The sequence below is a fragment of the Streptomyces sp. NRRL S-337 genome (assembly GCF_000720175.1).
Lineage (GTDB): Bacteria > Actinomycetota > Actinomycetes > Streptomycetales > Streptomycetaceae > Streptomyces > Streptomyces siderophoricus.
Genome location: NZ_JOIX01000015.1, coordinates 1 through 57448 on the forward strand (window position 1 = coordinate 1; position 57448 = coordinate 57448).

The following is a 57448-nucleotide window of genomic DNA, read 5'->3' on the forward strand; positions in this document are numbered from 1 at the left end:
AGGAGTCCGTCTCGTGGGCTCGGAGATGTGTATAAGAGACAGCCTCCCGGTCGCGGGGCCGGCCCCCAGCCTGCGATCGGTACCTGCAACGCCATTGCACCTGGTCAGGGGGCGTACGACCGTTGTAGCCGCAATGGAATCGGTGTGCCACGGTAGCCCCATGGCAGGCAACCGCACCCCCTCGCAACGACCTGGCCACACCCACCCGCACGGCCATGACCACGCTCACTCCCCGTGCGCCGGTGAAGGCCACGGCGAGAGCCCCGCCCACCCGGCGAACGGCCATGGCGGCGGCCCCCACGGCCACGTTCACGCCCCCGGCCACTCCCACCCCCGGCTGACGTCCTCTCCCGGGCGCTGGGGGCGAGTGCGGCATCAGCTTGGTCATCTGCTCACCCCACACAGCCATGCGGCCGCGGACAAGGTGGATGCCGCGATGGAGACCTCCCGGGAGGGCATGCGCACGCTGTGGCTCTCGCTCGGGATCCTCGGGGTGACCGGACTGGTCCAGGCGGTCGTCGTCGCGCTGTCGGGCTCGGTGGCGCTGCTCGGTGACACCCTCCACAACGCCGCGGACGCCCTGACCGCTGTGCCCCTCGGCATCGCCTTCGTGCTCGGCCGCCGTGCGGCGAACCGCCGCTACACCTACGGCTACGGCCGCGCCGAGGACCTCGCCGGTATCGCCATCGTTCTCACCATCGCCGCCTCCTCCCTCCTGGCCGCTTACGAAGCCGTTGACCGCTTGCTGCACCCCCGTGAGGTGACCCATCTCGGGGCGGTGGCCGTGGCCGCCGTCGTCGGGTTCCTCGGTAACGAATGGGTGGCCCGCTACCGCATCCGCACCGGCCGCAAGATCGGTTCCGCGGCCCTGGTCGCCGACGGGCTGCACGCCCGCACCGACGGTTTCACCTCCCTCGCCGTCCTCCTCGGTGCCGGAGGTGCAGCTCTCGGCTGGCGCCTTGCCGACCCCCTCATCGGTCTGCTGATCACTGCCGCCATCCTCGTCGTCCTGCGGGACGCGGCCCGCGAGGTCTACCGGCGGTTGATGGACTCCGTCGATCCCGAGCTCCTCGACACCGCGGAGACCGCCCTGCGCACGGTGGCCGGGGTCCGTGGCGTGGGCCAGGTCCGCATGCGCTGGATCGGTCACACGCTGCGTGCCGAGGCCGACATCGTCGTCGACTCCCAGCTGACCGTGGTGCAGGCCCACGCCCTCGCCGTCGCCGCCGAGCACGCACTCATCCACGCCGTCCCCCGGCTCACCGCCGCGACCGTCCACACCGATCACACGACCGAGGGCTCCGGGGTCACCGACCCGCATGCCGCCCTCGCCCATCACGCGGTGGCCTGAGCCGTGCTCTTCTGTTCTCCTTTCGGGGAGTTCGGCCCTCTTTCTGGCGTCTTGCCTTCTGCCTTGTTTCTTCCTTCGGCCTTGCCGCCTTCGGCCCTACTGCCTTCGGATGTCTGCTGGTCAGGCGGTCAGGCGGTCAGGCGGTCAGGCGGTCAGGCGGTCAGGCGGTCTGGCGCCGGGCGGTCAAATAGCGCTGGGTGAAGTCGAGTTCCAGGCGGACCTGCTTGATGCGTTCCTCGACGACGAGGGAGCCGTGGCCCGCGTCGTAGCGGTAGACCTCGTGCGGGTGGCTGCGCTGTTCCAGGCGCCGGACGTAGTTCTCCACCTGCCGGATCGGGCAGCGGGGGTCGTTGACGCCGGCGGAGATGTAGACCGGGGCCCGCACCGCGTCCACGTACGTCAGGGGGGACGAGGCCTCGAAGCGCTCCGGGACCTCCTCGGGAGTGCCGCCCAGGAGGGTGCGGTCCATGGCCTTGAGGGCTTCCATCTCGTCGTTGTACGCCGTGACGTAGTCCGCCACCGGTACTGCCGCGAGGCCCAGGGCCCAGGCCTCCGGCTGGGTGCCGAGCCCGAGCAGTGTGAGGTAGCCGCCCCAGGAGCCGCCGGCCAGGACCAGCTGCTCCGGGTCCGCCAGGCCGGAGCTGACCGCCCACTCGCGCACCGCGGCGATGTCCTCGAGCTCGATCAGCCCGACGCGGTGCTTGAGCGCGTCCGTCCAGGCGCGGCCGTAGCCCGTCGAGCCGCGGTAGTTGACGCGGACGACCGCGAAGCCGTGGTCGACCCACGCCGCCGGGGACGAGGCGAAGGCATCGCTGTCGTGCCAGGTCGGGCCGCCGTGGATGTCGAACACCGTCGGGAAGGGGCCGTCGCCCGCAGGCTGCTGCACCAGGGCGTGGATACGGCCGCCGGGGCCTTCCACCCAGACGTCCCGCACCGGCACCGACCCGGGCGCCTTCATGCCTGGCGGGTCCAGCACGACCGCACCGCTCGTCGAGCGCACCTCCGGGGGCTGCGCGGCCGATGACCACAGGAACTCGACCGTTCCGTCCGGCCGTGCCGTCGAGCCCGAGACCGTGCCGGCCGGGGTCTCGACGCGGGCCAGTATCGCGCCCGTCGGCTCCTCTCCGAGGTCGTACCGCCACAGCTCGCTCCGGGCCTGGTACTCGTGCTCCACGAGGAGTGCCGAGCCGTCCGGGTACCAGTCGGCACCGACGTCTCCCGGGAGGTCGATCTCCAGGGCCGTCTCCTTGCCGGTCAGCGGGTCCCAGATCATCGGCTCCCAGCGGCCCCGGCGCTGGTGTCCGACCAGCAGCCGGGAGTCACCGTCCACCGGTGCGAAGCCCAGCACCGCCAGGCCCAGCTCCTCGGTGCCGCCGTTGGTGTCGTCCAGCTCGGCGACCGTGGAGCCGTCGGGCCGGACGACGCGGATCGCGGAGTGCATCGCGTCGCCGTGCTCGGTGTGCTCGATGGCGATCAGTGAGCCGTCGTGCGCGAGATCACCGACGCCCGCCGACTCGCGGTGGCGGTAGATCTCCACCGGGGGTTCTCCCGGGCGTACGACGTGGATCGTCGAGCCGTCGTCGTCCGTGGAGCGGCCGACGATCGCGGTGCCGTCGCGGCCGATGGCCAGCCCGCCCGGGTAGGAGGGGGCGAGCCCAGGGGTGGCCGGCTCGTCCGGGCCGCCGGCGAACGGCTGCCGCATCCAGACGCCGAACTCGTCCCCGTCGGTGTCCGAGAACCACCAGATCCATTCGCCGTCCGGCGAGAGCGTCCCGTCCGTCGTGCCGTTCGGCCGGTCCGTGGCCTGCCGTTGGGCGCCGGTCGCCCGGTCCCAGGCGTACAGCTCGAAGGTGCCGGTGGCGTTCGAGACGAACAGGGAGCGGTCCGGGGCGTCCTCGGCCCAGTCCGGCAGCCCGATCCGCGGGGCGCGGAAGCGCTTCTCCCAGTGGGGCATGTCCGCGGTGTCCGTGGGGGACAGGTCCGCGGTGTCCGTCTTCGGCGAGCCGGCCGGGTCAGGTGCCGACGCTCCCGGGCCCGTTATGGGGTCGGCCGAGTCCGTCAGCGTCCCGGAGGAACGGTGGGAGCGGTCGGGGTCGGCCGAGGAAGGGGTCGGGGCGGGGGAGCGGTCGGGGCCTGCGGTCGTCTCGTCAGTCATGGGCCCATTCTGCGCCCGGCGCTCGAAATGCGTTGGCGAGGGCCACAACCCTGTGGATAACTTCGCGATATGCGAAAACACACCGGCCCCGACGACTGGCGGGAGACCAATCGCGCGAGGTGGGACGAGCGAGTGGCCATCCACACCGCGAGCGATTTTTATGACCAGGAGCGCTTCCGCCGGGTCCGGGACGTGCTCCGCGACTTCGAGACCGCGGAGGTCGGAGACGTCACCGGCCGGACCCTGCTCCACCTCCAGTGCCACTTCGGGCAGGACACGCTTTCCTGGGCGCACCGCGGCGCCGCCCGCGTCGTCGGCCTGGACTTCTCCGAACCGGCCGTGGAAGCCGCCCGCGAGCTCGCCGCCGAACTCGGCTACGGACCGGACCGGGCGGCCTTCGTCGCCGCCGACGTCTACGACGCCGCCGAAGCCGCCCCCGACGCGTCGTACGACATCGTCTACACCGGTATCGGTGCCCTGAACTGGCTCCCGGACCTGGAGCGCTGGGCCGACACCGCCGCCTCGCTCGTCGCGCCCGGAGGCTTTCTCTACCTCGCCGAGTTCCACCCGCTGGCCGACAGTCTCGACGACGAGACCGGCGCCCGGATCGTCCACGACTACTTCAGCCGTGACGCCTGGGTCGACGAAGTGCCCGGTACGTACGCGGACTTCGAGGCGCCGACGGTCAACAACCGCAGTGTCGAATGGCAGCATCCGCTCGGCGACGTCGTCTCCGCGGTGGCCGGCGCCGGTCTGCGCATCGACTTCCTGCACGAGCACGACATGACCATGTTCCAGCGGTTCGCCGCACTCCGGCGGGGCGACGACGGGTACTACCGCTTTCCCGGGGACCGTCCCCGCGTTCCCCTCATGTACTCGCTTCGGGCCAGCCGTCCTCGTTGAGGTGCGTTCCTTCGGACCCGTCGGCCCGGGCCCTGGGGCGGTGCCGTTCCCCCGCCCCGGCTAGTGTGTCGGACCGGTCCCGGCCGGTCAGGCGGCGACGACGGGTACCGGGGCAGAACATCGCAGGACGTCGCAGGACGACGCGGAACATCGCAGAACAACGCAGAACAACGGGGGATTTGCCGTGCGGAAGCCGATACGTATCGCGGGTGCCGCGGGTCTCAGCGCGCTCATGCTGCTGGCCGTGGGATGTGGCGGGCCCGGTAACGGCAAGGCGGCGCCGGGGCCGTCGGAGGCCGTGACGCCCGCCAAGCCGCTGCCCATGAAGGCCACGCCCCGTCAGGCCACCTGGACCGACTCCGACGACAAGGCGCACCCGCTGCGGATCACCCCGACGCGGCTGGCCCGCGGCTCGGACTCCGACCTCTCGCACATCCGGCTGGACGACGACCTGAAGGGGAAGGTGCCGTACTACCTCACCTTCTCCTACACGAACACCGGCAAGAAGACGGTGAAGAACCTGTCACCGGAGCGGAACTTCTCCGTCAACGGGGCCGACGGCCAGCCCGCCCAGCCGGTCTCGCTGTTTCAGTCCAACCCGTTGGCCACAAGCTCCGGACTGCCGCCCGAGTGCCGTGAGGGCGGCACCTCGCAGCTGGCGGCCGGCGCCTCGGCCGCGATCTGCCAGATCTACATGCTCCCCAAGGGACAGCCGCCGACGACCGTCTCCTACAAGGACGACGGGGGTGACACCCTCATCTGGAAGGTGGGTGAGGGCGGCGCCGCGGGCGGTTCGTCCGACGGGATCCTGCCGGCGGGCAAGCCGGCCGACGGTGTCACGGAAGACAGCAGCAAGCGGCCCGTCTCGCTGCGGATCACCCCGAAGAGCGTGCGCGCCGGCTCCCTCGCCGACCTGAGCCGCTTCGACCTGGACGCGGACCAGAAGAAGATGGTCCCGTACTACGTGACCATGCAGTACCGGAACAGCGGCAAGTACGACCTGCTGCCCAGCATGAGCGACGGGGTGACGCTGCAGACCGCGGCCGGCCAGACCGTGCAGAAGCTGACGCTGATCGACATCGGCGGCCCCGGCGTCAGCCAGTGCCCGGAGGCCGTCCCCAACAAGATGGTGAAGCCGAACGGCGTGGTCACCGAGTGCTCCATCCACCTGCTGCCGAAGGGCGACGCGCCGACCGCGGTGATCTTCAACGGTGAGGGAGAGGGCTCGCACCAGGTCACCTGGCGGGCCTCGGTGGCCGGCAAATAGCGCGCTACGAACCGAGGGACGGACCCGAAGAGGTGGCGGGGCGGCCGGCCGCCCCGCCACCTCTGGGGTGTGGTTTCGCCCCCCGCCCCGGCTCGTGCGTGATTCTCAGTTCAACCGCAGCGGCAAGGACACCAGCCGCCAACTTCCCGGGACCTGCGCACGTTCCAGGCGTTCCGGTTCGACGGCCAAGGAGACGTCGGGGAAGCGTGCGAGCAGCTTCCCGAGGGCGACCTCGCCCTCCTGTTTGGCCAGCGTGGCGCCGAGGCAGTAATGCGGTCCGTGGCCGAACCCCACGTGGTTCTCGGCGTGGCCCGCGGGATGGCGGGTCAGATCGAGGCGTTCCGGGTCGGTGTAGTGGCGGGGATCGTGGTTCGCCGACACCAGGATCAGCTGCACGGCGTCGCCCCTGCGGATCCGGGTGCCGGCGAGCTCGACGTCCTCGGTGGCGTACCGCAGCTGCGTCAGGTGCACCGGTCCGCACCACCGCATCAGCTCGTGGACGGCCCGCGGGAGCAGGGCCGGGTCCTCCTTGAGGAGGCGCAGTTGGCCGGGATGGGTGAGCAGCGCCGCCGTGCCGTTGCCTATCAGGTGGGCGGTGGTCTCGTGACCGGCCAGGACGAGGGTGAGGACCATGGTGACCATCTCGACGTCACTCAGCCGGCTGCCGTCGTCGTCATGGGTGCGGATCAGCTCGCTGAGCAGGTCGTCGGTGAGCGCGCCGCGCCGTTCCCGGATCAGCCCGTGGATGTGGTCGATCATCGCGGGGAACGAGACGCTGAGCCGGTCCGGGTGGAGTGAGACGAGGTCGGCTCCCCATTGACGCCATTGCGGGCGGTCGGCTTCCGGTATGCCGACCAGTTCACAGATGACGGTGATGGGCAGCGGGTACGCGAAGTGCTGGATCAGGTCGACGACGCCGTCCTCGGCGTGCTCGGGGAGCCGGTCCAGCAGGGCGTCCGTGATCTCCTCGACGCGCGGCCGCAGGTTGGTGATCTTGCGTGCGGTGAACGCCCGGGAGACGAGACGGCGCAGCCGGGTGTGGTCCGGGGCGTCGTTGTTGAGGATCGATCCGAGCAAGTAGACCCGAAGGTGCTCGGGGAAGCCGAGCATGTCCAACAGCCGCACCGTGGGCGAGTCCTCGGGCCTGGTGCCCAGAGAGGAGGCGACCGGGTTGTTCGCGAACCGCGGGTCGCGCAGGACCTGCCGGACCTCCTCGAAACGGGTCACGAACCATGCGGGCGAGTCGTCCATGAACCGGCCGCGGACCACCGGACCTTGCTCGCGCAGCGCCCCGTACCCGCCGTAGGGGTCGCTGACCAGCGCGGGGTCCATCAGCTGTGGCTCGCCCGGGTGTTTCCCGACGTGCGCGGCGAGCGGGGAGCGGGGTAATGCCGACATCTTTCGTTCTCCTCCGGTCGGGAGTGGGTGAGGCGGCTGAGGTCGGTCACCGGCCGCCGTCTCCGGCCGCCGCCGCGCCCGCCGCGGCGACGTACCTGCCGCTGGGTCTCAGCGGCGTACCTGGCGGTCGATCTCACGGGCAGAGAGGTCCGCCAACCGCTCGTAGAGGGGGATGACTTCGGTTACGGCCGCGGTGGCGGCGTGGTGTGCGTGGTCGGGGGCGGTTTCGAGCGTGCTCCGGACCGTTCGGGCCAGGATCTCCGCACGCGTCTGTGGGGTGTCCGGGGCCCGCTCGTGGAGCAGCGTCTCGGCGGTGAAGAAGCCGGTGGCGATCGCCAGCAGCGCGTACTGCTGGTGGCGTACGTCCGTGTCGGTACGCACCAGACCGTGTGCGCGCAGCACCTCAAGATGGCGCCGCAGGGTCCGGTCGGCCTCGACGATCAGCTCCGCGCACTCCTTCTTGGCGTGGTCGTTGAGCCGGCCGAGGACGTCGCAGTCGTCGGTGTACAGGGCGCGCAGCACGGGCTCGGTGAGGAAGTCCTGGAAGCGCTCCCGCATCATCCTGCTCGGCAGGACCTCCAGCGGATCGGCGCGGAGCCGCGCCACGTGCCGTTGCTGGCTGCGGGCCTGTGCCTTCAGCATGACGGCGAGGAGCAGTGCGTCCTTGGTCTTCCAGTGCAGGTAGACCGTTCCCTTGCCCACCTTGGCGCGCCGGGCGATCTCCTCGATCGTCACCCGCGCGTACCCCCAGGCGAGCAGCAATTCTCCGGCCGCCTCAAGGATCCGCTCACCGCGCTCCGCCCGCTCCACGCCCTCTTCCCCCTCCCCCCGCACCCCGGTCGGCTCTGCGCCTGTCCCCTTGAGCCCGGCTCGTGGCCCTGACCCCGTGACCAGATCTGAAATCTGGTCACGAAGGCCAGGTTAGGTACGGCGGTGCGGAGGCCGTAAGGCACTTTCCGGACAGCGGACAGCGGACAGCGGACGGGAGTTGGGGGGCGGGGGGCTGGAGGACGGGGGTTGGGCGGGTACGAGTGGCCGAGCGCGTCGCCGGGCCGGCACCCCGGCCCCCTGTTCCGGTAGCGGGCCGAGCCGCTACAGGAACAGGCCCAACGCCCCGTCGAGCGACCAGCTCTGCCAGCTCATCGCCGGAAGGCCGGCGACCGAGATCAGCGCCATCATCAGGTTCTGGCCCTGTTCCGCCCAGTCGTGGATCATCAGTGCCAGGTAGATCAGATTGAGCACGGCGCCCGCGACCAGGGCTATCGGCGTGAGGAAGCCCGTGATCAGGCCGAGGCCGAGGGCGAGTTCGGCGTAGGCGACGAGGTACGCCATCAGGCGGGGCCGCGGCTTCACGAAGCGGTCGAAGCTCTTGCGGACGACGGGCCACCGGTGTTCGGCCGCGATGCCGGCCGCCCAGGCGATGCCGCCGCCGGCGAACCAGGTCTTCTTGTCCTTGTGCCGCCAGCTCTCCAGCCACCACAGGCCGAGGCCGATCCGGAGGACCGCGAACCACTCGGCGCCGCTGAGCCAGAACGTGTGCATGGCCATGTCCATGTCGCCTCTCGATTCGTCCGCAACGGGAACGTGAGCTGATGGTGCGTCAGATCAGTCCGGCGTGTGCAAGTTCAGCGGGCGACGGCTCATCCCGCAAGGGGTGCGGCGCGGACCGTAAGGGCGGCCGTTCCGGTGCGGGGAGTCGCCGGACGGGGAGTTGCCGGGCGCGCTTGTCGTCGCGAGGGGGAGGTCATAGCCTCAGAACTGATGGGTCGTCAGATTCGGGCCCGTAGTGACTCACCGGCGGGCAGTTGGGGGTACAGCGTGATCAGCAACGAGAGCGGCACGGCGGAGCTTCCCAAGGTCATCAGCGTGGACGATCACGTGATCGAGCCGGCGCACCTCTTCGAGACCTGGCTTCCGAAGAAGTACCAGGACAGGGGGCCGAAGCCGTTCACCGCGGGCATCGGTGAGCTGGCGTACGAGGGCGGGAAGTACCGGTTCACCACGGACCCGGACGGTCAGATCACGGACTGGTGGGAGTACGACGGGCAGATCTTCCCGTACAAGCGCATCATCGCGGCCGTGGGGTTCTCCCGGGACGAGATGACGCTGGACGGGATCACCCGGGAGCAGATGCGGCGCGGCTGCTGGGACCCCAAGGCGCGGCTCGCGGACATGGACCTCAACCACGTGGAGGCGTCGCTCTGCTTCCCGACGTTCCCGCGCTTCTGCGGCCAGACCTTCGCCGAGGCGCGGGACAAGGAGGTCGGGCTCGCCTGCGTCCGGGCGTACAACGACTGGATGGTGGAGGAGTGGTGCGGGGACAGCGGCGGCCGGCTGATTCCGCTGTGCCTGATCCCGTTGTGGGACATCGACCTGGCGGTCGCGGAGATCCGGCGCAATGCCGCCCGCGGGGTACGGGCGGTGACCTTCAGCGAGATCCCCACCTACCTGGGGCTGCCGTCGATCCACTCCGGGTACTGGGATCCGTTCTTCGCGGCGTGCGAGGAGACCGGGACGGTGGTGAACATGCACATCGGGTCGTCGTCGCAGATGCCGGCGGCCTCACCGGACGCCCCGCCCGCGGTCCAGGCCGCGCTCTCCTTCAACAACGCGATGGCGTCGATGATGGACTTCCTGTTCAGCGGCGTGCTGGTGAAGTTCCCGCGCCTGAAACTCGCATACAGCGAGGGCCAGATGGGCTGGATCCCGTACGCCCTGGAACGCGCCGACGACGTCTGGGAGGAGCACCGGGCCTGGGGCGGGGTGAAGGACCTGATCCCCGAACCGCCCTCGTCGTACTACTACCGGCAGATCTTCTGCTGCTTCTTCCGGGACAAGCACGGGATCGAGGCGATCGAGACCGTGGGGGTCGACAACGCGACGTTCGAGACCGATTACCCCCACGTCGACTCGACCTGGCCGCACACGAAGCAGGTGGCGGCCGAACACATGGCGGGCCTGCCGGACGAGGTGACGTACAAGCTCTTGCGCGGGAATGCGATCCGGATGCTGGAGCTCCCCTTCGACCAGGGATGAGGGCGTTCCAGGATGTTCCGGAGGGGCGCGGTCCGGCACCGCGTCGCGGCCCGGGCCCGGGTCCTCGCGGTGCCGGATTCCTCGCGGTGCCGGACGGCCGGGAAGGGATGAGGGCCTACGTCCAGCCGGCGGCCGTGGCTGCGGCGACGGCGTCGGCCTCGGCCGCTTCCGCTTCGGCGTTCAACGGGTCACTGGCACCCCAGCCGTCCCGTCCGGCGGCCCTTCCCGCTGCCAGGGATGCCTTGAGGGCGGCGTCGTACGCGGCGTCGCAGAGTTGGTTGATGCCGTGGGAGCGGGCTATCTGGGCGGCGAGGACGGCGGCCGCGGCCGCGTTGCGTGCGTGCCGGGCGTCCGCGGCGGGGTCCGGGCTGCCCGCGGTCAGTGCGGCCACGGCGTCGGCGGACAGGCGGAGGGCGTTGGCGGCCTTCGCGGAGGCCGCCGCCGGCACGGCCACTACGGAGCCGGGGTCCGTCGCGAAACCGGCGAAGCGGCAGGCGGCGGCCGTACGGGCGGAAGCGCTTCGGGCGCGGGCGGTGTGCCTCTCCCTGAGGGCGTCCTGCGAGGTGTTGCTCTGGCTTTGCTCGTCTCCACGGAGCTCGGTCATGGCGGTCTCCTTGCCTGCATCGGCTGTCGTTGTCGGCCGCGGATACGACGTCCGCCGGGGCCGACCAACGGGTGCCGCGCAGGGTGGCACGCCGGGCATCAACAGGCCAGAGGCACGACTCCGGAACCGCTCGCTCGCCCCGCGCCCCCTGGCCATCTCCCCGCAGCCGTCAGCCGTCAGCCGTCGCCCCTCAGCCGTCGGCCCTCGGATAGCGCCAGTTGACGTGCGCGAGCGCGCGTGCCCGGGCCTCGGCGATCGCCATCCGCGCATGGCGCTCCGCGGTGTCCGTGTGGGAAGGCTGGCTGGTCGCCTGGCCCGGCCACTTGCGGTAGAGCAGGCCCACCTCCGAGGAGAACCAGCCGCGGCTGGTGGCGTTCAGGGCGAGCAGCAGACCGGTGTCCTCCGAGGCGGGGAGGGCCATCCAGCCGCCGAGGGCGAGGAGCAGGTCGCGGCGCACGAAGAGGGTCGCCGGGTGGACCTGGGCGCGGAAGTCGTTCGCCTTCCAGAAGTCGAGGACGGCGCCGCGCTCGATCGGCCCCGCCTCGGGGTCGCCCGGGAAACCGACGGTCGAGCCGTCGGGCAGCAGGTCGAGGGCGCGGGACGTCGCCCAGCCGAGGCCGCGGTCGCCCTCCAGGGCGGCCAGGTCGCGGGCGAGCGCGCCGGGCGCCAGCTGGTCGTCGGCGTCCAGGACCTTGAGGTACTCCCCCTCGGCGTGGGCCAGGGCGAGGGTGCGGGCGACACCGGGGCCGCCGGCCCGTCCCTGGCGGAAGGTCACCCGCGCGTCGTCGGGGACGTACGGGGCGACCTCGTCGGTGCGGCCGTCCTCCTGGACGACCCAGTGCCACTCCCATCCTTCGGGGAGTTCCTGTTCGCGGAGGGACTTGTACGCCTCCGGGAGGAAAGGGGCCGAGGGGGCGTGGACGGCCGTGACGATGATGATGCGCCGGCGCACGGCACTCACCACCTTTCCAGGGGAGTGGTGAACAGCATTTCCGTGCGGTCGCCGGGCAGGACGACGTGCGAGACGTCGACGATCCGGTCCTGGATGTCGATCGACGTCTTGCGGAGTACGAGTACCGAGGTGCCGGGCGGGAGCTCCAGCTCCGCCGCTTCCTCGGGCGTCGGCGGGCGGGCGGTGACCCGCTCCTCGATGCGGTCGACCTCGATGCCGACGGTCGAGAGCTGGGCCTGTGAGCCGCCCGGCCACGGTTCGTTGGCCGGGTCGAGCAGGTCCGGGTTCGCCGCGATCAGGTCGCGGACGAGATAGGACGTCACCAGGCTGAAGGGGGCGCTCTCGGCCGCGCAACGCGTCCGGTAGGAGCGCGCGAGGAGAGGGGTGCCCTCGGGGAGGCCGAACGCCGCCGCGAGCTCCTGGTCCGCCGTGGTCTCGCGGTACGCGGCATGGAAGATCAGGTCGTCGACCTGCAGGCCGGTCTCGTGCTCGGTCGCGCCGGTGCGGGCCCGCTCCTCCAGGGGCCGGCGGGCGCGGTTCTTCTCCCACTGGTGGCGAAGGTTGGTGCGTACGGTCGTGGTGCGGGGGCGCCGGACGAAATTGCCGCGCCCGTGCTGCTTCTCGATCAGGCCCTCGTCGCGCAGCACCCGGAGCGCGTCCCGGACGGTCGGCACGCTGCGTCTGAACTCCTCGGCGAGCTTCGCCTCGGCGGGCAGTCGGTCTCCGGGCCTCAGCTGACCTGCGCGGATGGACTGCCGAAGCCGGTCGGCGATCTGCTCGTACGCCACTGCCATCGGTCTCACCGTCCCGCTCGTTCGGTGCTCTGTCGCTCAGGACGACACCAGGCTACGACTCATAAAGAGGTGTTGACGAGTTGGAAGGGGTGAGCCGGGAACGGTGGGAAGGGGCCAGGGCGGAACGCGAGCAACCCAGGGTTTACAGCCGCGTACCAGGTTCAACAGGCGTAAATCGGTAACAGCAGGCATGAAAGCGCCCGATCGCTGGCGACGGGGGATGCACCAGCGATCGGGCTGCGGCCAAGAGTAGCAAGGCTGTCAGCACGACGGGAGTCAACTGCTGAACCCGGACCCGGAGTTGTGATCGGAGTCACGTAGACCCCGGTCGTCGTCACGCGCCGCACGGTGGCTCGTACGAGAGGTGGGGCAGGTACTCGCGCCATTTCTCCGGCGTCAGGACGCCCCGCGTGGTGGAGCAGATGCGGCGGATCGCCGGATCGGGGTCCAGGCTCCACAGCCGGAGGGTGCCGGCACCGCTCGACACCCCGAGCAGGTGGCTCTTGGGGCTGAACGCGAGGAAATTCCCGGTCTTGGCGTTGGGGCTGGTCGCCTGGCCGATGGGCGTGGTCCGGGACGGGAACGAGACGTTCCAGAACCGCACCGAGTTGTCGTCGCCGCCGCTCGCCAGGATCCGGCCGTCCGGGTTGAACGTCAGCGACACGACCGCTTCGGTGTGGCCGGTGAGCGGCGGGCCCAGCGGCGCCGCGCTGCGGGGGTCCGTGACGTTCCACAACCGGACGGTGTCGTCGTCGCCGCCGCTGGCCAGCGTGTGGCCGTCCGGGCTGTAGGCGAGCACGTTGACGGGCCCGAGGTGGCCCCGGAGAGGGGGGCCGGAGCGGGCGGGACGACGCGGGTCGGACACGTCCCACAGCCGGATGGTGCCGTCCGCACTGCCGCTGGCGAGCGTACGGCCGTCCGGGCTGAAGGCGAGGGAGTTGATGAAGCCCTTGTGGCCGGTGAGCGGCGGGTCGAGCGGCACCACGTGGGAGGGGTCGCTGACGTTCCACAACTGGACGGTGCGGTCGTCGTAGGCGGTGGCCATGGTGCGGCCGTCGGGGCTGTAGGCCAGTGAGTCGGGGCCCGCGAAGCGGGTGTGCAGGGTGAGGGGCGGCCCGGCCGGGACCGGGCGGGCCGGATCGGTGACGTTCCACAGGTACACCATCCGGTGCCCGGTCCGTACGACGAGGATGCGGCCGTCGGGGGAGAAGGCCATCGAACGGTGGTAGCCGTCCGCCTGCATGAACGGTCTGCTCAGGGGCACGGGCCGGCCGCGGGTGTGCACGTTCCACAGCCGGACCCGGCCGTCCCGCGCGGCCGTGGCGAGCACCCGCCCGTCCCGCCGGAACGTCCCATTCCGGCCGATCATGTCCGAGGCCGGTATCGACCACAGGCGGGCCTTGCTGTCACCGCTGCCGGTGGCGAGGGTCCGGCCGTCGGGGCTGAAGCCGAGGGCGTACATCTCGCCGCTGCTGCCGGCGAGGGGCTCGCCGACCTGCGACGGGTACGCCGGATCACTGACGTTCCACAGGCTCGCCGTGCTGTCCGCGCTGGCCGCGGCGAGCATCCCGCCGCCGGGGCTGAAGGCGACGGACCAGATGGGACCGGTGTGGCCGGTGAGCGGCGAGCCGATCGGCTTGGCGTGCTCCGGGTCGGACACGTCCCACAGCCGGATGGTGTCGTCCGCGCTGCCGCTGGCGAGGGTGCGGCCGTCGGGGCTGAAGGCCACCGAGTGGACCAGGTCCGTGTGGCCGGTGAGCACCCTGTCGATCGGCTTGGGGTGCCGAGGATCGGACACGCCCCACAGCCGGATGGTCTCGTCGTCGCTGCCCGCCGCGAGCGTCCGTCCGTCGGGGCTGAACGCGACGGAGCGCACGGCGGAGGTGTGGCCGGTCAGCGTGGCGAGCGCCTTCGGACGGCGCGGGTCGGCCACGTCCCACAGGCGGACGGTGTGGTCGTCGCCGACGGAGGCCAGGGTGTGGCCGTCCGGGCTGAAGGCGACCAGGTAGATCGTGCCCTGGTGGCCGGCCAGTGGCGGGCCGAGCCGGGACGGGTGACGGGGGTCGGTCACGTCCCACAGCCGGATCGTGCCGTCGTCGCCGGCGCTGGCGAGGGTGTGCCCGTCCGGGCCGAAGACCGCGCTGCTCACCCAACTCGTGTGGCCGGTCAGGGGCTTGCCGAGCGGCTCGGGGCGGCCCCGGTCGCGCACGTCCCACAGCCGGACGGTCCGGTCGTAGCCGGCGGTGGCCAGGGTCCGCCCGTCGGGGCTGAACGAGGTGAGGTAGACGGCACCGGTGTGGCCCCGGAGCGGGGTGGCCAGCGGGGCGTTCACGATGGAGAGCAGCCGGTTGTTCGCACCCTCGTCGTGGGGCCGCAGGTGGTGTGCCACCAGGTCGAGTTGGGCCGAGAGGGACGGGTCCGTGTACTGGGCGCGATCGGCTTCGGTGAGCACCTGCTGGAACACCGAGTCGTCCCGCTGCTGCCACGCCACCACCGCCGAACCGAGCGCCAGCATCGCCATGACGACCACGGCCGCCACCGCACCACGGCTGAGCCACACCGTGCGCCGGCGCAGCCGCACCGCGGCGGCCAGGAACTCCACCGCGCTGCGGGTCAGAAACGTGTCACCGGCGGATTCCGCCCAGCTGCGGGCCTGCTCCAGCCGGGAACCCCGGTAGAGGAGCGAGGTGTCGCGGTTCGAGCCCTCCCAGGCCCTGCCGTCCTCCTCCAGCCGCTGGCGCAGCAGATTGCCGTTCCGGTCCTCGTCGATCCAGTCGCGCAGCCGGGGCCAGGCGTGGAGCAGCGCCTCATGGGTGATCTCCACGGCCTCCGCGTCGAGCGTCACCAACCGGGCGTGCACCAGCGCTTCGAGCGATTCCTCCGTTTTGTGCGGATCGGTCGACTCGTCCGCCAGCTGGCGCCGCGTTCCCCGCCTACGGGTGGCCTGGGTGTCCTCGCCCAGCCGGACCAGCCTGAGGAGGAGCAGCCGTGCGGCCGTGCGTGCCGTCGGGTCGAGACCGGACCAGGCCCGCTCGGCGGTCGCCGCCACCGCCCCCTGGATCCCGCCCGCCGCGCGGTAGCCGGCCAGGGTCAGCCGCCCCGCCTTCCGCCGCTGCCAGGTGGCGAGCAGGGCGTGCGAGAGCAGCGGCAGGACGCCCGCGTCGTGCGCACCGTCGGGCCCGTCGGCGCTCACCTCCCGGACGATCAGTTCCGCCAGCCCCGGTTCGAGTTCCAGCCCCACAGCCTTGGCGGGACCGGTCACCGCCTCTCGCAGCTCCGCGCTGGTCAGCGGACCGAGCACCATGTGCCGGTGCTGCAACGCATCGGCCAGTTCGGGATATCCGAGACATTTCTCGTAGAAGTCGGCGCGTATGCCGACGATGACGAGCGCGGGTGCCGGGTCGCCGGAGGAGGGGGGCCCCTCCTCGTCGACCGAAGTCGAGAACGCGGGGGAGGGCGTGCACGCGGCGTGGAGGACCTGGATGAACGTCCGCCTCGCCGCCTCGTCGGAACAGAGGGTGAACGCCTCCTCGAACTGGTCCACGATCACCACCGGCCGAGCAGCGACCGCCGCCCCCCGCCCCGCCCAGCCCGAGACGGCTTCCCGCACGGCGCGCGCGAAGTGGGGGGTGCCGGGGTTCGGCGGGGGACTGGGGTTCGTTGGGGGGCCGGGGTTGGTTGTGGTGCTGTCGGCCTTGGGTTGGGTGCGGGGACTTGCCGGGGTGTCGGGCTTGGGCGGGGTGGGGGGAATTGTTCGGGTGTTGGGCTCCGTGGCCGCGTGCTCCGTGTCCCCGGGCTCGGTGGCCGCGGGCTCCGGTGCGGTGGGGGCGACGGTGGGGAGGACGGTGGGGACGACGTCGGCGAGCTCGGGAATCCGGCTGATCAGCTCTCCGAGCGGATCAGCCCCCGGCACGAGCTGCAGCACCTCCCGCGCCCCACCGCCCGTGTCCTCGCCCCCCACGCCGCTCCGCAACGCGGGCACCAGCCCGGCGTTGAGCAACGACGACTTCCCGGCCCCCGAGGCGCCCACGAGCATGACCAGACCGCCCGTCCGCTCCGCCGCGCGGAGCTGGGCGATGAGGGCCTCCGTGCTCCGCTCCCGGCCGAAGAACCACCGGGCGTCCTGCGGACGGTACGACGCCAGCCCGCGGTACGGGCACACACCGGGTACGGGCGCGGCCTGGTCCTGGGGGCGTTCCTCCTCCTGCGCGGACGCCACGGCACGGTCGCCGACCGCCCGCTCCCACAGACGCTGCCACTGGGCCAGGTCGTACAGCCCCGTGGACACCGGCACCGGCCGCAAGCGCCGGGCCTGGGGTATCAGGACCTGCAGCACCGCTGCGAGGGCGGCGAACTGCGCGGGCACGTTCTTGGCCCGTCGCCAGTCGCTGATCCGCTGGACGGACACCCGCACCGGCCGCCCTCGCTCGTCGACCCGCTGCAGCCGGACGACCGCCTCGGCCACCTTCTTGAGGGGAGGGTTGCCGGCCTCCTTGTACAGCAGCGCGAGACGCTCGGCGAAGGCTGAGCGTGCCCCTGAGTCGGAACTCAAGGCCTCCACTCCTTACTTCCCCCGCGGCTGGACATCCGGACCGGAAAACTCACCTTAGCGGGCTGACCTGTGGTTAAGCCCCCGGCCCGACTCCGGAATCTCCTCGCGGGCACGCACGACTGGCAGTATCACGTGCCAACGGCGCAGCACCCGGGCCTTGCCCGGCCGGGCGAAACCCGGCCCTCCGGAGCAACGACTCCTGACACCTGTTCCCGGCCACCGTCCGCCGGAACCACCAGCCGGTGGTGACGGCCGGGACGCCTCAGCACGAGGACCCGGCCCGGCCCGGACTGCCGCCGCGTCGACCACGGTCCGGCCAACCCGGATCCGCGCCGGTACGGGGGGCGCGGATCACCGCCGCCCGCGCTGTTCGGCACCGGTCCCCACGAGGGGAGGGACCGGCGCCGAATGGCGCGGCGTTGTTTCCCGGGGGTTCGGGACGAGGGCGCCGGGCCGAAGGTGCCGGACCGTGACCGTGGTGCCGAAGGTGCCGGACCGTGACCGTGGTGCCGCTTCCAGGTCCGGCGTCAGGCCGGCGCTCCGGCGTTGCCTTCCGGATGCGCATCCACCACATCAGCCTGCCACCGGCAGCGACCAGGGCCGCGGCCATACCGGCGTAAGGCCGACGGGGACACCGGAGCCGGTGTGAGCTAGATCACCCCCCGGGTCGTCCCCCGGAGGCCGGCTTGACCCGCCGTCACCAGCGGGCGGGGTGCTCCTGCCCGGGGTCCGTGTGGGATGTATGACGGTTGGGCCGCTTGACCGTGATCTGATCCCGGCCGCAGAGCGGCTCACCGGGCCCTGGGTGACGGGATTCCGCGCGGCGGACTTCAGGCCGAGCGGTGCGTCCAGAACGTAGATGCCGCCGTCCTGCTCGCGGACCTTGGCGGGCCTGACCTCGCCATCAATTCGTCTGCCTCGTAAGGAAACACAGCGCCCCTCGTGAATCCGCCACCCTGGCCCAGGTGTCAGTGGTGGCGCCTACGGTGGCGTGATGAGTGACCCCGATTTCTGGAGCTGCCCGCTCGACTCCAGGGTCTGGGGGGGTCGGGGACTGTGCCCTCACCTTCGTCCTGCCCCCCTTCCCTGACCCCGCAGCGGAATTCGCCGCTCATGGTCCGTCGAGGGTACGGGAGTTCGCGAAAGCTTCCGGAACAGTCGATGAGGTCCTCGATGAGGTGCGGTCGGCATCGGCATCGGCTGCGGAACCGATGGCTCTGGCGACACGGAAGGATCGTCGGGTCGGCACATGTCGACTGCGGGGAGACCCACGCCGAGGACGCTACAGCGACCGGAAGCGCTGGGACGCCTTGCGTTGGGCCCGTACAACCCGTGGGACCGCGCCGACCTTCATACGTCGGTGTTCCGCGTCCGGCACACCGAGTCCGCCACGGCCCTGAGGGAAGAGACCTGGCTCCCTGATACGTAAAAGGGGCCGCAGTCACAGCTGCAGCTCACAAGGGCCCGCCCTACGGGCCCCCATGGCGTCCACTCCACCCACTCCGCCGTTCGTCACCTTCGTGGCAGAGAAGATCCTCGGCAGTCCTCAGAGGTGAATTGGGAGCCGGATGCGCGAACACGCAACCACGGACCGCCGCGTGAGACGCTCGCCACACCTTGCCGGCGACCGCGTGCTGGGCCACCCACACGAAGATCTTCTCCGGCATGTCTCCCGGGCGATCCCAGAAACGGATCAGGGGCCTGATCCGCGATGCGAATCAGGCCCCTGACCTGGTGTTCCTTCAGTCGGGGTGGCGGGATTTGAACCCACGACCTCTTCGTCCCGAACGAAGCGCGCTGCCAAGCTGCGCTACACCCCGAAGCAACGAGCTCTACTTTAGCGGACCGATCCCCGTAGGCGAAATCCGGTTCCGGGAGAGACGTGGGGAGGGCCTGACCTGGTCGATCGCGATGGTGATCACGGGGAGGAGGCAGCTCGCCAGGGCGGTGGTGAAGGTGGTGGTGAGACTGCCGGGGCGGGTGCCTGTGGTGGCGGGGAGGGCGAGGGTGGCGGCGAGGTAGAGGAAGGGGTACACCGGCCACTGCCAGGCGTGGCGGGGGCGGAAGCCGCGGGGTGTGGTGAGCAGAAGCCAGTCGGCGAGGGCGGCGAGCGGGGTGAGCGTGGTGAGGAGGAGGGAGGAGAGGGAGGAGAGGGAATGGACGGGCGTGCCGGGGGTGGGGCTCGGGAGGGCGAAGGCGGTGGTGGAGATGGCGGGGAGGGCGTGGTGGAGGACGGCGGTGAGGGTGAGGAAGGAGAGCGCGGCGCCGGTGAGACCGGGGCTCAGGGGGCGGCGGCCGGTCCAGGCGCGGTGGGCCGAGGCGGCGGAGACCAGGGCGGCGGCGAGGCCGGCCTGCGCGGTGAAGGAGGCGAGCAGGCGGGCGGGGCCGGGGATGGCGACGGCCCCCAGGACCAGGCCGGTCAGGGCGGTCGCGGTGATCAGGAGGCGGTAGACGGCGGCCAGGCGATGGCGGGTCGCGGGGGCGACGGCCGCGGCGGGAGTCCGGGCGGCGGCGCCGGCCGGACCGGTGGCGTGGCGCGTGGACTGCGAGGTCCGGTTGGGGTCGGACATTCCTCCACGTTAGGGGGAGGGGCCGCAGGGAGGGGAGAGGCCCCCTCCGGGCGGTTCGCCCCACCAGGAGGAAGGCTTCCGGGATGGCCCTTCGGGCGGTTCGCCCACCAGGAGGGAAGTCCCTTTGGGCGGTTCGGACGCCCGGAATGGCCGCCCCGGATCAGGCGTGCGTGTCAGTCGCGGGCGGTGAGGGTGAGGAGGGTCGCTTCCGGGGGGCAGGCGAAGCGGACCGGGGTGTAGCGGTTGGTGCCGCAGCCGGCGGAGACGTGGAGGTAGGAGGTGCGGCCGGCGGCGGTGTGGGTGGACAGGCCCTTGACCCGGTCGGTGTCGATGTCACAGTTGGTGACGAGCGCCCCGTAGAAGGGGATGCAGAGCTGGCCGCCGTGGGTGTGGCCGGCCAGGATCAGCGGGTAGCCGTCGGCGGCGAAGGCGTCCAGGGAGCGCAGGTACGGGGCGTGGACGACGGCGAGGGACAGATCGGCGCCGGCTTCGGGGCCGCCGGCCACCTCGGCGTACCGGTCGCGCTTGATGTGCGGGTCGTCCAGTCCGGTGAGGGCGATCTCGACGCCCTCCAGCTTGAGGCGGCCGCGGGTGTTGGACAGGCCCACCCAGCCGGCCGCGTCGAAGGCGTCGCGCAGTTCTTCCCACGGGTTGTGGACGGCGCCCACCACGGGAGCGTTGCCGTTGAGGCCGTGGCGGCCCTGGACCCGCTCGATCAGGTAGCGGGCCGGGTTGCGGAGCTTGGGGCCGTAGTAGTCGTTCGAGCCGAAGACGTAGGCACCGGGGAACTCCATCAGCGGGCCGAGCGCGTCCAGGGTCTCCGGGACGCCCTCGGGGTCGGAGAGGTTGTCACCCGTGTTGATGACGAAGTCGGGGCGCAGCCCGGCCAGCGACTGCAGCCAGCGCTGCTTCTTGCGCTGGCCGCTGACCATGTGGATGTCCGACACCTGCAGGACGCGCAACGGGCGCATACCGCGCGGCAGTACGGGAACCGTGACCCGCCTCAGGCGGAAGGAGCGGACTTCGTAGCCGGCGGCGTAGGCGAGGCCGGCCGCGCCGACTGCGGTCAGGGTCAGGGGTACTCCGTATCGCGCGCGCATGGGTCCCATCGTTGCAGAGTGGCGAGGGGTCGGTACACCGGGAGGGGCGGGCCGGGCGCGTACAGGTGCCGTCGTGGACAGGGCGCCGGCGCGTGCAGGGGGGCCGGTGCGTACGGGTGAGGGCGCGCGTACGCGTACGGGTGGAGGCGTGTACGGGTGGGGGTGGGCCCGGAGGCTTGGTGGGGCCCGGGGGGCCGTGGGCTCGCGGCGGGGGCGGGGAAAAGGCGCGGCGGTTGTCGGTGGGTGGGGGCATACTCGACGGCATGACCACGCTCAAGTCCAAGCTGCAGCACGACCTCACCGAAGCGATCAAGACGCGCGATGAGCTGCGTTCCTCCACCCTCCGTCTCACGCTGACCGCGATCCAGAAGGAGGAGGTCGCGGGCACGGAGGCGCGCGAGCTGTCCGACGGCGAGGTCGAGAAGATCATCGCTCGGGAGGCGAAGAAGCGCCGGGAGGCCGCGGAGGCGTTCGAGCAGGGCGGCCGGAGCGAGTCGGCCGCGCGGGAGCGCGCCGAGGGCGAGCTGCTCGCCGACTACCTCCCCAAGCAGCTGACCGACGAGGAGCTGGAGTCGCTGGTCGCGGCGGCGGTGGCGGAGGCCAAGGGCAGCGGCGCCGAGGGACCGAAGGCGATGGGCGCGGTCATGAAGATCGTCAACCCGAAGGTGGCCGGGCGCGCCGAAGGCGGCCGGGTGGCCGGAATGGTGAAGAAGCTGCTGGCCGGCTGAGCGGTCCGGATGCAGGCCCTCGCCCGCAGGCGTTACGGACGGAGGCGCTCACCCGCGGCGTGCGGACCGAGCCCCTCACCCGAGGGGTACGGACGAAAGTCCTGGCCGCTCGCCGGGTGAAGACGAGGTGACGGACGAGGGGCCGCCCCAGCACCGGCTGGGGCGGCCCCTCGCTTGTCTCTCGGTCCCAGGAGGCGGGCGCCAACCGGGCCGCTACCACCCGCCGTTGCCGCCACCCAGGATGTCGGGCCAGCCGGGGAGGTGCCAGCCGCCGCCGGGCTTGTTGTCGCCGCCGTGGCCGCGGCCGGGCTTGTGCTTGCCGTTGCCCTTGTCGTCGCCCGAGGCCTTGTCCTTGTCGGGGTCGTCGATCGGGACGGTGGGCAGGACGGGCGCGGGCCGGCCGGCCAGGGCGCCGGTCATCGCGTCGCGCCAGATGGGGCCGGGGGTGTCGGCGCCGTAGACCTTGTCGTGGGGTACGCCGCCGATGGTGATGTTGTACATCTTGCGCTGGTGCTGGGGGTCGCCCACCCAGACGGCGCCGGCCGCGTTCGGGGTGTAGCCGACGAACCAGGCGGCGTAGCGGCTGTCCGTGGTGCCGGTCTTGCCCGCGCTGTCGCGGCCCTTGAGGCCGGCCTCCTTGCCGGTGCCGTCCTCGACGACGCCCTTGAGGAGGGTGTTGATCGTGTCCGCGGTCTTCTTCGACATCGCCGTACGGCAACTGGTCCGCGGGACCTTCAGGGCGCGGCCGCGGGCGTCGGTGATCGACTCGATGGCGACCGGCGAGCAGTACTCGCCGCCGTTGGCGAAGGCGGCGTAACCGGCTGCCATGGTCAGCGGAGACATCTCCTGCACCCCGAGCGTCATCGACGGAACTTGCTGCAAGGGCTTGCCGTCGGCCCGCTCGATGCCCATCTTCTGCGCCATCTTGACCGCGGGGCAGATGCCCATGTCGCTGATCAGCTGCACGAAGTAGGTGTTGACCGACTTCGCGGTCGCCTCCTTCATGGCGTACGGGCCGACCTCTTTACGGTTCTCGTTCTGCGTCACGTCGGCGGAGGAGCCGTGCCACTCGCCGTCACAGGTCTGCACCGGGCTCGGGTACGGCATCCGGTACGGCGAGGGGTACTCCTGCTCGGGGCTGGTGCCCTGCTCCAGGGCGGCCGCCGCGATCACCGGCTTGAAGGTCGATCCGGGCTGGTAGCCGGCGCCGCCGCCCATGTCGTGGTCGACCGAGAGGTTGAGCATGGTCTGGTTCCCGCGGAAGCCGTACGGCCGCGACTGGCCCATGCCGAGGATCTTGCCGGTGCCGGGCTCCACGATGGTCGCGGCGGTGGCGACCGGGTCGTCCTCGTAGACGTGCTTGCCGATGGAGGCCTGGATCGACTTCTGGGTCTGCCGGTCGAGGGTGGTGCGGATGGTCAGGCCGCCCTGGTCCCAGCGCTTCAGGCGGGACTTGCGGCTCTTGCCGAAAGTCCTGTCGCTGAGAAAGACCTTGCGAATGTAGTCGCAAAAGAAGCCGGCGCCGTCGGTGGCGGTGATGCAGCCGTTCTTGGGCCGGCTGATCGCCAGCTTGATCGGCTTCTTGGCGGCCGCGTCGGCCTGCTCCTGGGTGATGTTCTTCAGGTCGGCCATCCGCTGCAGCACGGTGTTGCGCCGCCGGGTGGCCTCCTGCAGGTCGTTGACCGGGTCGTAGCGGCTCGGCGACTGGACGATGCCGGCCAGCAGCGCCGACTCCTCCAGGTTCAGGTCCTTCGCGTGCTTGCTGAAGTACCGCTGGGCGGCCGCCTCGACGCCGTACGCCTGCTCGCCGAAGAAGGTGATGTTGAGGTAGTTCTGCAGGATCTTGCGCTTGCCGAGCTCCTTCTCGATCTGGATCGCGTACTTGAGCTCCTTGACCTTGCGGCCGATCGTCTGCTGGGTGGCCTGCGCGACCTTGTCCGGGTCGTCGCCGGCCTCCTCGACGAAGACGTTCTTCACGTACTGCTGGGTCAGCGTCGACGCGCCCTGGGAGACGCCGCCGGACTGGGCGTTCTTGTTGAGCGCCCGCAGGATGCCCTTCACGTCGATGGCACCGTGCTGGTAGAACCGCGCGTCCTCGATGGCGACGATCGCCTGCTGGATGTACGGCGACATGTTCTTGAGGCTCACGACCGTGCGGTCACGGGAGTAGACCTTGGCGATCTCGTTGCCGTCCGCGTCCTGGATGGTGGTCCGCTGGCTGAGCGGTGGCGTCTTGAGGTTCGCCGGGATCTCGTCGAAGCCTTCGACCGAACCCTTGGCGGCGAGGCCCAGCGCCCCGGCCGCCGGCAGCGCGATACCGGCGAGCACCGCTCCGGCCAGGACGCTGACACCGAGGAACCTGGCGGTCCGCTGCGTCGTGGACAGACCCCCGCCATCGCGCTTCTTAGCCATGGGGGCAGCCTAATCCGTTGCCACATACGTGCGGACGGAGCGGGGGGTGCGGGGCCGCTCGCGCACCGGATGGTGACTTCGCAGCGGTGCGGTCGTGACCTCGGCGGCGAGCCGCACGTGTTCTCCGTCCCCGGCCGGGCCGACCTCCGGGCCAGTCGCGAGGCGATCTTCGTATCCGGCCGGAACTGATCTCCGTGCTCGGCCGGATGTGATCCGTCGAGAGCCGTACGGGCCGGTCGCGGCGCACGTGAGGGGCCGAGGTTCCCATTCGCCGGACAGGGGTGCACCTGTTCGCTTAGCCTGTACTCAGTTGCCACAGCCGAATGGTTACGCCTCAGTTCGTCAACCCCCACCTCTCGCGGACCGAGCCCCCACGTGTCCGCGTGTGCCGAAAGAAACCCCGTGTCAGGGCGGCGAACTGCCCCGCCTTGTACGCAATGTGACGTATGCCGCACGGTCACTCCGTTGGGTGATCTGCCGCGTACGCATAGTCCGTTCGGGCCATTCAAGATTGGGCCCGAAGGGGGTGTTGCGCCCTGTCCGCCTTCCGTAACGTCCTCAACTGGCAACGGTGAATATGCCGTTTGCCGCCGTGGGGGAGCCTCGATTCGGGAGAGGACGGCGCCAGCATGAGCTGGGTAACCGACTGGAATGCACAGGCAGCCTGCCGCACTACCGATCCGGACGAACTGTTCGTTCAGGGTGCGGCGCAGAATCGCGCCAAGGCGGTGTGCACCGGATGTCCGGTGCGTACGGAATGCCTGGCCGACGCCCTGGACAATCGGGTGGAATTCGGCGTGTGGGGCGGAATGACCGAGCGGGAGCGGAGGGCGCTGCTGCGTCGCCGCCCGACCGTGACGTCATGGCGTCGCCTCTTGGAGACGGCGCGCACGGAATACGAGCGCAGCACCGGCATTCTGCCGATGGACTGTGAGGACGAGACCTTCGACGAGTACGCCGCGGTCGGATAGCCGGACGGCCGGGACGCACCGGCCGGCGGAACAGGACCGGCGGGCGGAACAGGACCGGCGGAGTGCGGTGCCGGGTGTGCCCGGTGTGCCTGTCGACGGTGGTGCAGGCGACAGTTCGGGCGGTGGTTCGGCGTCCGGTTCGGTCGGTGGTTCAGCGTCCGGTTCGGGTGGCGGTGTGAGTCGTCGGTTCAGTCGTCGGTGTCGCGGTCCGTCGTGGCGCCGTTCAGCGCCAGGCGGTCGCCGATGGCGCGCAGGCCCGCGAGGTCGTGGACGTCGCCGGGCAGCGCGGCGACCTCCGTCACCGGGACCTCGGGATGGAGTGCGGTGAAGCGGTCCCGGGTGCGCCGTTCGCGCGCGAGGACCTGCATGCGTTCCGCGTGCAGGCGGAGGAGCCCGGCGGCCAGTTGAGCCGCCGAGGCCGAGGTGGGTGCTGCCGGGTCCGCCGCGGCAGCGGGGGAGAGGCCGCCAGCGGTACCGGAGGCATCCTTCCCGCCGTCGAGATCCACAATGCCGGTTGGTTCAAGATTATTTTCGGTGTGGACGCCCTCGGCGCCGTCGTCCTCCGCGAGGCCCTCGCCCAGGGTCTCCGCGGCGGCCAGCGCACGCTCGGCGCTGAGTTGGGCGGCGCCACTGCCGTGCACGCGGTTGAGGACCAGGCCGGCCAGCGGCATCTGCTCGGCGGCCAGCCGCTCGACGAAGTACGCCGCCTCGCGCAGCGCGTCCCGTTCCGGCGCGGCGACCACGAGGAACGCCGTGCCGGGGGCCTGCAGCAGGCGGTACGTGGCGTCGGCGCGGGTGCGGAAACCGCCGAACATGGTGTCCATGGCCGCCACGAACGTCTGGACGTCGCGCAGGAGTTGACCGCCCATGAGCTTGCTGAGCGTGCCGGTCATCATCGACATGCCGACATTCAGGAACTTCATGCCGGCCCGGCCGCCTACCTTCGCGGGCGCCATCAGGACCCGGATGAACTTGCCGTCCAGGAAGGAGCCGAGGCGTTTGGGCGCGTCCAGGAAGTCCAGCGCGGAGCGGCTCGGGGGCGTGTCGACGACGATCAGGTCCCACTCGTTGCTCGCGCGGAGCTGGCCCAGCTTCTCCATGGCCATGTACTCCTGCGTGCCCGCGAAGCCGGCCGACAGGGACTGGTAGAAGGGGTTCTCCAGGATCGCGCGGGCCCGGTCGGCGTCCGCATGGCCCTCGACGATCTCGTCGAAGGTGCGCTTCATGTCCAGCATCATCGCGTGCAGTTCGCCGCCGGCGGCCTCGTCCACGCCCTTGACCCGGCGCGGGACGTTGTCGAGCTCGGAGATGCCCATCGACTGCGCCAGCCGCCGGGCCGGGTCGATGGTCAGCACCACGACCTTGCGGCCGCGCTCGGCGGCGCGCACGCCCAGTGCGGCGGCGGTGGTGGTCTTGCCGACGCCGCCGGAACCGCAGCACACGACGATGCGGGTGCGCGGGTCGTCGAGCAGGGCGTCGACCTCCAGCCGCGGGGCCGAGTCGTCCAGCGTCGTGTCGTCCGAGGTCATATGGGCCCCTGTTTCCGCAGGTCTCTGGCCAGTTGGTACAGCCCGGCGAGGTCCACTCCCTCGGGGAGCAGCTCCAACTCGTAGGTGGGCAGGCCGATCGCGGTCAGCTCGCCGTGCTCGGCGCGCTCCAGCTCGACCCGCTCGGCGTGCTCGCGGGCCTGCTCCAGCAGGGGGTCGATGAGCCGGTCGGCCAGCCCGCCGCGGCGGGCCCCGCCCAGCCCGGCCTGCGAGAGCGCCTTGGCGACGCCGGCCCGCGCCCCGCGGGCCGCGAGGAGGTCGAGATCGCCGTTGTCCAGCAGCGCGGGACGGGTCATGTTGATGACGATGCCGCCTACCGGGAGGCCGGCGGCGCGCAGCTCGGCGACGCCGTCCGCGGTCTCCTGGACGGGCATCTCCTCCAGGAGCGTCACCAGATGGACCGCGGTCTCCGGTGACTTCAGGACCCGCATCACGGCCTGCGCCTGATTGTGGATCGGGCCGATCTTCGCGAGGCCGGCCACCTCGTCGTTGACGTTCAGGAAGCGGGTGATGCGGCCGGTCGGCGGGGCGTCCATCACCACCGCGTCGTAGACGAACCTGCCCTGCTTGTCCTTGCGGCGGACCGCCTCGCACGCCTTGCCGGTCAGCAGGACGTCCCGCAGGCCGGGGGCGATGGTCGTGGCGAAGTCGATCGCGCCGAGCTTCTTCAGGGCCCGGCCGGCGCTGCCGAGCTTGTAGAACATCTGGAGGTAGTCCAGAAGGGCGCGTTCGGCATCGATGGCCAGGGCGTGGACCTCGCCCGCCCGTCTCCCGCCACCACCCCGAACGGAATCGCTGCGCGATGCACCCTCTGATGCGGGGCCCACCGCGATCTTCCGCTCCTCGTAGGGAAGCGCTTCGGTCTCGAACAGCTGGGCAATGCCCTGCCGGCCCTCGACCTCGACCAGGAGGGTACGGCGCCCCTCGGTGGCCAGGGCGAGGGCGAGGGCAGCGGCGACCGTGGTCTTGCCGGTGCCGCCCTTGCCGCTGACGACATGGAGCCTGCTCACGCAAAGGAGCCTAACCAGTCCGCGTCGCGGCTACGCACGGGATACGCCTGGGAAGACCCGGAGATCCGCCCGTGCCGGACCCGTAGACGGGTCAGGGTTGTCCCTTAGGGGACCGGCCGGCGCGGGTCGGGCGGCCCGCGCCGGCCGGCGTCCGCCGCCGCCCTGGACAGGCATTACGCTCGGCCCATGACCAAGTGGGAATACTCGACCGTGCCGCTGCTGGTGCACGCGACGAAGCAGATTCTGGACACCTGGGGCGAGGACGGCTGGGAGCTGGTCCAGGTCGTGCCGGGCCCGAACAACCCCGAGCAGTTGGTGGCCTACATGAAGAGGCAGAAGCCGGAGTACAAGGCGTGAGCGCGGCGGAGGACAAGATCGCGGCGCTCGGACTGAAGCTGCCGGACGTCGTGCCGCCGCTGGCGGTCTACCAGCCCGCGGTGCGCTCCGGCTCGTACGTCTTCAGCTCCGGCCAGCTGCCCATGGTGGGCGGCGCGCTGCCGGTGACCGGCAAGGTGGGCGCCGAGGTCAGCCCGGAGCGGGCCCAGGAGCTCGCCGCGACCTGTGCGCTCAACGCGCTGGCCGCCGTGAAGTCCGTCATCGGCGACCTGGACAAGATCCGGCGCGTGGTGAAGGTCGTCGGTTTCGTGGCCTCCGCGCCGGACTTCACCGGCCAGCCGGGCGTCCTCAACGGCGCCAGCGAGCTGCTCGGCGAGATCCTCGGCGACAAGGGCGTGCACGCCCGCTCCGCGGTGGGTGTGGCCGTGCTGCCGCTCGACGCGCCGGTCGAGGTCGAGATCCAGGTCGAGGTCGCCGACGAGGCGTAGGCGTTGCCGCTTCCGGCCGCCGGGACGGGCCTCGTGCGGTCCGTGCGGTCCGTACGGGCCGGTGGCGGCCTTCCCGGCGGCCGCGGGGTGCGCGCGCCTCGGAGGAGCGCGCTCCCGCCGGCCGGAGCGGTCGCCGGCCGCGGCCCGGCGGAAAGGGACCCCTCGAACATCCGCGCGTGAGCGCATAGCATCCGGCCATGTCGTCCACGACGAATGGCCAGTGGTACCCACCGGAGTGGCCGGGCCGCATCCGGGCGCTCGCGAACGGTGAGCTCACCCCTGCCGAGCCCCGCAAGGCCGCGACCGTCCTGCTGCTGCGCGACACCGGGACCGGCGGCCCTACCGTCCACATGCTGCGCAGACGCACCTCCATGGCCTTCGCCGGGGGCGCGTACGCCTATCCGGGTGGTGCGGTCGATCCCCGTGACGAACGCCCGGTCGCCTGGGCCGGCCCGTCGCGCGCCGAGTGGGCGGTCCGTATGGGCGTCGGTCCGGCCACCGCGCAGGCCATCGTCTGCGCCGCCGTACGGGAGACGTTCGAGGAGGCGGGTGTGCTGCTCGCCGGGGACTCGGCGGACACGGTCGTCGCGGACACCACGGGCGAGGACTGGGAGGCCGACCGGGCCGCCCTGGTGGCCCACGAGCTGTCCTTCGCCGACTTCCTGAGCCGCCGTGGCCTGGTCCTGCGCTCCGACCTGCTGGCCGCCTGGGCGCGCTGGATCACCCCGGAGTTCGAGCCCCGGCGCTACGACACATGGTTCTTCGTCGCCGCGCTGCCCGAGGGACAGCGCACGCTTCCCCAGGGACTGCCGGTGAGCCCCGGGGGGAATGCCGTCGCGGCCGGGGAGGCGGACCTCGCGTTGTGGATCCGGCCGGGGGAGGCGGCCGCCGGGTACGACCGCGGCGAGCTGCTGATGATGCCGCCGACGATCGCCACGCTGCGCGCGCTGGAGCCGTACGCCACCGTCGCGGACGCGCTGGCGGGCGCCCAGGCGCAGGACCTGACGCCCGTATTGGCGCGGGCGCGCCTGGTGGGCGGCGAGATCGTACTGAGCTGGCCGGGCCACGACGAGTTCACCAAGCACATCGCGCCGGAGGGCGGTGCTGGGGACGGTGCCGCCGAGGGCGCGTCCGCCGGGGACGGTTCCGTGGCGCACGGGGCCACAGAGGCGGGGGGCGGTTCCGACGGCCCCTCAGGAGCCCAGCGAGCCACCGGCGCCCCAGGAGCCACCGGCACGCCCGGAGGCACCGGCACCTCGGGAGGGACCCTCACATGACCGAAGCAGCCGCTCTCCCGGGCCGGCCCCGGGGCGGAGTGATCTCCGGGCCCGCCACCACGCGGGCGCACTGCGTGCTGGCGCCCAACCCGTCGGCGATGACCCTGGACGGCACCAACACCTGGATAATCGCCGAGCCGGACTCCGACCTGGCCGTCGTCATCGATCCCGGGCCGCTCGACGAGAGCCACCTCCAGGCCGTCATCGCCACCGCCGAACGGGCCGGCCGGCGCATCGCGCTGACGTTGCTGACCCACGGTCATCCGGACCACGCCGACGGCGCCGCCCGGTTCGCCGAGCTGACCCGGTCGTCCGTCAGGGCGCTGGACCCGGCGCTGCGCCTCGGTGGCGAAGGGCTCGCCGCGGGGGACGTCATCACCACGGGCGGCCTCGAACTGCGGGTGGTGCCCACCCCGGGGCACACCGCCGATTCGCTCTCCTTCCATCTCCCGGCCGACCGCGCCGTCCTGACCGGTGACACGATCCTGGGACGCGGCACCACCATGGTGGCGCACCCCGACGGGCGGCTGGGCGACTACCTCGACTCGCTGCGCCGACTGCGCTCCCTCACCGTGGACGACGGGGTGTCCACGGTCCTGCCGGGCCACGGGCCGGTGCTCAACGATGCCCAGGGCGCGGTGGAGTTCTATCTGGCGCACCGTGCGAACCGGCTCGCCCAGGTGGAGACCGCGGTCGAGGCCGGCCACCGGACCGCGGCCGAGGTCGTCGCCAGTGTGTACGCCGACGTCGACCGCTCCCTGTGGCCGGCCGCCGAACTGTCGGTGCGGGCGCAGCTGGAGTACCTGGGGGAGCACGGGCTGATCGAGGAGTGACCCCTTCGTGGGCCGGGCGTCCCGGGAAGACGCTTGCTGCGCGGGGCCCGTACGGGCGGGGAGCCTTCGCGGGCCCCTACGGGCGGGGAGCCTTCGCCCCGTGGACGGCGAGGTATTCCTCGGCCAGCCAGGGGGCCAGGCCGGACAGCAACTCGTCCAGCAGGTGAGGGTACGCGGCCGGGGCACGGGCGGCGCGGGCCGCGGCGCGCATCTGGCCGGCGTGCGCCGGGTAGTAGCGGCCGAAGACCTCCGCGGACTCGGCCAGATCGCTGGTCCAGCCGCCCCAGCGGGGCATGACCAGCGTGAACCCGGTGCGTACGAGCCGACGCGTCACGCCCCGGGTGAGCCGGGTGCGCGCGGCCTCCGTAGGGGCCGCCGCGGCCTTCGTGCGCAAACCGGGGAGGTCGCGGAAAAGGTCCCCGTTGGTCTCACGGGCGAGGAGCGAGGTGGGGCGGTAACGGGGCAGCCGGCCGGCGAGGTCCGGACCGTCGAGCGGGGTGCACAGACAGGCCACGAACCAGCCCAGGTCGTACCGCTCCAGGTCGCTCAGCAGCCGCTCGGCGGCGAACAGCAGCAGCCCCGCGCCGTCGATCTCCGGGAACGCGGTGTCCAGCGCCTCCTCGACGGCACGGGCGGCGGCGTGGTCGTCCTCGGTCGGCCCGTTCCGTAGGGCGAGCAGGGCGTCCAGATCGGAGACGCCGGGGAGGGCGGTGCCACGGGGGATGCTGCCGAAGAGGTAGCTGCTGTGCAGGCGGTCGCCGAAGTGGTCGGCAATACGGGAGCGCAGGCCCGCCACCACGGGCGCGAACTCCGCGGGCACTCGCTCCAGCGAGCCCTCCCGTACGAACCAGCCGTCGCGGTCCAGGCCTCTGCCGGTGCCTGTGCCTGCGCTGCCGCCCGTGCCTGCGCTGCCGCCCGTGCCGTGGTGCGTCCTGTCAGCGGTCCCGTCGGGCGTCATGGCGCCACTATGGCGAGGGCGTACGGCGGGGGCGACCGTATTTCGCGGGGCGCGGGCCCTGGCCACTACGGCGAGGGGCCCGGGCCACCACGGCGAAGGGCGCGGGCCATTACGGCGAAGGACCCGCCCCCACGGCGAAGGGCCCCGCCGGAGCAGGGCCCTTCGCCGTAGTTGCCGGTGTGTCAGCGCGAGCGCTTGGCGAGCCGCTCGACGTCCAGCAGGATCACGGCGCGCGCCTCCAGGCGCAGCCAGCCGCGGCCCGCGAAGTCCGCCAGGGCCTTGTTGACCGTCTCACGGGAGGCGCCCACCAGCTGGGCCAGCTCCTCCTGGGTCAGGTCGTGCACGACATGGATGCCTTCCTCGGACTGCACGCCGAAGCGGCGCGACAGGTCGAGCAGGGCGCGCGCCACGCGGCCCGGCACGTCCGAGAAGACCAGGTCGGACATCTGGTCGTTGGTCTTGCGCAGTCGGCGGGCGACCGCACGCAGCAGGGCCGTGGCCACCTCGGGCCGGGCGTTCAGCCAGGGCTGGAGGTCGCCGTGGCCCAGGCCGAGGAGCTTGACCTCGGTGAGGGCGGAGGCGGTGGCCGTGCGCGGGCCCGGGTCGAACAGCGAGAGCTCACCGATCAGCTCGCCGGGACCGAGGACGGCGAGCATGTTCTCCCGGCCGTCGGGGGAGGTGCGGTGCAGCTTCACCTTGCCCTCGGTGACCACGTACAGGCGGTCGCCGGGGTCCCCTTCGTGGAACAGGGCGTCGCCGCGGGCGAGCGTGACCTCTCCCATAGAGGCGCGCAGCTCGGCCGCCTGCTCGTCATCGAGCGCCGCGAAGAGCGGTGCGCGCCGCAGAACGTCGTCCACGAGATCTCTCCTTGTCGACATGCTCCGGGGGACTGTGGTCCCCATCATGCCGGAATGCAAAACAGTGCGATCAATCACAAGTTTGCCGGACCGGTGGCCCGAGCCATAAGGCAGGGGGCCGATTGGAGTCAGGGATCACGGGGATCGACCCGGATGTCAGTGGCTGGCCTTAGTCTGGCCGAGTGTCCAATACGCCGGTGAGAGCAGAGGACTGGGGGCCGGACGAGTGAGCGCGGGACATGATTCCGCTGTGGGCGAACAGGCGTCCGGCGGAGCTTCCGATCCGGATAAAAGTAACAAATCGCTCTCCGGGGTGAGGTCCACCCGGAACCCGACCGTCCGGAAGTCTGGCGCGTCGCGGTCCGCGACGCAGGACACGAACGAGGCGGGACCGGCCTCGGTACGTACCACCTCGGCAGGGAAGAAGGCCGCCGTGAACGAAACCCCCGAGAAGCCGGTGGCCGCGAAGAAGGCCGTCACGAAGAAGGCGACGGCCACGAAGGCGACCGCGAAGACCGCGCCCGCGAAGAAGGCGGCCACGAAGAAGGCCACCGCCAAGAAGGCCGCCGCCAAGAAGACCGCCGCCAAGAAGACCGCCGCCAAGAAGGCCGCACCCGCCAAGAAGGCCCCCGCGCGCAAGGCCGAGTCGCGTGCGGCCATGGTGCGCCGGGCTCACGAGATCAACGACGGGCTCGCCGAGCTGTATCCGTACGCGCACCCCGAGCTGGACTTCAGCAACCCCTTCGAGCTGCTGGTCGCCACGGTCCTGTCGGCCCAGACCACCGACCTGAGGGTCAACCAGACCACGCCGCGGCTGTTCGCGGTCTGCCCGACGCCCGAGGACATGGCCGCCATGCCCCCGGAGGAGCTCGAGGAGCTGATCCGCCCGACCGGCTTCTTCCGGGCCAAGAGCAAGGCGCTGCTCGGCCTGTCCGCCGCCCTGCGCGACCGCTTCGGCGGCGAGGTGCCGGGCCGCCTGGAAGATCTGGTCACGCTCCCCGGAGTCGGCCGCAAGACCGCCAATGTGGTGCTCGGCAACGCCTTCGGTGTCCCCGGGATCACCGTCGACACCCACTTCGGCCGTCTTGCCCGCCGCTTCGGCTGGACCACCGAACAGGACGCGGAGAAGGTCGAGGCGGACGTCGCGGCGATCTTCCCCGAGAGCGAGTGGACGATGCTCTCGCACCGCGTCGTCTTCCACGGCCGCCGGGTGTGCCACTCCCGCAAGCCCGCCTGCGGCGCCTGCGCCATCGCCCCGCTGTGCCCCTCGTACGGCGAGGGCGAGACGGACCCGGAGAAGGCCAGGAAGCTGCTGAAGTACGAGTTGGGCGGCCAGCCGGGCCAGCGCCTGAAGCCGCCGCCGGACTACCCGGGGCAGCCGGCGCCTCCGCTGGCGCCCCCGGCCGCCGCTTCGTGACGGCAGCCATGACGCCCCCTCGGGGGACCGATGAACCACGCCAGGCCTGAGGGGGCGCGTATGAGGAGTGCACGGGAGCAGCAGTACGGCGAGGAGACGGGCGTCGGCGCGGCGGCGGCACCCGGCGCGGCGACCGGCGGGGAGATCACGGTCTCGGCCGATGGCCTGCCCGAGTGGCTGGAACCGGTGGCCCGCGCGGCCGCCACGGTCGAGCCCCACCAGCTCAGCCGCTTCCTGCCGCCCGAGGACGGCGGCCGGCAGTCCGCGGTGCTGATCCTCTTCGGCCACGGTCCGCGTGGCCCCGAGCTGCTCCTGATGGAGCGGGCCGGCACCCTGCGCTCCCATGCGGGCCAGCCCTCCTTCCCAGGTGGCGCCCTCGACCCGGAGGACGGCGATCCGGAGGGCGCTGGTCCGGTGCGGGCGGCGCTGCGTGAGGCCCAGGAGGAGACCGGTCTGGACCCGTCCGGCGTGCAGGTCTTCGGCGTGCTGCCGCGGCTGTACATCCCCGTCAGCGGCTTCGTGGTGACCCCGGTCCTGGGCTGGTGGCGGCGGCCGAGCCCGGTCGGCCCGGTGGACGAGGCGGAGACCGCCCGGGTGTTCACGGTCCCCGTGGCCGATCTCACGGATCCCGACCATCGTGTGACAACGCGCCACCCCAGTGGTCACGTCGGTCCGGCCTTCCTCGTCGAGAACGCCCTGGTCTGGGGCTTTACGGCCGGGGTGATCGACCGGATCCTGTACTACGCGGGGTGGGAGATTCCGTGGGACCGTGACAAGCAGGTCCCGCTCGACTGGCGCTCGTGAGACGGTGTCCGGCGTGAACGTCCTGGACATTCTGCTGCTGGTCGCGGCCGTGTGGTTCGCGATCGTCGGCTACCGGCAAGGTTTTGTCGTCGGCATCCTGTCCGTGATCGGCTTCCTCGGAGGCGGCCTGATCGCGGTCTATGTGCTGCCCTTGATCTGGAACGAGGTCACCGGCGACGCCACGCCCGGTACCTTCGCGGCCATCGCGGCGGTCGCCATCGTGATCGTGTGCGCGTCCGTGGGCCAGGCGCTCACCACCCACCTGGGCAACAAACTCCGCCGCCACATCACCTGGTCACCGGCGAGGGCGCTGGACGCGACCGGCGGTGCGCTGGTCAACGTCGTCGCGATGCTGCTGGTGGCCTGGCTGATCGGCTCCGCGCTGGCCGGGACGTCCCTGCCCACGCTCGGCAAGGAGGTCCGCAACTCCAAGGTGCTGCTCGGGGTGTCCCGGGTGATGCCGCAGCAGGCCGGCACCTGGTTCGCGGACTTCTCGTCGGTGCTCGCGCAGAACGGCTTCCCGCAGGTCTTCACGCCGTTCTCCAACGAACCGATCCACAACGTGCCGGCGCCCGACCCCCAGCTGGCCACCAGCCCGGTGGCCGCGCACGCCAGGCGCAGCATCGTCAAGGTCGTCGGCACCGCCCCGAGCTGCGGAAAGGTCCTCGAAGGCAGCGGTTTCGTGTTCGGCCGGCACCGGGTGATGACCAACGCCCACGTGGTCGGCGGGGTGAGCGAGCCGACCGTCCAGGTGGGCGGCGAGGGCCGGACGTACGACGCCAAGGTCGTGCTCTACGACTGGCGGCGCGACATCGCCGTCCTGGACGTGCCCTCCCTGGACGCCCCGGCGCTGCACTTCGCCAAGACGGACGCGAGCAGCGGCAGGAGCGCCATCGTGGCCGGTTTCCCGGAGAACGGCGGCTACGACGTCCGCGCGGCCCGCATCCGCAGCCGCATCCAGGCGACCGGCCCGGACATCTACCACCGCGGCACGGTCGGCCGCGACGTCTACTCGCTCTACGCCACGGTCCGGCAGGGCAACTCAGGCGGCCCGCTGCTCACCCCGAACGGCGAGGTCTACGGCGTCGTCTTCGCGAAGTCGCTGGACGACTCGCGCACCGGCTACGCACTGACCGCCGACGAGGTCCACCAGGACGCTCTCAAGGGGCGTACGGCCGAGCGGCAGGTCGACAGCCAGGGCTGCGCGATCTGAGGCGGCCAGGGCGCCCTCAGAGGGCCTGAGCGGCCAGGGGCGCCCTCGCAGGGCCTCGGCGGTGCGCAACGGCACCGGCAGGGCGTACACACCGCGAGGAGCCTCAGGCGCGGCGACGGGCCACCCTGCATCGTTCGGACGCCGCCGGCGCGGCGGTGCGGTCAGGTGCGGGGATGGCGCAGGCGCGCGCTCATCCAGCGCGCCCGGCGGCGCAGGATGCGCGGAATGCCCATCGGATGCGCCGGGTCGGGGGACGCGCCGGACCTGAGGTCCGGAGTGCCCCTGTCCTGAGTGCCCACGGCAGCGGCACTGCTGCGGCGGTTGCGTGCCACGTCACGGTAGTCGTGCGTCCAGCCCATACCCTCGACTCTGCCCGTGGCCCAAGGTCCGTAACCGCCTCGGGGACGGCCAATTGGCCTATGCGCCGGGCAAGTCGCCGTTCGCCATACGCGCGTTCGAGCGCCGGGTGTACGCGCCCCGCCGAGCGGTACGCGCCCGCCCCGTCAGCGGTCCGGTTCCAGGTCCTTCAGCCAGTTGATCAGCTCGGTGGAGAACGCCACCGGGTCCTCCTCGTGCGGGAAGTGCCCGAGTCCGTCGAACAGCCGCCAGCGGTAGGGGGCTTCGACGTACTCCCCGGAACCGGCCGCGCTGCGGGTGCGCATCACCGGGTCCAGCGACCCGTGCAGATGCAGGGTCGGGACCCGGACCGGGAGCTTCATCCGGCGGTTGAACTGGATGCCGTCGGGGCGCGCCAACGACCGCACCATCCAGCGGTACGGCTCGATCGAGCAGTGCGCGGTGGACGGGATGCTCATCGCCCGCCGGTAGACCTCGACCGCCTCGTCGTCCGGCAGTTGGGGGCCGGACCAGTCCCGGATCATCCGGCCGACCAGCGCCGCGTCGTCCGCGGTCAGCCGCCGCTCCGGCAGCCAGGGCCGCTGGAAGCTCCAGATGTGCGAACTCCGGGCGCTCTGCCGGACGTCGGCGAGCATCGCCGCCCGCCAGCGCCGCGGGTGCGGCATCGAGGCCACCGCGAGCCGGCGCACCAGCTTGGGCCGCATCACCGCCGCGGTCCAGGCGAGATAGCCGCCGAGGTCGTGCCCGACGAGCGCGGCGTCCGGTTCGCCCAGGGACCGTATGACGCCGGTGACGTCCAGCGCGAGGTTCGCCGGGTCGTAACCGCGCGGGGTGCGGTCGCTGCCGCCGACGCCGCGCAGGTCCATCGCGACCGCGCGGAAGCCCGCGTCGGCGAGCGCCGGGAGCTGATGCCGCCAGGTCCACCAGAACTGCGGGAAGCCGTGCAGCAGGAGCACCAGCGGGCCGTCGCCCATCTCGGCGATGTGGAAGCGCGCACCGTTCGCCGCGACGTCGCGGTGCGACACCTCTCGGTCGCCGGGGACGTCCAGGCGGACGACCGAGGCGGTGCTGTCAGGGGCTGTCATACCGACGAGCGTGTCACAGACTCCAGGACCGGATGGTCCTTGGTCTCCACGCGCGGGTGCGGCTTGGCGTTCTGCAGCACGGCCGCGGTCTCCCGGGCGGAGTTGATCGACTTCTCCGGCTTCTTGATCTTCTTGATCTTGGCCATGGCGATGAGGGCCAGCAGACCGGCGAGGACCAGGAAGGCGCCGCCCACGATCAGGAAGGACCAGGCGAGCCCCAGGCCGAGGTTGTGGATGCCGTACGCCGCCGCGAAGCTGAGCACCGGCAGCGCGAACAGCGCCAGCGAACCCGCCACCATGAACGCGGCGCTGCCGATGCCGGCCCGCTTGGCGTCCTGCCGCAGCTCCGCCTTGGCCAGCGCGATCTCGTCGTGCACCAGTGCGGACATCTCGGCGGTGGCCGTGGCCACCAGCTGTCCGAGGCTGCGGTCCGCGCTCGTGTCGGCTGCGCTCATCGCCGTCTCCCTCATCTCGTCAACCGGATGCAAAGCCTCTCAGATCATGCCGGACCATCGTCTCCGGCGTGCGTGCCGGAGGCCACTTCGGCAAGCCGCCGGTGTTCGGCGGCCTTTGCCTCGTGGATCGCGGCCATCCGAAGGTGGTATTCCGGTTTGTCGAGTTCGTAGACGTCGGGGATGCCGTCCTGGTCCTCGTCCCGCTCCTCGTCCTCCGTCAGCTTCTTGTACTTGGCGTTGCGGATCTTGAGCAGGATGCCGGCGAAGACGGCCGCGAGCAGCGAGCCGACCAGCACCGATGCCTTGATCTCGGCGGTCAGCGCGGCATTGCCGGCGAAGGCGAGCTCGCCGATCAGCAGGGAGACGGTGAAGCCGATGCCGGCCAGGGAGGCGAGCGCGAAGACGTCCGGCCACTTGAGGTCGGGGTTCAGCTCGGCCCGGGTGAAGCGGGCGGCGACCCATGTGCCGCCGAAGATGCCCAGCGCCTTGCCCACTATCAGGCCGAGGACGACACCGAGCGTCTCCGGGCGGGTGAAGACCTCGTGGAGGGCGCCGCCGGAGAGCGGCACCCCCGCGGAGAACAGGGCGAACAGCGGCACCGCCAGACCGGCCGACAGCGGGCGGACCAGGTGCTCGATGCGCTCGCCGGGGGACCGGGTCTCGCCGTCGCGGCGGTGGCAGCGCAGCATCAGGCCCATGGCGACGCCCGCGATGGTGGCGTGCACCCCGCTGTTCTCCATCAGCGCCCAGATGGCCACGCCGAGGGGCACGTAGACGTACCAGCCGCGGACACCTTTGCGCAGCAGCAGGTAGAAGACCGCCAGGCCGACGGCGGCGAAGCCGAGCGCCAGGAAATTGATCGTCGAGGTGAAGAAGACCGCGATGATCAGGATCGCGAAGAGGTCGTCGACGACGGCGAGGGTGAGCAGGAAGGCGCGCAGCGCGGCGGGCAGCGCGGTGCCGATCACGGCGAGGACGGCGAGCGCGAAGGCGATGTCGGTGGCGGTGGGGACGGCCCAGCCCCTCAGGGACCCGGCGTCGAGGCCGTTGACGGTGACGTAGACGAGCGCGGGCGTCACCATGCCGCAGAGGGCGGCGATGACCGGGAGCGCGGCGGCCTTGGGGTCGCGCAGTTCGCCGGCGACCAGTTCGCGCTTGAGCTCGATGCCGGCGACGAAGAAGAAGACGGCCAGCAGGCCGTTGGCGGACCAGTGCTGGACGGAGAGGTCGAGCCCGAGGGAGGCCGGGCCGAGGTGGAAGCCGCGGACCGCCTCGTAGCTTGCGCCGAGGGTGTTCGCCCAGATCAGTGCGGCCACGGCGGCGGCGAGGAGGAGGATCCCGCCGACGGTCTCGGCGCGCAGCGCTTCGGCGACGAAATTCCGCTCGGGCAGGGACATCCGCCCGAGGAATATGGATCGGCGGTTGCTCGTGGGCGCGCTCACGCGGTGACCTCCGGCCTTCGGCAGCTGTGTACGGCTGTGTCAGTTGCCGACCAGACTTCCCGGCGCACCCAGAGTTTCTTAGCGCGTCATTGACGCGGTTCCCACTGTACCGGGCAGGTGCGAGGGAGTACTCGGTGGCCTCACTTTACGGGCAATTCGGGCGGGCGGCTGTCGGGAGTGGTGCCGATGTACCGGGGACACGTGGGGCGTGCGGTACGCGCGAGGGGGCACCGGACCGCTGCAGGCCCGGTGCCCCCTCCGCCGTCGGTCCGGCTCAGTCCTCGGAGGCCGCGCTCGGCAGCTTCGCCTGGATCAGGTCCATGACCGAGGAGTCGGTGAGCGTCGAGACGTCCCCGAGGTCGCGGTTCTCGGCGACGTCACGCAGCAGCCGCCGCATGATCTTGCCGGAGCGGGTCTTGGGCAGCTCCGCCACCGGCAGGATCCGCTTGGGCTTGGCGATCGGGCCGAGCTGCTGGGCGACATGGGCGCGCAGCTCCTCGACCAGTCCCTCGTCCTCCGCCGCGCTGCCGCGCAGGATGACGAAGGCGCAGATGGCCTGGGTGGTCTGCGGGTCGGTGGCGCCGACGACCGCGGCCTCGGCCACCTTCGGGTGCGAGACCAGCGCGGACTCGACCTCGGTGGTGGAGATGTTGTGCCCGGACACCAGCATCACGTCGTCGACCCGGCCGAGCAGCCAGATGTCGCCGTCGTCGTCCTTCTTCGCGCCGTCGCCGGCGAAGTACTTGCCCTCGAAGCGGGACCAGTACGTGTCGAGGTAGCGCTGGTCGTCGCCCCAGATCGTGCGCAGCATCGACGGCCACGGCTCGGTCAGGACGAGGTAGCCGCCGGCGCCGTCGGGCACCTCGTTGGCGTCGTCGTCCACGACCGTCGCCGAGATGCCGGGCAGCGGCACCTGCGCGGAGCCGGGCTTGGTCGCCGTGACGCCCGGCAGCGGGCTGATCATCACGGCTCCGGTCTCGGTCTGCCACCAGGTGTCCACGATCGGTACCGAGTCCGCGCCGATGTGCTTGCGGTACCACATCCACGCCTCGGGGTTGATCGGCTCGCCCACCGAGCCCAGGACCCGCAGCGACGACAGGTCGAACTTCGCCGGGATGTCGTCGCCCCACTTCATGCAGGCCCGGATCGCGGTCGGCGCGGTGTAGAGGATCGTCACGCCGTACTTCTGGACGATCTCCCACCAGCGGCCCTGGTGCGGGGAGTCCGGGGTGCCCTCGTAGAGCACTTCGGTCGCGCCGTTGGAGAGCGGGCCGTAGACGATGTACGAGTGGCCCGTCACCCAGCCGACGTCGGCGGTGCACCAGTAGACGTCCGACTCCGGCTTGAGGTCGAAGACGGCGTGGTGGGTGTACGACACCTGGGTGAGGTAGCCGCCGGTGGTGTGCAGGATGCCCTTGGGCTTACCCGTCGTCCCGGAGGTGTAGAGGATGAACAGCGGGTGCTCGGCGTCGAACGCCTCGGGGGTGTGCCGGTCGCTCTGCCGGTCGACGATCTCGTGCCACCACACGTCGCGGCCCTCGTGCCAGGCGATGTCCTCCTGGCCCGTACGGCGCACCACGAGCACACTGCGGACGTTCTCCGTGCCGGGCCTGGTCAGGGCCTCGTCGACGGCCGGCTTGAGGGCGGACGGCTTGCCGCGGCGGTAGCCGCCGTCGGCGGTGATCACGACGCGGGCGTCGGCGTCGTTGATCCGGGTCGCCAGCGCGTCCGCGGAGAAGCCGCCGAAGACCACCGAATGCGGCGCGCCCAGTCGGGCGCAGGCCAGCATGGCGACGACCGTCTCCGGGATCATCGGCATGTAGATGGCGACCCGGTCGCCGGCTCGGACGCCCAGCTCGGTGAGGGCGTGGGCGGCCTTGGAGACCTCGCGCTGCAGCTCGGCGTAGGTCAGGGAGCGGCTGTCGCCCGGCTCGCCCTCGAAGTGGACGGCGACCCGGTCGCCCAGGCCGTTCTCCACATGGCGGTCGACGCAGTTGTAGGCGACGTTCAGCTTGCCGTCGGCGAACCACTTCGCGAAGGGCGGGTTGGACCAGTCGAGGGTCTGGGTGGGCTCGGTCTCCCAGGACAGGCGCCGGGCCTGCTCGGCCCAGAAGCCCAGCCGGTCCGCCGCGCCCTGTTCGTACGCAGCAGCCGTGACGTTGGCGTGCGCGGCCAGCTCGGCGGGTGGTGCGAACCGCCGTTCCTCTTTGAGCAGGTTGGCCAGGCTTTCGTTGCTCACGACTTCTCCCAATCACAGGGGTGTCCGATGTGTCCCAGGCCATAGCTCATCAGCCCGCACGGGGCCCTGACAAGGGCTGTGGACAAAAAATGGTCCAGACCTGTTGACGGGCAGTCGGTTCCGTGCTGACCGGCAGCCTTCGGCGCAGGTCAGGCCCGGACCGGGGACGCCTCGCCGCGGACCGCGCGGAACCGCCCGGTGGCCTCGTCGAGCACGTACGCCTGGGCCTCGCCGACATGGAAGTACATCCCGTGCAGGGTGAGCGTCCCCTCCGCCACCCGGCGCGCCACACAGGCGTGCGCCCTGAGGTGGTCGAGCTGCTGCCGGACGTTGACGAGCGCCAGCCGTTCCTGATCGTCGCTCACCGGCCGACCGCACAGCGCGACTTCTCCCCGGCCCAGCCGCCCGATGCGCTGCATCCGGGCCAGGCTCGGCAGGCCGTGCCGCAGCCAGCGGGAGAGTGGGGTCGGCTCGCCGTCCTCGGGGGCCGCGGAATCCAGCAGAGCCCCCATGGCGCCGCATCCGGAATGCCCACACACCGTGATCGAGCCGACCCGCAGGACCTCGACCGCGTACTCGATCGCCGCGCCCACGGAGTCGCACGAGGCTTCCGAGCCGGGCGGGGGCATCAGATTGCCGACGTTGCGCACGGTGAACAGGTCGCCCGGACCGCTGGCGGTGATCATGCTCGTGACCACCCGGGAGTCGGCGCAGGTCAGGAACAGCTGGGTGGGTCGCTGGCCCTCGCGCGCCAGCCGCGCCAGCTCCTCCCGCACCAGCGGGGCCGTATGGCGCTGGAACGCACTGATCCCGCCCAGTAGTTGGCTGCTGCTCTCCGGGGCCGGGCCCTGGTCCGCGGCGGTCCGGGTGCACTCGTGGTGGCGCCACGGCGTCCACGGTCGGCAGGAGTGCGCGCCGGACGACTCGGCGAGCGGCCGGGCCGAGCGGCCGCCGAGGGTCACCCAGCCCCCGTGCGCCCGATGGGCGGCCGACCAGGACTGCAGCGCCTCGTGGGCGGCGTGGTCCATGAAGGAGCCGCGGAGTTCGATGACGACATCGGTGTGGGCCGGGACCAGCGCCAGCGCCCGGGTCAGCCGCGGCACCGCCAGGAACGTCAACTGGCCGCTGATGCGCACCCGGTAGCCCTCGTCCTCCTTCGTGACGGTGACGCGCGTGTGGGTCAGCCGGCGCAGCGCGAGGAAGGCCGCGACGGCGATGCCGGTCAGCACGCCCTGGAGGACGCCGAGCAGCACCACACCGCCCAACGTGGCGGCGTAGACCGGGAATTCGCGATGCCGCTGTACGTGCCGGATGTGCGCGAAGCTCACCATCCGTACGCCGACCACCATCACCAGGGCGGCCAGTGCGGCCAGCGGGATGAGCTCCAGGGCGGCCGCCGCCAGGCCGGCGCACAGCAGCACCCATACGCCGTGCAGCACGGTGGCGCGGCGGGTGACGGCACCGGCCCGTACGTTGGCCGAGCCGCGGATCGCACCACCGGAGACGGGCAGCCCGCCCAGCAGGCCGGAGACGGCGTTGGCCGCCCCCTGGGCGGCCAGTTCGCGGTTGAGGGCCAGGCGGCCGGTGGGGGCCCCGGGCCGCTCGGCGGCGAGCCGGTCCACGGCCACGGCGGACAGCAGCGACTCCATGCTGGCGACGAAGGTGACGGTCAGCACCGCGGCGGCCAGGGCCGGAACGGACGCCTCCGGCAGCGCCGGGAGCGTGGGCATCTGCCAGGACGGCAGCGCCACGCGCGGCACCGCCGACCCCGCGCCGACCGCCGTCGCGGCGGCCACCGCGACCAGTGGCGCCGGCAGCGCCCGCGCCCACCGCCCGGCGTGGCCCGGCAGCCTTCCCCAGCCGGCGAGTACGGCCACGGTGACGGCGCCGATCATCAGCGCGGTGGGGTGCGGATGCGCCAGCTGGCCGGGGAGGGCGGCGATGTTGTCGAGCGCCGAACTGTCCGGCCGGCCGCCGAGCACCACATGGAGCTGCCCGATGGCGATGGTGGCCCCGATGCCGGCCAGCATGCCGTGCACGATCGCCGGGCTGACTGCCAGCGTCGCCCGGGCCACGCGCAGGGCGCCCAGGGCGAGTTGGGTCAGGCCGGCCAGGACCGTGATGGCGCAGGTGGCCCGCCAGCCGTAGCGCTGGACGAGGTCGGTGGTGACCACCAGGAGGCCGGTGGCGGCGCCGCTCACCTGAAGGGGAGCGCCGCCGAGCAGCCCGGCGACGATGCCGCCGACGACCGCGGCGATCAGACCGGCCTGGAGCGGGGCTCCGGTGGCCAGCGCGACGCCGAGCGACAGCGGGACGGCGAGCAGGAAGACGACGGCCGAGGCGGAGAGGTCCCGGAGCCAGGCGGCCCGGCCGGCCCGCTCGGTCGGGGGTTCGACGGGCTGGAGGAGCGGCTCGGGAGGGACGGCTGCCCGGTGCGGGGAGCGGGGCGGCTGCGGCGGCGACTTCTCGATCTGCGACATTCCCGTCTCCTCCGGGGCGACGCGGTCGCGCGGGGCGCGATCGTGGGCGGCGGTGTACAGCGGCGGGTCGCGAGCCGGCCGGTGGGCGTCGCGGTGGGTGACGGTCCGGTGACTCTCAAGCAGCGGTAAATGAAGCGTAATGACATGTAAAGATCCGGAGAAGACTTTGCGGGCATTCACCCCAATCCACCCCTCTTTCGGGTGAAGATCCCGGCTCCGGCGTTGCCGGGATCGGTAAACGGGGCGGCCGGTCCGGTGGGCCCGGCGCGAGCCGTGCGACGACTCGCGCCGGCCGGCGATCAGGCCGGCTGCGGGGTGGCCGTCCCCTCGGAGAGGACGAACGCCGGGTCGACCTGGGCCGCGAGATCGACGCCCGTCTTGGCGTTGCCCCAGCTCTCCGCGTTCTTCAGGTGGAAGTGCACCATCTGGCGCGTGTAGCGCTCCCAGTCGCGACGCCCGTAGGTCGCATCGGCCGTGTCGTGCAGCGTCTCCAGTGCGCACCGGTTGGCCTGCTCCAGATAGCTGAAGCGGGCCGGGCGGCCCTTCTCCATGGCGCGCACCCACTCCGACTGCCCGACCGTCACCAGCAGGTCGTCGCCCGCCGCGTCGCGCAGGAACGCCAGGTCGTCCGGCCCCTGGACCTTGTTGCCCACCACCTTGAGGGGGACCCCGAAATCCCGGGCGTACTCCTTGTACTGGCGGTAGACCGCGACGCCCTTACGGGTCGGCTCGGCGACCAGGAAGGTCATGTCGAAGCGGGTGAACATCCCGGAGGCGAAGGAGTCGGACCCGGCCGTCATGTCGACCACGACATACTCCTCGCGGCCGTCAACAAGGTGGTTCAGGCACAGTTCGACGGCGCCGACCTTGGAGTGATAACAGGCGACGCCGAGGTCCGACTCGGTGAACGGCCCGGTCGCCATCAGCCGGACCGGGGCGCCGTCCAGTTCCACCGTCCGCGCGCACGCGTCGTAGACGGGGTTGTCCTCGCAGACCCGCAGGAGGCGCGATCCCTCGCCGGGCGGGGTCGTCTTGATCATGGCTTCGGCGGACGGGATCCGGGGGTTGCTGCCGCGCAAATAGTCCTTGATCAGCGGGAGATGGGTGCCCATCGCGGGAAGCGCGGCGGCCTCTGCCTCGTCGAGGCCGAGGGCGGCACCCAGATGCTGGTTGATGTCGGCGTCCACGGCGATCACGGGGACCCGCGCCGCGGCGAGATGGCGGATGAACAGGGACGAGAGGGTGGTCTTGCCGCTGCCACCCTTGCCTACGAAAGCGATCTTCATGTTCACAAAGGGTAATCCGGCGGTTCCGGTGAGTGAGAGCCCTGCGTGAAGAAGACCACTCCTTCGAGGGGTTCGGGCTGCCGGTGCGTAGGGTCGTACCCATGGCTGGAAACTCCCGGGGGACCACCCCCGCACCCCCGAAGGCGAGCGACGATCCGCTCGCGACCCTGGCCTTGCTCCCGGGAGTCGCCGACTCCGTGGACTCCGTACGTAAGGGCGTCGACCGGGTCTACGGGCACCGGATCATGCGGCGTCGCAGCAACGAGGTCAGTTCCGAGGCGGCGCTGCGCGGAGCGCGCGGTTCCGCGGCCCTTTCGGGTGCCGACTGGGCGCTCGAAGAGGTCAGGCGCCGGACCGACTTCGGCGTCGAGGGCGAGCCGCGGACGGTCGGCGCGGCCCTGCGGCTGACCGCCGAGGCCGGCCAGCTGCTGAGCGTGTGGCGGCAGTCGCCGCTGCGGGTGCTGGCGCGGCTCCACCTGGTGGCGGCCGGCAAGGAGGCGGCGGACGACACGGTGGGGCGGCCCCGGCTCGCCGGGGAGCCGGTGGACGAGCCGCTCGTCGAGCTGCCGCTGCCGGATGCCGACGAGGTGGCCGGGCGGCTGGACGGCCTGTCGCGGCTGCTGCTGGCCGGCACGGAGGCGCCGGCCCTGGTGCTCGCCGCCGTGGTGCACGGCGAACTGCTGGCACTGCGGCCGTTCGCCTCGCACAACGGGCTGGTCGCACGGGCCGCGGAACGGGTCGTGCTGGTCGGCAGCGGACTGGACCCCAAGGCGATCTGCCCCGCCGAGGTGGGCCACGCGGAACTGGGCCGGGCGGCCTACGTGGCGGCCCTGGAGGGCTACGTCTCGGGCACCCCGGAGGGCGTCGCCGGATGGATCGCCCACTGCGGACGCGCGGTCGAACTCGGCGTACGGGAGAGTACGGCGGTCTGTGAGGCCCTCCAGCGCGGCGCGGCATAAGCGGCGGAGGCGCGGTATCCGGCCGTTGAGGGCGGCGGTATCCGACCCGGTAGCCGGAATTCCGGAACGCATTGCTTGATTTGGCCCGAACACAGGGTTGCGGCGGTACCAATCGGTGGTACCGCCGCTGGCATGTCTGCCGGGTTACCATGCGTGCTCGAATATTTGCCCATCAGGTCGGAATCTTCGTCCGGTTACCTGGTGCGGCTGGCCCGTAATCGACGGGTCGGCGTCGCGTGGGTGCCCGGCATTCATGCATCGGTCCGTGGGCCACTTGCTGCGTTAAAGGTGTTCCTCTCGGATGTCCTTGGTCTCGCGGGCCGTTAAGTCCTTTGTACTACTCGTACCGGGCAAGTGGAACCCCGGGCCGCAGATCTTTACGTTTGGCTTCAAACGCGGTCAATACGGGCGGCGCGGGCGACCCGGCCAATACGAGCGAGGCGCGGCTTCGCGGTTTTCCGCCGGCTCGCGTACCAGACCAGGGTGGCGGTGGCGGCCGCCGCGCTCACCGCGGCCATGGCGGCGAGCGCCGGCCGGGACGGCATGGACAGCGCCGGCAGCCGTTGCTTGAGCGGAACCGGGCGGTTGAAGGAGAGGACCGGCCAGCCCCGCGCGACGGCCTCGCGGCGCAGCGCGCGGTCCGGATTGACCGCGTACGGGTGCCCCACGGCCGACAGCATCGGGACATCGGTTGCCGAATCGCTGTACGCATAACAGCGCTCCAGGTCGTAGCCCTCGGACTCGGCGAGTTCCCGGACGGCCTCCGCCTTGGTGGGGCCGTAGGCGTAATACTCCACCTCTCCGGTGAATCGGCCGTCCTCGCCGACGACCATACGGGTGGCCACGACCCGGTCGGCACCGAGAAGTTCCCCGATCGGTTCGACGACCTCGGCACCCGAGGTGGAGACAATGACGACATCACGTCCGGCGGCGTGATGCTCCTCGATGAGTGAGGCCGCCTCGTCGTAAATGATCGGGTCGATCAGATCGTGCAGTGTCTCGGCGACGATCTCCCGCACCTGGGCCACATCCCAGCCGCGGCACAAGGAGGAGAGATATTCCCGCATCCGCTCCATCTGATCGTGATCGGCGCCGCCCGCGAGGAACACGAACTGGGCATACGCAGTGCGCAGTACGGCCCGCCGATTGATCAGGCCGCCTTGGTAGAACGACTTGCTGAAGGTCAGCGTGCTCGACTTAGCAATGACGGTCTTGTCCAAGTCGAAGAACGCGGCAGTACGGGGCGTCGAGTGAGGCACGGAGTGGTTTTCCACGGGGCGAGCATAGGCGGCCCACCATTCGGCGTAAGGTGTGGCGCGTGGGTTTGCCTGAGAAGGCTCTCGGGTACACCATGGAAGTCACGGATCGTTCGCGACCGTGCTAACCCGGTCCGGCTCCTCCCCCCCCGAGTCGGCCGTGGGGACGACCCCCGCTCTCCCCCCCGGCGGGGGTCGTCGCATGTCCGGGGGCCTTTTCTGTCGTGAGGCACCGATCCGCCCGTCTTTGCGCCCGCTCGGCGCCTGCTGGCACGACGCCTTCCTCCCCTTACGCACCGTAGTCAACACGCTGCTCTGAGGAAGGCTTGGACGGGGTGCTCCCTCGTGTCCCTGGAGCACCTCGCGAGGCCCTCTTGCGTCACGGAACTGGCCGGCGGTCGCTGGAATAGGTGACGGGGATATTCACAGGCGCGGAGTTGTCCACAGATTTGGACCAAGATCCACCCGGATTTCCCGATCCCTGCATCGTAAAAGTCCGCGAGTTCGCGAGTGCGAGTCGCGTAGCGATAGGGGGACGGGACATGGCTGGAACCATGCCATCGGAAGGGCCGGCCCGGGCCGGCGAAGAGTGGGGCGGCCCACTGATCATCACCGAGGACGAACGGCTCCTCGACGACCTGCTGCGGCTGTGTGCGGCGGCCGGCGCGCTGCCCGAAGTGGCGCACGGCCTGCCGGCCCGCAAGGGGGGCTGGGAGGCGGCGCCCCTGGTGATCGTCGGGGCCGACTGCGCGGGCAGGTTACGCGGTGCCGGACGCCGCCCCGGCGTGATCCTCGCGGCCGGGGGCACCGACGACCCCGAGACCTGGCGGCAGGCCGTCGCCCTGGGCGCCGAGCGGGTCCTCGGCCTTCCCGACGGCGAGCGCTGGCTGGTCGACCGGATCGCCGACGCGGTCGAGGGGGACGGGCCGCCGGCCCTCACGGTGGGCGTCATCGGCGGCCGCGGTGGCGCCGGGGCGAGCACCCTGGCTGCCGCGCTGGCCGTCACCGCCGCGAGGACGGGCCGGCGCACGATGCTCGTCGACGGCGACCCGCTGGGCGGCGGGCTGGACGTCCTGCTGGGCGGGGAGAAGGAGAAGGGACTGCGCTGGCCGGCCTTCGCCGAGTCGCGCGGCCGGGTGGCCTGCGGCGCCCTTGAGGAGTCCCTGCCCCGGCTGCACTCCCTACGGGTTCTCAGCTGGGACCGCGGCACCGAGGTCGCCATTCCGCCGCCGGCCATGCGCGCGGTCGTCTCCGCGGCACGCCGGCGCGGCGGGGTCGTGGTGGTGGACCTGCCGCGCCGCGCCGACGAGGCGACGGCGGAGGCACTGTCCCAGGTGGACGTCGGGCTGCTGCTGGTCCCCACGGAGCTGCGGGCGGTGGCGGCGGCCCAACGGGTGGCCGCCGGGGTGCGGCCCCTGCTCGGCGATCTGCGGCTGGTGGCGCGCGGAACCCCCGACCGCCATGGACACGGCCTGCCCCCGGCCGAGATCGCCCGCCTCATGGACCTCCCGCTGGCCGGCGAACTCCCCTGGGAGCTCGGCCTGTTCGCGGACCTGGCCCGCGGTCTGCCGCCGGGCTCCCAGGCGCGCGGTCCGCTGGCGCGCTTCTGCGGGGAGTTCTGGTCCCGGGCGACGGGGGGCCGGGACGGTGCCACTGAGCCGGGAGCGGACCGGAAGGGGGCGTCCGGCGGCGTGGGTCCGGCGGCCGCGCGCCCGGACGGAGCGGACGGAGGCCGGCCGTGAAACAGGGCGAGGGCCTGCTGGAGGCGGTACGGCGACGACTCGCCGAAGCCGGGGCGGAGCCGACCCCGGCCCGGGTGGCGGTGGCGCTGCGCGAGGAAGGGCGGCTGCTGGGGGACACCGAAGTGCTGGGCGTGGTGGGGGCGTTGCGCTCCGAGATGGTGGGCAGCGGACCGCTGGAGCCGCTGCTGGCCGCGCCCGACGTGACGGACGTCCTGGTCACCGCGCCGGACGAGGTGTGGGTGGACCGCGGCGCCGGCCTGGAGCGTACGGACGTCCGCTTCCGGGACGGCGCGGAGGTCCGCCGGCTCGCCCAGCGGCTGGCGGCGGTTGCCGGCCGGCGGCTGGACGATGCCCGGCCATGGGTGGACGCCCGGCTTCCGGACGGCACCCGGCTGCACGCCGTCCTGCCCCCGGTGGCGGTCGGCGGGACATGCCTGTCCTTACGGGTGCTGCGGCACAGGGCCTTCGCGCTCGCGGAGCTGGTCGCGGCCGGGACGGTCCCTCCCGGCGGCGACCGGCTGCTCCGGGCGGTGCTGGCGGCCCGGCTGTCCTTCCTGATCAGCGGCGGTACGGGCTCCGGCAAGACCACGCTCCTCAGCACGCTGCTCGGCCTGGTCGGCCCGGCCGAGCGGATCGTGCTGGCCGAGGATTCGGCAGAGCTGCGCCCCGACCACCCGCATGTGGTGCGGCTGGAGACCCGGCCCGCCAACCAGGAGGGCGCGGGGCGGGTGACGCTGCGGGACCTCGTACGCCAGGCGCTCCGGATGCGGCCGGACCGGCTGGTGGTGGGCGAGGTGCGGGGCCCGGAGGTCACGGACCTGCTGGCCGCCCTCAATACGGGCCATGAGGGCGGCTGCGGCACGGTCCATGCCAACGCCGCCTGCGACGTCCCCGCGCGCCTGGAGGCCCTCGGCTCGACCGCGGGCCTGGACCGGGCCGCCCTGCACAGTCAGCTGGCGGCCGCGCTCTCCGTCGTCCTCCACCTCGTACGCGACCGGACCGGCCGCCGCCGGATCGCCGAGGTGCACGTCCTCGAGCGCAATCGCGACGGCTGTGTGGTGACCGTACCGGCGGCCGTCTGGAGCCCGGACGGCTTCCAGCCGGCGCAGGGGTGGGGGCGGTTGAGCCGCCTGTGCGAGCGCGGCGGAGGCGAGTGGTCATGAACGGCGCCGCGGTGGCGCTGGTGGGCGCGGTGGTGTGTGCGGGGGCCGCGGCGCGGCTGGCGGCCGGGGGGCGGGAGGACGTACGGCGGCGGGCCCGGGCGGTCCTCGGAGGCGATGCGGGCGACCGGGCTTCCCAGGGGCGGGCCCCGCGGCTGGGGGAGGAGGTACGGGCGTGGTGCGCGGGACGGGTGACCGACGGGGAGCGGCGCTGGCGCCTCGGGCGCCGGGTCGACCTCGGCCGGGAGCTGTGGTGCCTGCCGGCCGGGCTGACGCTGGGCGTACTGGGAGGGTCCGTGCTGCCGGTGCTCGCGGCACCGGTGGCGGGGTACCTCGTTCGGCGGTGGCTTGCCGGCCGTCGGGCGGAACGGGCGCGCGAGCGGCGGACCACCGAGGTGATCGGGCTGTGCGCGGCGGTGGCGGGGGAGCTGCGCGCCGGTCGGCAGCCGGCCCAGGCGCTGTACGCCGCGGGGGATCCACCGGCGCTGGGCCCGGCGGGCCGGGCGGCGGCCGCGGCCGCGCGTTACGGCGGGGACGTACCGCGAGCGCTACGGGCCGCGGCGCGGCAGCCCGGGGCCGAGGGGCTCACCGCGGTGGCGGCGTGCTGGCAGGTGGCGGTCGAGGGCGGTGCGGGGCTGGCCGCCGGTCTGGAGCGGATCGCGGCCGGACTCCGCGTCCGCCGGGAGCTGCGCGAGGAACTGCGGGCCCAGTTGGCCGGCCCCCGGGCGACCGCGCTGATGTTGGCGCTGCTCCCGGTGGGCGGCCTCCTGATGGGCACCGCATTGGGCGCCGACCCCCTGGGAGTGCTGCTGCACTCCCCGGCCGGCTGGGGCTGCCTGGTGCTCGGCGGGCTCCTGGAGTGGGGCGGGGTGGCCTGGACGACCCGGATCGTCGCGGAAGCGGAAGGCACGGGCGGCACGAAGGGCGTGCGCGGCGCGCAAGGAACGGATGAAGCGGAAGGGGCGGACGACGCGCAGGGCGCGGAAGGCGCGGGAGGTGCGCGAGGCGCGGAAGTGCGGAACGACCGCGCGGGCGCACGGAAAGTACGCATAAGGGGCATGGGGTGAGCGCGGTGGTGGGTGCGGGCATCGACGTCGCAAACGTTGTCCACAGGCTGGGGATGACGGTGGCCGCCGCGTCGCCCGTCGCCATGGTGGTTCTGTGTGCGATGGCGGCGGTGGCGGCAATGGCGGTGCTGGACGAGGCGCGCCGGCGCCGGGCCGTACGGAGCCGGGCGGCGGCCGTTCTGGGCCACGGGCCGGCCGCGGACGGCGGACGCGGTGGCAGGCCCGGTGGCAGGCCCGGTGGGCCGAGCCGGTTCCTGCGGCCCGGAGGGCGCGCAGGTCGTATGCGAGCGAAGGCCCGGGGCCGACCAGCGGGCGCCGGCGGGCCGGCGAGATGGGCCGGGGCCCTGGGTGCGGCAGTCTTCGTGGCCCTCCTCATCGGTGGGGCGGTCGGCGTCCTGGCGGGTCTCGTCGCAGGCTTCGTCGCGCACCGCAGGCTGGCGCGCCACCAGGAGGCGCAGGCCGCACGGTCGGCGGCCGAGGAGGTACACCGGCAACTGGCGCCGGCCGCCGATCTGTTGGCCGCCTGCCTGACGGCGGGAGCCGGTCCACGCGAAGCGGCCGAAGCGGTCGGCCGGTCCCTCGACGGGCCGGTGGCCGAACGGCTGCGGCAAGTGGCGGCGGAGCTGCGACTGGGAGGTGAACCGGCCGTCGTCTGGCGGCGGTTGGCCGCACTGCCCGGCGCCGAGGAACTCGCCCGCTGTATGGAGCGCGCAGGGATATCCGGCGTGCCGGCGGTGGAGTCCGCGTCCCGGATCGCCGCTGCCCTACGCGCCGAACGGGACAGAGCCGCAGCCGCACGGGCCCGGCGGGCCGGCGTGCTGGTCACTCTCCCGCTGGCCGGGTGCTTCCTCCCGGCGTTCCTCCTGCTCGGGGTGGCCCCGGTGCTCATCGGACTGGCGGGCGGCCTGCTGGGGCGCAACTGACTACGAGGACCGACTACAAGAGCTGACCAGAAGGGCTGGCAAGAAGCGCCGACGCGAGAAGGAGTCGCCCGCCAACGACAACAACCCAAGCCACGAAGACGACAACAACGACAACGACAACGACCAAGCAACCACACGACCCAGACAACGACAACGAACCGGCCGGGAGGCGGCCGGGGAACGGGGGTTGGCATGTTCCGGCGATGGAGGAAGCGGCTGCGCGGGATGGCGGCCGATGACCGAGGGATGGCGACGGCCGAGTACGCGATCGTCACGCTCGCGGCCTGTGCGCTGGCCGTGGTGTTCTACCGGCTCATCACGAGCGGCACCGTGCGTGCGGCGTTGCGGTCATTGATCGAGCAGGCGCTCCATGCACCGTCGTGACGGCGGAAGGACGCTCCGCGGGGCCCGCGCGGCCCCCCGGAGGGCGCACGACGCCGGCTCTGTGACCGCGGAGACGGCTCTGGTGCTGCCGGTGCTGGTGGTGGTCGTGGCGGTGCTCATCTGGGGCCTGATGGCCGCCTGTGCCCGCATCGAGTGCGTGGACGCGGCGCGGGCCGGGGCCAGGGCGGCCGCGCGCTCGGAACCGCGGACGGCGGTGCTCGCGGCCGCCCGGCGTGTGGCGCCCCGGGGCGCGCGGGTGGCGCTGGCCCAGGAGGGCGATCTGGTGCGGGTACGGGTTGAGGCCGCGCTGCCCGGTGTGGGGGAGCTGACGGTACGCGTCGGAGGGGAGGCGGTGGCTCTTGCGGAGGAAACGGTGGGGCGATGAGGGCTCGGCGACGGTCTGCACGGTCTTCGCCGCCGCGGCGCTGTGCGCGGTCTTCCTGGCCCTGATGGGACTGGGCCAGGCCGTCACGGCACGCCACCGGGCGGGCGGCGCCGCCGACCTTGCCGCGCTGGCGGCCGCGGACCGAGCCGTGCGGGGCCCGGCCGCTGCCTGCGCGGCGGCGGGCCGGGTGGCGGCTGCGCAGCACACGCGACTGGTGCGCTGCGCGGTCTCCGGCCCGGTCGCGGACGTCTCGGTGGAAGCAGGGAGCGGGCCCTTCACCACCCAGTCACGGGCCCGCGCCGGACCGGCGGCACAAGGGACATCCGCTGCCCGTACGGAGGCGCAATGGGCGTCCGCTGCCCGTAGCGAGGCGCAAGGGGCCTCCCCTGCCCGTAGCGAGGCGCAAGGGGCGTCTCCTGCCCGTAGCGAGGCGCAAGGGGCGTCTCCTGCCCGTAGCGAGGCGCAAGGGGCGTCTCCTGCCGGTACGCCGCCGCAAGGCAGGCATCCTGCCCGGCCCGGCGCCACAGGAGCCGTCCCCGGCCGGTACGGCGACGCAGGAGGCACATTGCCGGCCCGGTGGGTCTCCGGGCCCGGCGCCGCTCGTACGACAGCACCAAGGACGCCCAACGCCCATCGGACGGCACACGCATCGCCTTCCCCTCGGCCGGCACACGCACTGGCCCCCGCCCACCGGACGGCACGCGGACCACCCGCCTCTCGCCCGCCGGCACGGCCGCCCGAGTACGTGCACGCACCCCCACCGGCCTCTTTCCACCCACTACGGGAGGGGACAGACCGGAGGACGAAGTCCGTAGGGCCGGCACCGCACCCGACACCCAACGCCCGCCGCAGGCGCAACGGCGAGCAACAAGCACGGCGCTGCAGCCGAGTACGTGGGAGGGGCCGCCAGCGCATCGGCGGGCAACAGGCACGGCGCCGCAGCCGACCACGCAGGGCCGCCAAGCGCAACGGCGAGCAACCACCACGGCGCCGCACCCGAGCCCGTGGGGCGACCCCGCCGCCCGGCGACCCCGCCCGCCGCCCGGCCACCCCCCGGCCGCCCAGCCACCCCCCGGCCACCCCCCTCCGCCCGGCCACCCCCAGCGCGTGCCTCAAGCAGGCTTTTTCGGGGCGCCGCGGAGGAGTTCGCCGAGGAGGCGGATGGCGCCGCGTTTGTGGAGGGGGTCGTTGCCGTTGCCGCATTTGGGGGACTGGATGCAGGACGGGCAGCCGGCCTCGCACTCGCAGGAGGCGATCGCGCTGCGGGTGGCGGTGAGCCAGTCGGCGGCCGTGTGGAAGGCGCGTTCGGCGAAGCCCGCGCCGCCCGGGTGGCCGTCGTAGACGAACACGGTCGGCAGCAGGGTGTCCGGGTGGAGCGGGACGGAGACGCCGCCGATGTCCCAGCGGTCGCAGGTGGCGAAGAGCGGCAGCATGCCGATGGAGGCGTGCTCCGCGGCGTGCAGTGCGCCGCCGAGCTGCCGGGGGCCGACGCGGGCGGCGTCGAGCTGGTCCTCGGTGACCGTCCACCACACCGCGCGGGTGCGCAGCGTACGCGGCGGCAGATCGAGCTTGGTCTCGCCCAGGACCTCGCCGGTGATGAGCTTGCGGCGCAGGTAGGACACGACCTGGTTGGTGACCTCCACGGAGCCGAAGCACAGCCGGGCGTCCCCCCAGGGGACCTCGGTGTCGGTCTCCAGGATGGAGATGGCCGTGGTGTCGCGGGCCGTCGTGGAATACGGCGGGCTGGCCTCCTCGACGAGCGCGACGTCGTCGTCCAGGTCGAGGTGGCGCACTACGTACGTACGTCCCTGATGGAGGTGGACCGCTCCGTCGTGCACGGTGGTGTGCGCGGCGCCGGCGTCCACGGTCCCCAGCAGCCGCCCGGTGCCGGCCTCCACGACCTGCACCGGCGAACCGCCCTGGCCGCGGATGTCGGTGAGGTCGGCGGCCCGTTCGCGGCGCGTCCAGTGCCAGGCGGTGGCGCGCCGCCGCAGCAGTGCCGCGGCCTCCAGCTGCGGCATCAGCCCTGCGGCCGCGGGCCCGAAGAGCGGGAAGTCGGCCTCGGTGAGCGGGAGTTCGGCGGCGGCGGCGCACAGGTGCGGGGCGAGCACGTAGGGGTTGTCGGGGTCGAGGACGGTCGACTCGACCGGCTGGTCGAAGAGCGCCTCGGGGTGGTGGACGAGATAGGTGTCCAGCGGGTCGTCGCGGGCCACGAGCACCGCCAGCGCGCCCTGCCCGGCCCGTCCGGCCCGTCCGGCCTGCTGCCACAGGGACGCGCGGGTCCCCGGATAGCCGGCGATGACCACGGCGTCCAGACCGGAGACGTCCACGCCCAGCTCCAGCGCCGTGGTGGCGGCCAGGCCCAGGAGCGCTCCGCTGTGCAGGGCGCGTTCCAGGGCGCGGCGCTCCTCGGGCAGATAGCCGCCCCGATAGGCGGCGATCCGCGCGGGCAGCGAGCGGTCCACCTCCGCGAGCCGTTCCTGGGCGATCAGCGCGATCAGTTCTGCGCCGCGCCGGGAGCGTACGAAGGCGACCGTGCGCACGCCCTGGACGGCGAGGTCGGTGAGCAGATCGGCGGTCTCGGCGGTGGCCGTGCGGCGCACCGGGGCGCCCTGTTCGCCGTGCAGCTCGGTCAGCGGCGGCTCCCAGAGCGCGAAGACCAACTCGCCGCGCGGCGAGGTGTCCTCGGTGATCTCCACCACGGGCAGACCGGTGAGCCGGGTCGCGGCCCGGGCCGGCTCGGCGGCCGTGGCGGAGGCGAGCAGGAAGACCGGCTCCGAGCCGTAACGGGCGCAGACCCGGCGCAGCCGGCGGAGGACCTGGGCGACGTGCGAGCCGAACACACCGCGGTAGGTGTGGCACTCGTCGATGACGACATAGCGCAGCGCGCGCAGGAAGGAGGACCACCGGGGGTGGGACGGCAGGATGCCGCGGTGCAGCATGTCGGGGTTGGTCAGCACGTAGTTCGCGTACTGGCGGACCCACTCGCGCTCCTCGACGGGGGTGTCGCCGTCGTAGACCGCGGGCCGGACGGCGTTGCCCAGCGGGGTGGCCAGCTCGCGAACGGCGCGCCGCTGGTCGGCGGCCAGGGCCTTCGTCGGGGCCAGATACAGCGCCGTGGCGCCCCTGCCGTTGGGCGCCTGTGCACCGTCCAGGAGAGCGGAGAGGACCGGCGCCAGATAGGCCAGGGACTTGCCCGAGGCGGTGCCGGTGGCCACCACGACCGACTCGCCGCGCAATGCGTGTTCGGACGTCCGTGCCTGGTGGGCCCAGGGACGCTCGATTCCGGACGAACGGATCGCGTCGATCACTTCGGGCCGGATCCGATCGGGCCAGTCGGTGTGGCTGCCGATGCGCGGGGGCAAGTGCTCCGTATGAGTGATGCGCGCAGCGCGGGTCGCGCCCCGGGCGAGACGTTCGAGAATCATGCCTGGGGAAGGGCGCGCGCCCGCATCCGGCGGGAGTCGATTGGAGGCCATCGGCACCGAGTGTGTCACCGGAGTGACGGACAATGCTCAAAGGGCGTCGTGCACGCCTGCTGGTAAGTGATTGAATGCCATCGCGGCTGCCAGATCCGCCCCTACTTCGGTGGGGAGGCCCCAGGGGGGCGACCGCTCGATAGCAAGGTGCTGGAGGATCCGTGGACCTGTCCCTGTCGACCCGGACCGTTGGCGACCGTACGGTCGTCGAGGTCGGTGGCGAGATTGATGTATACACCGCGCCCAAGCTGCGTGAGCAGCTGGTCGAGCTTGTGAACGACGGAAGCTACCACCTCGTGGTGGACATGGAACGTGTCGACTTCCTCGACTCCACTGGGCTCGGCGTCCTGGTCGGCGGACTCAAGCGGGTGCGCGCCCATGAGGGCTCGCTGCGCCTGGTCTGCAACCAGGAGCGCATTCTCAAGATCTTCCGTATCACCGGTCTGACCAAGGTGTTCCCGATTCACACCTCGGTCGAGGAAGCCGTCGCAGCCACTGACTGACGGCTTGCCGGGCCCCCGCGCCGGCAGGCGCGGGGGAAGGAAGGAGTGGGGGGTACCGGACGGGTGTCCGGCCCCCTGCGTCGCACGCCCGCATATCGAGGGGGATGGCATGGCCACCGTCGAACTCCGTTTCAGCGCCCTTCCGGAGCATGTCCGCACCGCGCGACTGGTCGCGGCTGCCGTGGCACGGCGGGCCGGGGTGGACGAGGCCGTCCTGGACGAGGTGCGGCTCGCGGTCGGCGAGGCCTGCAGCCGGGCCGTGGGGCTGCACGAGAGCCATGACATCGAGTCGCCGGTGCGGGTGCTGCTGATCGAGGACGAGAAGAAGTTCTCGATCGAGGTCGGCGACGGTGTGCCCGGCGGGACCACCGCGGCGGGTGCCCGGGGAGCCGGCGAGGCCGAGGGCGCCGCGGAGAGCGACGCCGAGGGCGAGGACGAGATGGGCCTCGCGGTCATCAGCGGGCTGGTCGACGACGTCGAGGTGACCGCCGGTGAAGAGGGCGGCATGATCCGCATGAGCTGGCCCACGACGACGACGGCAACCATCTCGTAGCCGGGACCGACGGCTGCCCTGCCGCAGCCCGTATCCGCTCGTACCCGTACTCGTACTCGTACCTGTACTCGTGCCAAGCGTCTGTACGTCTTCATGGCATGCCCCTGCTCGCTGCTCGCTGCTCTGCGCGGGGCCACGGGGCGTCCGCCACCCCGCCCCC

At 72.1% G+C, this 57448-nt stretch carries 47 protein-coding genes, 1 tRNA gene and 2 pseudogenes; 25 read left to right on the forward strand and 25 right to left on the reverse strand.

The window, feature by feature from the left end:
* Positions 1-160 precede the first annotated feature (160 nt).
* A complete protein-coding gene (locus IG62_RS0113275; RefSeq protein ID WP_030801381.1) occupies positions 161-1351 on the forward strand; it encodes a cation diffusion facilitator family transporter in 1191 nt (396 codons plus the stop codon).
* A gap of 160 nt (positions 1352-1511) precedes the next feature.
* Here the strand turns inward: IG62_RS0113275 and IG62_RS0113280 are convergent, their stop codons facing one another.
* Positions 1512-3305, reverse strand: a complete 1794-nt coding sequence (locus tag IG62_RS0113280; RefSeq protein ID WP_030801383.1) for a S9 family peptidase — start codon at positions 3303-3305, stop codon at positions 1512-1514.
* 270 nt (positions 3306-3575) lie between these two features.
* On the opposite strand from IG62_RS0113280, the gene IG62_RS0113285 reads away from it, so the two are divergent.
* Both IG62_RS0113285 and IG62_RS0113290 read left to right on the forward strand, forming a co-directional pair.
* Positions 3576-4409, forward strand: a complete 834-nt coding sequence (locus IG62_RS0113285) for a class I SAM-dependent methyltransferase (RefSeq protein WP_030801386.1) — start codon at positions 3576-3578, stop codon at positions 4407-4409.
* A gap of 184 nt (positions 4410-4593) precedes the next feature.
* On the forward strand, positions 4594-5676 hold the full coding sequence (locus IG62_RS0113290) for a hypothetical protein (protein WP_078871983.1): 1083 nt from the start codon (positions 4594-4596) through the stop codon (positions 5674-5676).
* 105 nt (positions 5677-5781) lie between these two features.
* On the opposite strand, the gene IG62_RS0113295 is transcribed toward IG62_RS0113290, so the two are convergent.
* The 3 genes from IG62_RS0113295 to IG62_RS0113305 form a co-directional block, all read right to left on the reverse strand.
* Positions 5782-7074 carry a cytochrome P450 family protein gene (locus IG62_RS0113295; RefSeq protein WP_030801392.1) on the reverse strand — a complete coding sequence of 431 codons (1293 nt, stop codon included), beginning with the start codon at positions 7072-7074 and terminating at the stop codon, positions 5782-5784.
* Positions 7075-7182: 108 nt separating this feature from the next.
* Positions 7183-7884: a TetR/AcrR family transcriptional regulator gene (locus IG62_RS0113300; RefSeq protein WP_030801394.1), complete on the reverse strand. Its 702-nt coding sequence runs from the start codon at positions 7882-7884 to the stop codon at positions 7183-7185.
* Positions 7885-8166: 282 nt separating this feature from the next.
* Positions 8167-8616, reverse strand: a complete 450-nt coding sequence (locus tag IG62_RS0113305) for a DoxX family membrane protein (protein ID WP_030801396.1) — start codon at positions 8614-8616, stop codon at positions 8167-8169.
* Between the two features lie 276 nt (positions 8617-8892).
* Here IG62_RS0113305 and IG62_RS0113310 point away from each other — a divergent pair, with 276 nt between their 5' ends.
* Positions 8893-10110, forward strand: a complete 1218-nt coding sequence (locus tag IG62_RS0113310) for an amidohydrolase family protein (protein ID WP_030801398.1) — start codon at positions 8893-8895, stop codon at positions 10108-10110.
* A 115-nt stretch (positions 10111-10225) separates the two neighbouring features.
* Here the strand turns inward: IG62_RS0113310 and IG62_RS0113315 are convergent, their stop codons facing one another.
* The 4 genes from IG62_RS0113315 to IG62_RS0113330 all read right to left on the reverse strand — a co-directional run bounded on the left by IG62_RS0113315 (position 10226) and on the right by IG62_RS0113330 (position 17021).
* Positions 10226-10714, reverse strand: coding sequence for a hypothetical protein (locus IG62_RS0113315; RefSeq protein ID WP_030801400.1), 489 nt, complete (start codon positions 10712-10714; stop codon positions 10226-10228).
* A gap of 190 nt (positions 10715-10904) precedes the next feature.
* A complete protein-coding gene (locus IG62_RS0113320; protein WP_030801403.1) occupies positions 10905-11666 on the reverse strand; it encodes a glycosyltransferase family 2 protein in 762 nt (253 codons plus the stop codon).
* 5 nt (positions 11667-11671) lie between these two features.
* A complete protein-coding gene (locus tag IG62_RS0113325; protein ID WP_030801405.1) occupies positions 11672-12460 on the reverse strand; it encodes a GntR family transcriptional regulator in 789 nt (262 codons plus the stop codon).
* Between the two features lie 334 nt (positions 12461-12794).
* A complete protein-coding gene (locus IG62_RS0113330; RefSeq protein ID WP_037838288.1) occupies positions 12795-17021 on the reverse strand; it encodes a WD40 repeat domain-containing protein in 4227 nt (1408 codons plus the stop codon).
* A gap of 989 nt (positions 17022-18010) precedes the next feature.
* On the opposite strand from IG62_RS0113330, the pseudogene IG62_RS50095 reads away from it, so the two are divergent.
* Positions 18011-18235 (forward strand): annotated as a pseudogene (locus tag IG62_RS50095) (DUF6333 family protein); the annotation flags it as partial.
* 26 nt (positions 18236-18261) lie between these two features.
* Positions 18262-18441, forward strand: coding sequence for a DUF6333 family protein (locus tag IG62_RS50100; protein ID WP_420711064.1), 180 nt, complete (start codon positions 18262-18264; stop codon positions 18439-18441).
* A 317-nt stretch (positions 18442-18758) separates the two neighbouring features.
* Here IG62_RS50100 and IG62_RS0113335 read toward each other — a convergent pair.
* The 3 genes from IG62_RS0113335 to IG62_RS0113350 all read right to left on the reverse strand — a co-directional run bounded on the left by IG62_RS0113335 (position 18759) and on the right by IG62_RS0113350 (position 20682).
* A tRNA-Pro gene (locus IG62_RS0113335) sits at positions 18759-18832 on the reverse strand.
* A 12-nt stretch (positions 18833-18844) separates the two neighbouring features.
* The gene (locus IG62_RS43230) at positions 18845-19582 is read right to left on the reverse strand and encodes a hypothetical protein (protein WP_051798030.1); all 738 of its coding nucleotides are present in this window, start codon (positions 19580-19582) and stop codon (positions 18845-18847) included.
* A 173-nt stretch (positions 19583-19755) separates the two neighbouring features.
* Positions 19756-20682 carry a metallophosphoesterase gene (locus IG62_RS0113350; RefSeq protein WP_030801414.1) on the reverse strand — a complete coding sequence of 309 codons (927 nt, stop codon included), beginning with the start codon at positions 20680-20682 and terminating at the stop codon, positions 19756-19758.
* A gap of 263 nt (positions 20683-20945) precedes the next feature.
* On the opposite strand from IG62_RS0113350, the gene IG62_RS0113355 reads away from it, so the two are divergent.
* Positions 20946-21410 (forward strand): GatB/YqeY domain-containing protein, encoded by a 465-nt coding sequence (locus tag IG62_RS0113355; protein WP_030412583.1) that lies wholly within the window; start codon positions 20946-20948, stop codon positions 21408-21410.
* A 213-nt stretch (positions 21411-21623) separates the two neighbouring features.
* Here IG62_RS0113355 and IG62_RS0113360 read toward each other — a convergent pair whose 3' ends face one another.
* A complete protein-coding gene (locus tag IG62_RS0113360) occupies positions 21624-23822 on the reverse strand; it encodes a transglycosylase domain-containing protein (RefSeq protein ID WP_030801415.1) in 2199 nt (732 codons plus the stop codon).
* Between the two features lie 629 nt (positions 23823-24451).
* Between IG62_RS0113360 and IG62_RS0113370 the strand changes: the two genes are divergently transcribed.
* On the forward strand, positions 24452-24793 hold the full coding sequence (locus IG62_RS0113370) for a WhiB family transcriptional regulator (RefSeq protein ID WP_030801417.1): 342 nt from the start codon (positions 24452-24454) through the stop codon (positions 24791-24793).
* Between the two features lie 188 nt (positions 24794-24981).
* Here the strand turns inward: IG62_RS0113370 and IG62_RS0113375 are convergent, their stop codons facing one another.
* Together IG62_RS0113375 and IG62_RS0113380 are read right to left on the reverse strand one after the other, a co-directional pair.
* Entirely contained in the window at positions 24982-26322 is a 1341-nt protein-coding gene (locus tag IG62_RS0113375) for an ArsA family ATPase (protein WP_030801419.1), read from the reverse strand.
* Positions 26319-27350 carry an ArsA-related P-loop ATPase gene (locus IG62_RS0113380; protein ID WP_030801422.1) on the reverse strand — a complete coding sequence of 344 codons (1032 nt, stop codon included), beginning with the start codon at positions 27348-27350 and terminating at the stop codon, positions 26319-26321. Before IG62_RS0113380 ends, IG62_RS0113375 begins: the two co-directional genes overlap by 4 nt.
* Positions 27351-27536: 186 nt before the next feature.
* On the opposite strand from IG62_RS0113380, the gene IG62_RS46270 reads away from it, so the two are divergent.
* From IG62_RS46270 to IG62_RS0113400, 4 genes are all read left to right on the forward strand, one after another.
* Positions 27537-27707: a DUF4177 domain-containing protein gene (locus IG62_RS46270; protein ID WP_107052969.1), complete on the forward strand. Its 171-nt coding sequence runs from the start codon at positions 27537-27539 to the stop codon at positions 27705-27707.
* A complete protein-coding gene (locus IG62_RS0113390; RefSeq protein ID WP_030801424.1) occupies positions 27704-28174 on the forward strand; it encodes a RidA family protein in 471 nt (156 codons plus the stop codon). Before IG62_RS46270 ends, IG62_RS0113390 begins: the two co-directional genes overlap by 4 nt.
* A gap of 197 nt (positions 28175-28371) precedes the next feature.
* Positions 28372-29451: an NUDIX hydrolase gene (locus tag IG62_RS0113395; RefSeq protein WP_234326470.1), complete on the forward strand. Its 1080-nt coding sequence runs from the start codon at positions 28372-28374 to the stop codon at positions 29449-29451.
* Positions 29448-30284 carry an MBL fold metallo-hydrolase gene (locus IG62_RS0113400; protein ID WP_030801429.1) on the forward strand — a complete coding sequence of 279 codons (837 nt, stop codon included), beginning with the start codon at positions 29448-29450 and terminating at the stop codon, positions 30282-30284. Before IG62_RS0113395 ends, IG62_RS0113400 begins: the two co-directional genes overlap by 4 nt.
* 76 nt (positions 30285-30360) lie before the next feature.
* On the opposite strand, the gene IG62_RS0113405 is transcribed toward IG62_RS0113400, so the two are convergent.
* Together IG62_RS0113405 and IG62_RS0113410 are read right to left on the reverse strand one after the other, a co-directional pair.
* Complete coding sequence (locus IG62_RS0113405; protein ID WP_078871984.1) at positions 30361-31242, reverse strand: nucleotidyltransferase domain-containing protein; 882 nt, start codon at positions 31240-31242, stop codon at positions 30361-30363.
* Between the two features lie 182 nt (positions 31243-31424).
* Positions 31425-32099, reverse strand: a complete 675-nt coding sequence (locus tag IG62_RS0113410; protein ID WP_006604164.1) for a Crp/Fnr family transcriptional regulator — start codon at positions 32097-32099, stop codon at positions 31425-31427.
* A 250-nt stretch (positions 32100-32349) separates the two neighbouring features.
* Between IG62_RS0113410 and nth the strand changes: the two genes are divergently transcribed.
* Genes nth through IG62_RS0113425 form a run of 3 tightly spaced genes read left to right on the forward strand, consistent with a single transcriptional unit; the run spans position 32350 to position 35533 of the window.
* Entirely contained in the window at positions 32350-33516 is a 1167-nt protein-coding gene (nth, locus tag IG62_RS0113415; RefSeq protein ID WP_420711065.1) for an endonuclease III, read from the forward strand.
* Positions 33517-33576: 60 nt separating this feature from the next.
* Complete coding sequence (locus IG62_RS0113420) at positions 33577-34320, forward strand: NUDIX hydrolase (protein ID WP_030801437.1); 744 nt, start codon at positions 33577-33579, stop codon at positions 34318-34320.
* A gap of 13 nt (positions 34321-34333) precedes the next feature.
* A complete protein-coding gene (locus tag IG62_RS0113425; RefSeq protein ID WP_030801441.1) occupies positions 34334-35533 on the forward strand; it encodes a MarP family serine protease in 1200 nt (399 codons plus the stop codon).
* 161 nt (positions 35534-35694) lie between these two features.
* Here the strand turns inward: IG62_RS0113425 and IG62_RS48600 are convergent, their stop codons facing one another.
* The 7 genes from IG62_RS48600 to IG62_RS0113455 all read right to left on the reverse strand — a co-directional run bounded on the left by IG62_RS48600 (position 35695) and on the right by IG62_RS0113455 (position 44877).
* Complete coding sequence (locus IG62_RS48600; protein ID WP_078866024.1) at positions 35695-35892, reverse strand: hypothetical protein; 198 nt, start codon at positions 35890-35892, stop codon at positions 35695-35697.
* A 144-nt stretch (positions 35893-36036) separates the two neighbouring features.
* A complete protein-coding gene (locus IG62_RS0113430; protein ID WP_030801443.1) occupies positions 36037-36975 on the reverse strand; it encodes an alpha/beta fold hydrolase in 939 nt (312 codons plus the stop codon).
* Positions 36972-37430, reverse strand: a complete 459-nt coding sequence (locus IG62_RS0113435) for a phage holin family protein (protein ID WP_030801446.1) — start codon at positions 37428-37430, stop codon at positions 36972-36974. The genes IG62_RS0113430 and IG62_RS0113435 overlap by 4 nt, the downstream gene beginning before the upstream one ends.
* A gap of 44 nt (positions 37431-37474) precedes the next feature.
* Positions 37475-38872 (reverse strand): Na+/H+ antiporter NhaA, encoded by a 1398-nt coding sequence (nhaA, locus tag IG62_RS0113440; protein ID WP_030801448.1) that lies wholly within the window; start codon positions 38870-38872, stop codon positions 37475-37477.
* A 274-nt stretch (positions 38873-39146) separates the two neighbouring features.
* Positions 39147-41111 (reverse strand): acetate--CoA ligase, encoded by a 1965-nt coding sequence (gene acs, locus IG62_RS0113445; protein WP_030801449.1) that lies wholly within the window; start codon positions 41109-41111, stop codon positions 39147-39149.
* Positions 41112-41260: 149 nt separating this feature from the next.
* Positions 41261-43591, reverse strand: coding sequence for a SulP family inorganic anion transporter (locus IG62_RS0113450; RefSeq protein ID WP_030801450.1), 2331 nt, complete (start codon positions 43589-43591; stop codon positions 41261-41263).
* A gap of 299 nt (positions 43592-43890) precedes the next feature.
* A complete protein-coding gene (locus IG62_RS0113455) occupies positions 43891-44877 on the reverse strand; it encodes an ATP-binding protein (protein ID WP_030801454.1) in 987 nt (328 codons plus the stop codon).
* 101 nt (positions 44878-44978) lie between these two features.
* Here IG62_RS0113455 and IG62_RS0113460 point away from each other — a divergent pair, with 101 nt between their 5' ends.
* A complete protein-coding gene (locus IG62_RS0113460; RefSeq protein WP_051798031.1) occupies positions 44979-45836 on the forward strand; it encodes a Fic family protein in 858 nt (285 codons plus the stop codon).
* Positions 45837-46225: 389 nt separating this feature from the next.
* On the opposite strand, the gene IG62_RS0113465 is transcribed toward IG62_RS0113460, so the two are convergent.
* Positions 46226-47110 (reverse strand): HAD family hydrolase, encoded by an 885-nt coding sequence (locus tag IG62_RS0113465; protein WP_030801458.1) that lies wholly within the window; start codon positions 47108-47110, stop codon positions 46226-46228.
* Positions 47111-47634: 524 nt separating this feature from the next.
* Here IG62_RS0113465 and ssd point away from each other — a divergent pair.
* From ssd to IG62_RS44600, 7 genes and pseudogenes are all read left to right on the forward strand, one after another.
* Entirely contained in the window at positions 47635-48834 is a 1200-nt protein-coding gene (gene ssd, locus IG62_RS0113470; RefSeq protein ID WP_078871986.1) for a septum site-determining protein Ssd, read from the forward strand.
* Entirely contained in the window at positions 48831-49997 is a 1167-nt protein-coding gene (locus IG62_RS0113475; protein ID WP_234326472.1) for a TadA family conjugal transfer-associated ATPase, read from the forward strand. The genes ssd and IG62_RS0113475 overlap by 4 nt, the downstream gene beginning before the upstream one ends.
* Entirely contained in the window at positions 49994-51061 is a 1068-nt protein-coding gene (locus IG62_RS0113480) for a type II secretion system F family protein (RefSeq protein WP_078871987.1), read from the forward strand. The genes IG62_RS0113475 and IG62_RS0113480 overlap by 4 nt, the downstream gene beginning before the upstream one ends.
* A 362-nt stretch (positions 51062-51423) precedes the next feature.
* Positions 51424-51984: a type II secretion system F family protein gene (locus IG62_RS48605; protein ID WP_324604622.1), complete on the forward strand. Its 561-nt coding sequence runs from the start codon at positions 51424-51426 to the stop codon at positions 51982-51984.
* A 246-nt stretch (positions 51985-52230) separates the two neighbouring features.
* Complete coding sequence (locus IG62_RS0113490; protein ID WP_234326474.1) at positions 52231-52368, forward strand: DUF4244 domain-containing protein; 138 nt, start codon at positions 52231-52233, stop codon at positions 52366-52368.
* Positions 52355-52753 carry a TadE family type IV pilus minor pilin gene (locus IG62_RS0113495; RefSeq protein ID WP_078871988.1) on the forward strand — a complete coding sequence of 133 codons (399 nt, stop codon included), beginning with the start codon at positions 52355-52357 and terminating at the stop codon, positions 52751-52753. The genes IG62_RS0113490 and IG62_RS0113495 overlap by 14 nt, the downstream gene beginning before the upstream one ends.
* Positions 52728-53000, forward strand: a pseudogene (locus IG62_RS44600) (Rv3654c family TadE-like protein); the annotation flags it as partial. The gene IG62_RS0113495 and the pseudogene IG62_RS44600, both read left to right, overlap by 26 nt.
* A gap of 865 nt (positions 53001-53865) precedes the next feature.
* Here the strand turns inward: IG62_RS44600 and IG62_RS0113500 are convergent.
* Positions 53866-56232, reverse strand: a complete 2367-nt coding sequence (locus tag IG62_RS0113500; protein WP_234326476.1) for a DEAD/DEAH box helicase — start codon at positions 56230-56232, stop codon at positions 53866-53868.
* Positions 56233-56393: 161 nt separating this feature from the next.
* Here IG62_RS0113500 and bldG point away from each other — a divergent pair, with 161 nt between their 5' ends.
* A complete protein-coding gene (gene bldG, locus IG62_RS0113505; RefSeq protein WP_030412609.1) occupies positions 56394-56735 on the forward strand; it encodes an anti-sigma factor antagonist BldG in 342 nt (113 codons plus the stop codon).
* 109 nt (positions 56736-56844) lie between these two features.
* A complete protein-coding gene (locus tag IG62_RS0113510; protein WP_030801482.1) occupies positions 56845-57288 on the forward strand; it encodes an ATP-binding protein in 444 nt (147 codons plus the stop codon).
* Positions 57289-57448: the final 160 nt, after the last annotated feature.

Coding starts and splice junctions, on each gene's coding strand:
- IG62_RS0113275 (WP_030801381.1), top strand. CDS start 161: ATGGCAGGCAACCGCACCCCCTCGCAACGACCTGGCCACACCCACCCG.
- IG62_RS0113280 (WP_030801383.1), bottom strand. CDS start 3,305: ATGCCCCACTGGGAGAAGCGCTTCCGCGCCCCGCGGATCGGGCTGCCG.
- IG62_RS0113285 (WP_030801386.1), top strand. CDS start 3,576: ATGCGAAAACACACCGGCCCCGACGACTGGCGGGAGACCAATCGCGCG.
- IG62_RS0113295 (WP_030801392.1), bottom strand. CDS start 7,074: ATGTCGGCATTACCCCGCTCCCCGCTCGCCGCGCACGTCGGGAAACAC.
- IG62_RS0113305 (WP_030801396.1), bottom strand. CDS start 8,616: ATGCACACGTTCTGGCTCAGCGGCGCCGAGTGGTTCGCGGTCCTCCGG.
- IG62_RS0113315 (WP_030801400.1), bottom strand. CDS start 10,714: ATGACCGAGCTCCGTGGAGACGAGCAAAGCCAGAGCAACACCTCGCAG.
- IG62_RS0113325 (WP_030801405.1), bottom strand. CDS start 12,460: ATGGCAGTGGCGTACGAGCAGATCGCCGACCGGCTTCGGCAGTCCATC.
- IG62_RS50100 (WP_420711064.1), top strand. CDS start 18,262: ATGTCGACTGCGGGGAGACCCACGCCGAGGACGCTACAGCGACCGGAA.
- IG62_RS43230 (WP_051798030.1), bottom strand. CDS start 19,582: ATGTCCGACCCCAACCGGACCTCGCAGTCCACGCGCCACGCCACCGGT.
- IG62_RS0113350 (WP_030801414.1), bottom strand. CDS start 20,682: ATGCGCGCGCGATACGGAGTACCCCTGACCCTGACCGCAGTCGGCGCG.
- IG62_RS0113355 (WP_030412583.1), top strand. CDS start 20,946: ATGACCACGCTCAAGTCCAAGCTGCAGCACGACCTCACCGAAGCGATC.
- IG62_RS0113360 (WP_030801415.1), bottom strand. CDS start 23,822: ATGGCTAAGAAGCGCGATGGCGGGGGTCTGTCCACGACGCAGCGGACC.
- IG62_RS0113370 (WP_030801417.1), top strand. CDS start 24,452: ATGAGCTGGGTAACCGACTGGAATGCACAGGCAGCCTGCCGCACTACC.
- IG62_RS0113375 (WP_030801419.1), bottom strand. CDS start 26,322: ATGACCTCGGACGACACGACGCTGGACGACTCGGCCCCGCGGCTGGAG.
- IG62_RS46270 (WP_107052969.1), top strand. CDS start 27,537: ATGACCAAGTGGGAATACTCGACCGTGCCGCTGCTGGTGCACGCGACG.
- IG62_RS0113395 (WP_234326470.1), top strand. CDS start 28,372: ATGTCGTCCACGACGAATGGCCAGTGGTACCCACCGGAGTGGCCGGGC.
- IG62_RS0113400 (WP_030801429.1), top strand. CDS start 29,448: ATGACCGAAGCAGCCGCTCTCCCGGGCCGGCCCCGGGGCGGAGTGATC.
- IG62_RS0113405 (WP_078871984.1), bottom strand. CDS start 31,242: ATGACGCCCGACGGGACCGCTGACAGGACGCACCACGGCACGGGCGGC.
- IG62_RS0113420 (WP_030801437.1), top strand. CDS start 33,577: ATGAGGAGTGCACGGGAGCAGCAGTACGGCGAGGAGACGGGCGTCGGC.
- IG62_RS48600 (WP_078866024.1), bottom strand. CDS start 35,892: ATGGGCTGGACGCACGACTACCGTGACGTGGCACGCAACCGCCGCAGC.
- IG62_RS0113430 (WP_030801443.1), bottom strand. CDS start 36,975: ATGACAGCCCCTGACAGCACCGCCTCGGTCGTCCGCCTGGACGTCCCC.
- IG62_RS0113435 (WP_030801446.1), bottom strand. CDS start 37,430: ATGAGCGCAGCCGACACGAGCGCGGACCGCAGCCTCGGACAGCTGGTG.
- IG62_RS0113450 (WP_030801450.1), bottom strand. CDS start 43,591: ATGTCGCAGATCGAGAAGTCGCCGCCGCAGCCGCCCCGCTCCCCGCAC.
- IG62_RS0113455 (WP_030801454.1), bottom strand. CDS start 44,877: ATGAAGATCGCTTTCGTAGGCAAGGGTGGCAGCGGCAAGACCACCCTC.
- IG62_RS0113460 (WP_051798031.1), top strand. CDS start 44,979: ATGGCTGGAAACTCCCGGGGGACCACCCCCGCACCCCCGAAGGCGAGC.
- ssd (WP_078871986.1), top strand. CDS start 47,635: ATGGCTGGAACCATGCCATCGGAAGGGCCGGCCCGGGCCGGCGAAGAG.
- IG62_RS0113480 (WP_078871987.1), top strand. CDS start 49,994: ATGAACGGCGCCGCGGTGGCGCTGGTGGGCGCGGTGGTGTGTGCGGGG.
- IG62_RS0113490 (WP_234326474.1), top strand. CDS start 52,231: ATGGCGACGGCCGAGTACGCGATCGTCACGCTCGCGGCCTGTGCGCTG.
- IG62_RS0113495 (WP_078871988.1), top strand. CDS start 52,355: ATGCACCGTCGTGACGGCGGAAGGACGCTCCGCGGGGCCCGCGCGGCC.
- IG62_RS0113500 (WP_234326476.1), bottom strand. CDS start 56,232: ATGGCCTCCAATCGACTCCCGCCGGATGCGGGCGCGCGCCCTTCCCCA.
- IG62_RS0113510 (WP_030801482.1), top strand. CDS start 56,845: ATGGCCACCGTCGAACTCCGTTTCAGCGCCCTTCCGGAGCATGTCCGC.